At 68.7% G+C, this 55,081-nt stretch carries 51 protein-coding genes, 2 tRNA genes and 1 other annotated feature (1 of these 54 cut by a window edge); of the genes, 33 read left to right on the top strand and 20 right to left on the bottom strand.

What is annotated here, in order from left to right:
* Positions 1-265, bottom strand: partial view of a glutathione peroxidase gene (locus tag FNF32_RS00265; protein WP_131673551.1) — the 5' portion only. It extends 281 nt beyond the left edge of the window; 265 of the gene's 546 nt are visible here — the first part of the coding sequence; its start codon is at positions 263-265; the stop codon falls past the left edge of the window.
* Positions 262-1,431 carry a tRNA 2-thiouridine(34) synthase MnmA gene (gene mnmA / locus FNF32_RS00260; RefSeq protein ID WP_131673550.1) on the bottom strand — a complete coding sequence of 390 codons (1,170 nt, stop codon included), beginning with the start codon at positions 1,429-1,431 and terminating at the stop codon, positions 262-264. Before mnmA ends, FNF32_RS00265 begins: the two co-directional genes overlap by 4 nt.
* A gap of 159 nt (positions 1,432-1,590) precedes the next feature.
* Between mnmA and sciP the strand changes: the two genes are divergently transcribed.
* The 4 genes from sciP to recG all read left to right on the top strand — a co-directional run bounded on the left by sciP (position 1,591) and on the right by recG (position 7,214).
* Positions 1,591-1,875, top strand: coding sequence for a CtrA inhibitor SciP (gene sciP, locus FNF32_RS00255; protein WP_131673549.1), 285 nt, complete (start codon positions 1,591-1,593; stop codon positions 1,873-1,875).
* 81 nt (positions 1,876-1,956) lie between these two features.
* Positions 1,957-2,670: a response regulator transcription factor CtrA gene (gene ctrA / locus FNF32_RS00250; protein WP_131673548.1), complete on the top strand. Its 714-nt coding sequence runs from the start codon at positions 1,957-1,959 to the stop codon at positions 2,668-2,670.
* A gap of 321 nt (positions 2,671-2,991) precedes the next feature.
* Positions 2,992-5,076 carry an NAD-dependent DNA ligase LigA gene (gene ligA / locus FNF32_RS00245; RefSeq protein ID WP_131673598.1) on the top strand — a complete coding sequence of 695 codons (2,085 nt, stop codon included), beginning with the start codon at positions 2,992-2,994 and terminating at the stop codon, positions 5,074-5,076.
* The gene (recG, locus tag FNF32_RS00240; protein WP_131673547.1) at positions 5,052-7,214 is read left to right on the top strand and encodes an ATP-dependent DNA helicase RecG; all 2,163 of its coding nucleotides are present in this window, start codon (positions 5,052-5,054) and stop codon (positions 7,212-7,214) included. The genes ligA and recG overlap by 25 nt, the downstream gene beginning before the upstream one ends.
* A gap of 308 nt (positions 7,215-7,522) precedes the next feature.
* Here the strand turns inward: recG and FNF32_RS00235 are convergent, their stop codons facing one another.
* The gene (locus FNF32_RS00235; protein ID WP_131673546.1) at positions 7,523-7,987 is read right to left on the bottom strand and encodes an iron-sulfur cluster assembly scaffold protein; all 465 of its coding nucleotides are present in this window, start codon (positions 7,985-7,987) and stop codon (positions 7,523-7,525) included.
* A 72-nt stretch (positions 7,988-8,059) separates the two neighbouring features.
* Between FNF32_RS00235 and hisI the strand changes: the two genes are divergently transcribed.
* Positions 8,060-8,425, top strand: coding sequence for a phosphoribosyl-AMP cyclohydrolase (hisI, locus tag FNF32_RS00230; protein ID WP_425467862.1), 366 nt, complete (start codon positions 8,060-8,062; stop codon positions 8,423-8,425).
* Here hisI and gluQRS read toward each other — a convergent pair.
* Both gluQRS and trmFO read right to left on the bottom strand, forming a co-directional pair.
* A complete protein-coding gene (gene gluQRS, locus FNF32_RS00225) occupies positions 8,407-9,261 on the bottom strand; it encodes a tRNA glutamyl-Q(34) synthetase GluQRS (protein ID WP_131673544.1) in 855 nt (284 codons plus the stop codon). The two genes, hisI and gluQRS, sit on opposite strands and share 19 nt — an antisense overlap.
* On the bottom strand, positions 9,240-10,580 hold the full coding sequence (gene trmFO, locus FNF32_RS00220; RefSeq protein ID WP_131673543.1) for a methylenetetrahydrofolate--tRNA-(uracil(54)-C(5))-methyltransferase (FADH(2)-oxidizing) TrmFO: 1,341 nt from the start codon (positions 10,578-10,580) through the stop codon (positions 9,240-9,242). Before trmFO ends, gluQRS begins: the two co-directional genes overlap by 22 nt.
* A gap of 83 nt (positions 10,581-10,663) precedes the next feature.
* Here trmFO and FNF32_RS00215 point away from each other — a divergent pair, with 83 nt between their 5' ends.
* Complete coding sequence (locus tag FNF32_RS00215) at positions 10,664-11,395, top strand: FkbM family methyltransferase (RefSeq protein ID WP_131673542.1); 732 nt, start codon at positions 10,664-10,666, stop codon at positions 11,393-11,395.
* Between the two features lie 76 nt (positions 11,396-11,471).
* On the opposite strand, the gene FNF32_RS00210 is transcribed toward FNF32_RS00215, so the two are convergent.
* Positions 11,472-12,122 (bottom strand): 50S ribosomal protein L25/general stress protein Ctc, encoded by a 651-nt coding sequence (locus FNF32_RS00210; protein ID WP_131673541.1) that lies wholly within the window; start codon positions 12,120-12,122, stop codon positions 11,472-11,474.
* A 171-nt stretch (positions 12,123-12,293) separates the two neighbouring features.
* Between FNF32_RS00210 and FNF32_RS00205 the strand changes: the two genes are divergently transcribed.
* Positions 12,294-13,118 (top strand): alpha/beta fold hydrolase, encoded by an 825-nt coding sequence (locus tag FNF32_RS00205; protein ID WP_131673597.1) that lies wholly within the window; start codon positions 12,294-12,296, stop codon positions 13,116-13,118.
* Positions 13,119-13,121: 3 nt separating this feature from the next.
* On the opposite strand, the gene FNF32_RS00200 is transcribed toward FNF32_RS00205, so the two are convergent.
* Positions 13,122-14,285 (bottom strand): alpha-hydroxy acid oxidase, encoded by a 1,164-nt coding sequence (locus FNF32_RS00200; protein ID WP_131673540.1) that lies wholly within the window; start codon positions 14,283-14,285, stop codon positions 13,122-13,124.
* A gap of 19 nt (positions 14,286-14,304) precedes the next feature.
* On the bottom strand, positions 14,305-14,676 hold the full coding sequence (locus tag FNF32_RS00195) for a hypothetical protein (protein WP_185961802.1): 372 nt from the start codon (positions 14,674-14,676) through the stop codon (positions 14,305-14,307).
* A gap of 116 nt (positions 14,677-14,792) precedes the next feature.
* Between FNF32_RS00195 and FNF32_RS00190 the strand changes: the two genes are divergently transcribed.
* The 4 genes from FNF32_RS00190 (at position 14,793) to FNF32_RS00175 (ending at position 20,381) form a co-directional block, all read left to right on the top strand.
* Positions 14,793-15,377 (top strand): TetR/AcrR family transcriptional regulator, encoded by a 585-nt coding sequence (locus FNF32_RS00190; protein ID WP_131675478.1) that lies wholly within the window; start codon positions 14,793-14,795, stop codon positions 15,375-15,377.
* A 93-nt stretch (positions 15,378-15,470) separates the two neighbouring features.
* Positions 15,471-17,372 carry a DNA primase gene (gene dnaG / locus FNF32_RS00185; protein WP_131675479.1) on the top strand — a complete coding sequence of 634 codons (1,902 nt, stop codon included), beginning with the start codon at positions 15,471-15,473 and terminating at the stop codon, positions 17,370-17,372.
* A gap of 233 nt (positions 17,373-17,605) precedes the next feature.
* Complete coding sequence (rpoD, locus tag FNF32_RS00180) at positions 17,606-19,582, top strand: RNA polymerase sigma factor RpoD (protein WP_131673147.1); 1,977 nt, start codon at positions 17,606-17,608, stop codon at positions 19,580-19,582.
* Between the two features lie 37 nt (positions 19,583-19,619).
* On the top strand, positions 19,620-20,381 hold the full coding sequence (locus tag FNF32_RS00175) for a Stf0 family sulfotransferase (protein ID WP_131673146.1): 762 nt from the start codon (positions 19,620-19,622) through the stop codon (positions 20,379-20,381).
* Between the two features lie 6 nt (positions 20,382-20,387).
* On the opposite strand, the gene FNF32_RS00170 is transcribed toward FNF32_RS00175, so the two are convergent.
* Positions 20,388-20,939 (bottom strand): NADPH-dependent FMN reductase, encoded by a 552-nt coding sequence (locus FNF32_RS00170; protein ID WP_131673145.1) that lies wholly within the window; start codon positions 20,937-20,939, stop codon positions 20,388-20,390.
* Between the two features lie 122 nt (positions 20,940-21,061).
* On the opposite strand from FNF32_RS00170, the gene FNF32_RS00165 reads away from it, so the two are divergent.
* The 4 genes from FNF32_RS00165 to ribD all read left to right on the top strand — a co-directional run bounded on the left by FNF32_RS00165 (position 21,062) and on the right by ribD (position 24,545).
* A complete protein-coding gene (locus FNF32_RS00165; RefSeq protein ID WP_131673144.1) occupies positions 21,062-22,453 on the top strand; it encodes a DNA recombination protein RmuC in 1,392 nt (463 codons plus the stop codon).
* A gap of 107 nt (positions 22,454-22,560) precedes the next feature.
* Positions 22,561-22,896, top strand: a complete 336-nt coding sequence (locus FNF32_RS00160; protein WP_131673143.1) for a hypothetical protein — start codon at positions 22,561-22,563, stop codon at positions 22,894-22,896.
* Positions 22,897-23,040: 144 nt separating this feature from the next.
* Entirely contained in the window at positions 23,041-23,505 is a 465-nt protein-coding gene (gene nrdR, locus FNF32_RS00155; RefSeq protein ID WP_131673142.1) for a transcriptional regulator NrdR, read from the top strand.
* 44 nt (positions 23,506-23,549) lie between these two features.
* Positions 23,550-24,545, top strand: coding sequence for a bifunctional diaminohydroxyphosphoribosylaminopyrimidine deaminase/5-amino-6-(5-phosphoribosylamino)uracil reductase RibD (gene ribD / locus FNF32_RS00150; RefSeq protein ID WP_131673160.1), 996 nt, complete (start codon positions 23,550-23,552; stop codon positions 24,543-24,545).
* On the opposite strand, the gene FNF32_RS00145 is transcribed toward ribD, so the two are convergent.
* The 3 genes from FNF32_RS00145 to FNF32_RS00135 form a co-directional block, all read right to left on the bottom strand.
* Positions 24,542-26,560, bottom strand: a complete 2,019-nt coding sequence (locus tag FNF32_RS00145) for a capsular polysaccharide biosynthesis protein (protein ID WP_246087609.1) — start codon at positions 26,558-26,560, stop codon at positions 24,542-24,544. The two genes, ribD and FNF32_RS00145, sit on opposite strands and share 4 nt — an antisense overlap.
* A gap of 5 nt (positions 26,561-26,565) precedes the next feature.
* Positions 26,566-27,744 (bottom strand): polysaccharide biosynthesis/export family protein, encoded by a 1,179-nt coding sequence (locus FNF32_RS00140; RefSeq protein ID WP_131673141.1) that lies wholly within the window; start codon positions 27,742-27,744, stop codon positions 26,566-26,568.
* A 96-nt stretch (positions 27,745-27,840) separates the two neighbouring features.
* Positions 27,841-29,106, bottom strand: coding sequence for a capsule biosynthesis protein (locus FNF32_RS00135; protein ID WP_246087608.1), 1,266 nt, complete (start codon positions 29,104-29,106; stop codon positions 27,841-27,843).
* Between the two features lie 338 nt (positions 29,107-29,444).
* On the opposite strand from FNF32_RS00135, the gene FNF32_RS00130 reads away from it, so the two are divergent.
* The 7 genes from FNF32_RS00130 to FNF32_RS00100 all read left to right on the top strand — a co-directional run bounded on the left by FNF32_RS00130 (position 29,445) and on the right by FNF32_RS00100 (position 35,201).
* Positions 29,445-30,056 (top strand): riboflavin synthase, encoded by a 612-nt coding sequence (locus FNF32_RS00130; protein WP_131673139.1) that lies wholly within the window; start codon positions 29,445-29,447, stop codon positions 30,054-30,056.
* The gene (locus FNF32_RS00125; RefSeq protein WP_131673138.1) at positions 30,053-30,646 is read left to right on the top strand and encodes a hypothetical protein; all 594 of its coding nucleotides are present in this window, start codon (positions 30,053-30,055) and stop codon (positions 30,644-30,646) included. Before FNF32_RS00130 ends, FNF32_RS00125 begins: the two co-directional genes overlap by 4 nt.
* Positions 30,647-30,687: 41 nt before the next feature.
* Positions 30,688-31,806 (top strand): 3,4-dihydroxy-2-butanone-4-phosphate synthase, encoded by a 1,119-nt coding sequence (gene ribB / locus FNF32_RS00120; protein WP_131673158.1) that lies wholly within the window; start codon positions 30,688-30,690, stop codon positions 31,804-31,806.
* An 18-nt stretch (positions 31,807-31,824) separates the two neighbouring features.
* Positions 31,825-32,379 carry a 6,7-dimethyl-8-ribityllumazine synthase gene (locus FNF32_RS00115; RefSeq protein WP_131673137.1) on the top strand — a complete coding sequence of 185 codons (555 nt, stop codon included), beginning with the start codon at positions 31,825-31,827 and terminating at the stop codon, positions 32,377-32,379.
* On the top strand, positions 32,376-32,879 hold the full coding sequence (gene nusB, locus FNF32_RS00110; protein ID WP_131673136.1) for a transcription antitermination factor NusB: 504 nt from the start codon (positions 32,376-32,378) through the stop codon (positions 32,877-32,879). Before FNF32_RS00115 ends, nusB begins: the two co-directional genes overlap by 4 nt.
* Positions 32,880-33,385: 506 nt before the next feature.
* Entirely contained in the window at positions 33,386-34,321 is a 936-nt protein-coding gene (locus FNF32_RS00105) for a DUF481 domain-containing protein (RefSeq protein WP_131673134.1), read from the top strand.
* A gap of 370 nt (positions 34,322-34,691) precedes the next feature.
* Positions 34,692-35,201, top strand: coding sequence for an MmcB family DNA repair protein (locus FNF32_RS00100; protein WP_185961801.1), 510 nt, complete (start codon positions 34,692-34,694; stop codon positions 35,199-35,201).
* A 3-nt stretch (positions 35,202-35,204) separates the two neighbouring features.
* Here the strand turns inward: FNF32_RS00100 and FNF32_RS00095 are convergent, their stop codons facing one another.
* Positions 35,205-35,447, bottom strand: coding sequence for a DUF6324 family protein (locus tag FNF32_RS00095; protein WP_131673133.1), 243 nt, complete (start codon positions 35,445-35,447; stop codon positions 35,205-35,207).
* Between the two features lie 102 nt (positions 35,448-35,549).
* On the opposite strand from FNF32_RS00095, the gene FNF32_RS00090 reads away from it, so the two are divergent.
* From FNF32_RS00090 to FNF32_RS00065, 6 genes are all read left to right on the top strand, one after another.
* Positions 35,550-35,626: transfer RNA gene (locus FNF32_RS00090), tRNA-His, on the top strand.
* Between the two features lie 142 nt (positions 35,627-35,768).
* Positions 35,769-36,779, top strand: a complete 1,011-nt coding sequence (coxB, locus tag FNF32_RS00085) for a cytochrome c oxidase subunit II (RefSeq protein ID WP_131673132.1) — start codon at positions 35,769-35,771, stop codon at positions 36,777-36,779.
* 10 nt (positions 36,780-36,789) lie between these two features.
* Positions 36,790-39,336, top strand: coding sequence for a cytochrome c oxidase subunit I (gene ctaD / locus FNF32_RS00080; protein ID WP_143796423.1), 2,547 nt, complete (start codon positions 36,790-36,792; stop codon positions 39,334-39,336).
* Positions 39,333-39,707 carry a hypothetical protein gene (locus FNF32_RS00075; RefSeq protein ID WP_131673130.1) on the top strand — a complete coding sequence of 125 codons (375 nt, stop codon included), beginning with the start codon at positions 39,333-39,335 and terminating at the stop codon, positions 39,705-39,707. The genes ctaD and FNF32_RS00075 overlap by 4 nt, the downstream gene beginning before the upstream one ends.
* Positions 39,701-40,276: a cytochrome c oxidase assembly protein gene (locus FNF32_RS00070; protein ID WP_131673129.1), complete on the top strand. Its 576-nt coding sequence runs from the start codon at positions 39,701-39,703 to the stop codon at positions 40,274-40,276. Before FNF32_RS00075 ends, FNF32_RS00070 begins: the two co-directional genes overlap by 7 nt.
* Positions 40,273-41,364: a c-type cytochrome gene (locus tag FNF32_RS00065; protein WP_131673128.1), complete on the top strand. Its 1,092-nt coding sequence runs from the start codon at positions 40,273-40,275 to the stop codon at positions 41,362-41,364. The genes FNF32_RS00070 and FNF32_RS00065 overlap by 4 nt, the downstream gene beginning before the upstream one ends.
* Positions 41,365-41,390: 26 nt before the next feature.
* Here the strand turns inward: FNF32_RS00065 and FNF32_RS00060 are convergent, their stop codons facing one another.
* The gene (locus tag FNF32_RS00060) at positions 41,391-41,876 is read right to left on the bottom strand and encodes a DUF2937 family protein (protein WP_131673127.1); all 486 of its coding nucleotides are present in this window, start codon (positions 41,874-41,876) and stop codon (positions 41,391-41,393) included.
* Between the two features lie 3 nt (positions 41,877-41,879).
* Positions 41,880-43,238 (bottom strand): proline--tRNA ligase, encoded by a 1,359-nt coding sequence (proS, locus tag FNF32_RS00055; protein ID WP_131673126.1) that lies wholly within the window; start codon positions 43,236-43,238, stop codon positions 41,880-41,882.
* 208 nt (positions 43,239-43,446) lie between these two features.
* Between proS and FNF32_RS00050 the strand changes: the two genes are divergently transcribed.
* Both FNF32_RS00050 and FNF32_RS00045 read left to right on the top strand, forming a co-directional pair.
* Positions 43,447-44,922 carry an AI-2E family transporter gene (locus tag FNF32_RS00050; protein ID WP_131673125.1) on the top strand — a complete coding sequence of 492 codons (1,476 nt, stop codon included), beginning with the start codon at positions 43,447-43,449 and terminating at the stop codon, positions 44,920-44,922.
* Between the two features lie 6 nt (positions 44,923-44,928).
* Positions 44,929-45,627: a P-loop NTPase family protein gene (locus FNF32_RS00045; protein WP_131673124.1), complete on the top strand. Its 699-nt coding sequence runs from the start codon at positions 44,929-44,931 to the stop codon at positions 45,625-45,627.
* 22 nt (positions 45,628-45,649) lie between these two features.
* Here FNF32_RS00045 and trpA read toward each other — a convergent pair whose 3' ends face one another.
* Complete coding sequence (trpA, locus tag FNF32_RS00040; protein ID WP_131673123.1) at positions 45,650-46,447, bottom strand: tryptophan synthase subunit alpha; 798 nt, start codon at positions 46,445-46,447, stop codon at positions 45,650-45,652.
* Positions 46,448-46,599: 152 nt separating this feature from the next.
* Here trpA and ychF point away from each other — a divergent pair, with 152 nt between their 5' ends.
* The gene (gene ychF, locus FNF32_RS00035) at positions 46,600-47,697 is read left to right on the top strand and encodes a redox-regulated ATPase YchF (RefSeq protein ID WP_131673156.1); all 1,098 of its coding nucleotides are present in this window, start codon (positions 46,600-46,602) and stop codon (positions 47,695-47,697) included.
* Positions 47,698-47,717: 20 nt separating this feature from the next.
* Here ychF and FNF32_RS00030 read toward each other — a convergent pair whose 3' ends face one another.
* Positions 47,718-48,518 (bottom strand): glycosyltransferase, encoded by an 801-nt coding sequence (locus tag FNF32_RS00030; protein WP_131673122.1) that lies wholly within the window; start codon positions 48,516-48,518, stop codon positions 47,718-47,720.
* Positions 48,519-48,712: 194 nt separating this feature from the next.
* On the opposite strand from FNF32_RS00030, the gene FNF32_RS00025 reads away from it, so the two are divergent.
* Positions 48,713-48,802, top strand: a tRNA-Ser gene (locus FNF32_RS00025).
* Between the two features lie 269 nt (positions 48,803-49,071).
* Here the strand turns inward: FNF32_RS00025 and FNF32_RS00020 are convergent.
* Positions 49,072-49,713 carry a DUF4357 domain-containing protein gene (locus FNF32_RS00020; protein WP_246087615.1) on the bottom strand — a complete coding sequence of 214 codons (642 nt, stop codon included), beginning with the start codon at positions 49,711-49,713 and terminating at the stop codon, positions 49,072-49,074.
* Between the two features lie 165 nt (positions 49,714-49,878).
* Between FNF32_RS00020 and FNF32_RS00015 the strand changes: the two genes are divergently transcribed.
* A protein-coding gene (locus FNF32_RS00015; protein ID WP_143796421.1) for an IS3 family transposase occupies positions 49,879-51,107 on the top strand; the annotation gives its coding sequence in 2 pieces (ribosomal slippage) (positions 49,879-50,167 and positions 50,167-51,107; 1,230 coding nt in all).
* Positions 50,160-50,276, top strand: a sequence feature (AL1L pseudoknot). It overlaps the preceding gene by 117 nt.
* Positions 51,108-51,164: 57 nt before the next feature.
* On the opposite strand, the gene FNF32_RS00010 is transcribed toward FNF32_RS00015, so the two are convergent.
* Positions 51,165-54,233, bottom strand: coding sequence for a type I restriction endonuclease subunit R (locus tag FNF32_RS00010; RefSeq protein ID WP_143796419.1), 3,069 nt, complete (start codon positions 54,231-54,233; stop codon positions 51,165-51,167).
* A gap of 2 nt (positions 54,234-54,235) precedes the next feature.
* Complete coding sequence (locus FNF32_RS00005) at positions 54,236-54,841, bottom strand: HNH endonuclease (RefSeq protein ID WP_185961800.1); 606 nt, start codon at positions 54,839-54,841, stop codon at positions 54,236-54,238.
* Between the last annotated feature and the right edge of the window lie 240 nt (positions 54,842-55,081).

Genomic DNA, 55,081 nt, shown 5'->3' with positions numbered 1-55,081 from the left:
TCACGTCGAAGGTGCCGCTGCAGAAGTCGGCGATCTCGGCATCGGTCCCGGGTTCCTGCCCGAGGAAGTCGTTGGCAGGGAAGCCCAGCACGACGAACCCCCGGTCGCGGTAGCGGCGATACAACGCCTCGAGCGCGTCGTACTGCCCGGTCAGGCCGCATTTCGACGCGACGTTGACGACCAGCCGGACCTGACCGGCCCAGTCGTCCAGCGTGGCGTCGCTGCCATCGTTGCGGGTCAGCGCTATGTCGTGAAGCTCGGTCATGTCTTGGGTCCTCTGCCGGTGATCCATCCTCCGCCCAGCACGCGGGTGCTGCCCGGATCGTAAAACACGCAGGCCTGTCCGGGGCTGACTCCCTCCTCGGCCTCGATCAGTTCGACCTCGGCCCGGCCGGGGCCGGCGGGGCGCAGGACTGCCGCGCGGGGCGGGCGGGTCGATCGGATGCGGACCGCGATCTCGCGCTCGGGCATGGATGCAAGCTCGCCCTCGCCCAGCCAGTTCACCTCGGCCACGCGGACGATGGTCGTGGCCAGCGCCTCGCGCGGGCCCACGACGACGCGGCGCGTGTCGGGTTCAAGTCTGACGACATACAGCGGCTCGCCCAGTCCTCCGATCGCTAGGCCGCGGCGCTGGCCGATCGTGTAGTGGATGACGCCGCGGTGGCGGCCCAGCACGTTGCCGTCCATGTCCACGATCTCGCCCGGATCGGCCGCGCCGGGGCGCAGCTTTTCGATCACGCTGGCGTAGTTGCCGTTCGGGACGAAGCAGATGTCCTGGCTGTCGGGCTTGTCAGCGACGCCGAGGCCGTAGCGCGCGGCCAGCGCCCGCGTCTCGGCCTTGCTTGCCAGGCCGCCCAGCGGAAAGCGCAGGAACTCGAGCTGTTCGGGCGTGGTCGAGAACAGGAAATAGCTCTGGTCGCGGTTGGGGTCGCTGGCCATGTGCAGCTCGGCCCCGCCCGCGCCCGCGCGCCGCTGGATGTAGTGGCCGGTCGCCATGCAGTCGGCGTCAAGGTCGCGCGCGGTTTCCAGAAGATCGCGGAACTTGACCCGCTCGTTGCAGCGGATGCAGGGCACGGGCGTCGCCCCGGCAAGATAGGCGTCGGCGAACTCCTCGATCACCGATTCGCGGAACTTGTTCTCGTAGTCGAGGACGTAGTGCGGAAACCCGATCCGTTCGGCCACCCGGCGCGCGTCGTGAATGTCCTGACCCGCGCAGCATGCGCCCTTCTTGGCCAGGGCCGCGCCATGATCGTAAAGCTGCAGCGTCACGCCGATCACGTCGTAACCTTCCTCGGCCAGCATCGCGGCCACGACCGAACTGTCGACGCCGCCAGACATGGCCACGACCACGCGCGTCTCGGCCGGCGGCTTTGCGAAGCCCAGCGAATTGACGGCGATGCTGTCGCCCGGAACCGGGGTCGAGATGGTCATGCGGCTGATCCTTGAGGCGGGCGGCGTGGGACTCTCGCGCCGAATGCGACAAAATATAGGAAAATGCGGCAAAGACTCAACCCGCAGCGGCGTTCCGCGTTCACCCGGATTTAAGCGCCATGCCCGCATGGTCGTCCGATCAGAACGAGGCGATGTTTCATGTATGTACGCAAGGCCACGGGCCGACGCACCGCAACCCTGCCGGACGGCAGCATCCTGACCCAGGCCGACCTGCCGGCGGCCGATACGCGCTGGGTTGCGCGCCGCAAGCTGACGGTCGTGCAGGCGATCCGTTACGGGCTGATAAAGCGCGAGGACGCGATCGACCGCTATCAACTCACGGTTGAGGAACTGGATGCATGGACGGCGGCCGTGCAGGGGCCGGGACCGGACGCGCTGAAAGTCACGACGATCCAGAAATATCGCCACACGACAGCGGATTGAGTGCTATAGGCGGGTTCTCGCTAACCGCAAATTAACCAATTGCGGGCACAACGGCAGCGGGAACGGCAGAAAGGACACGTCATGCGAATCCTGTTGGTCGAGGATGATCCGGCAACTGCGCGCAGCATCGAGCTGATGCTGACGCATGCCAGCTTCAACGTCTATCGCACGGATCTCGGCGAGGAATGCGTGGACCTGGCGAAGCTGTACGACTACGACCTGATCCTTCTGGATCTGGACCTGCCCGACATGAACGGGATGGAGGTTCTGCGCCAGATCCGCCTGTCGCGGATCGACACGCCGGTCCTGATCCTGACCGGGTCGGACGACACCGAAAGCAAGCTCAAGGGGTTCGGCTTCGGCGCCGACGACTACATGACGAAGCCCTTCCACCGCGACGAGCTGATCGCCCGCATCCAGGCCATCATCCGCCGCTCGAAAGGGCACAGCCAGGCCGTGATCCAGACCGGGCGGATGGTTGTGAACCTCGATTCGCGCTCGGTCGAGGTCGAGGGGCGGTCGGTGAACCTGACCGGCAAGGAATACCAGATCCTAGAACTTCTGAGCCTGCGCAAGGGCACCACGCTGACCAAGGAGATGTTCCTCAACCATCTCTACGGCGGCATGGACGAGCCCGAGCTGAAGATCATTGACGTGTTCATCTGCAAGCTGCGCAAGAAGCTGTCCGAGGCGCTGGGCGGCGACAACCACATCGATACGGTGTGGGGCCGCGGCTACGTCCTGCGCGACCCGCACGAGGCGTCTGCTTCGGAACAGATCGCGCTGAGGGCCTGACCCGGACCGGCGCAGGCGCCCCCGAAGGCTTGCCGGCGGGCTGCTGTCCGGGGTTGCTGGCCGGTGGACAACCCGGCCGCGCGGCCTTTATCACGAGGGCGGGCCCGGTCGGACGGGCGCACACGCGGGACTGATCGGGGCAGGCGGGTGACGGACAAGCGTGACGGGCCAAGGCGCGGCCGCAAGACGGACCGCGCCACCGCGAAGGGCGCTGGCGGCGGGCTGGACGGCAAGGCGACCGCCGACACGGCGGCCGAGGCGGCCGACAGCTCCGCCGACGTGGGCGTTGTTCCTGCCGCGGCGCGGACTGGCGCGGCCACCCTGGCCGGACCGGACGACGTGACGCGCGCGCGGATTGACGATCTCGCCCGCCGGGTCGAGCAGGCCAACGCAGACTATCACGGCGCCGATGCGCCCACGATCGACGACGCCGATTACGATGCTCTCAAGCGCGAACTGGCCACGCTCGAAGCCGAGTTTCCCTATCTCGCCCGCGTCGATTCCCCCACGGGCAAGGTAGGCGCCGCCCCGTCCGAGGCGTTTCGCAAGGTCGCGCATTCCGTCCGCATGATGTCGCTCGAGAATGCGTTCTCGGCGCAGGACGTCGCCGAGTTCGTGGCCCGGGTGCGGTCGTTCCTGAACATTCCCGCCGACGCCACCCTCGCCTTTACGGCCGAACCCAAGATCGACGGCCTGTCATTGGCGATCCGTTACGAAAACGGGCGGCTCGTGCAGGCGGCGACCCGCGGCGACGGCACGACGGGCGAGGACGTGACGGCGAATGCGCTGATGATCCGCGACTTGCCCAGGGAACTGACGGGCGATGCCGTACCCGAGTTGGTCGAGGTCCGGGGCGAGGTCTACATGACCCACGCGGATTTCGCGGCCCTGAACCAGGGCGGCGAGGGGCGGGTGTTCGCGAACCCACGCAACGCCGCGGGCGGCGCGCTGCGCCAGCTCGACCCCGCCGTGACCGCGCGCCGGCCGCTGCATTTCTTCGCCTATGGCTGGGGGGCGCTGTCCGCGCCGCTCGCCGCCACCCAGTCCGGCGCGGTCGAACGGCTGCGCGGCTTCGGGTTCACGACCAACCCGCTCACCCGCGTCTGCCACACCACCGACGACCTGATCGCCGCCTGGACCGATATCGAGCAGCGCCGCGCGACGCTTGGCTACGACATCGACGGCGTCGTCTACAAGGTGGATGAGCTCGCGCTGCAGACCCGGCTTGGCTTTCGGTCCACCACGCCGCGCTGGGCGCTCGCCCACAAGTTCCCGGCCCAGACCGCTTGGACCCGCCTCGACCGGATCGAGATACAGGTCGGCCGCACCGGCGCGCTGTCGCCCGTCGCGAGGCTTACCCCGGTGACCGTGGGCGGGGTCGTGGTGTCGAACGCCACGCTTCACAATGAGGATTACATCGCCGGCCGGGCCGCCGACGGCACCCCGATCCGCGACGGCGCGGACATTCGCGAGGGGGACTGGGTCCGCGTCTATCGCGCGGGCGACGTGATCCCCAAGATCGACGCGGTCGACATGGACCGCCGCACACCGGACTCGGTGCCCTACGCCTTTCCGCAGCTCTGCCCGGCCTGCGGGTCCGAGGCGGTGCGTGAACCCGCCGACGCGGTCCGCCGCTGCACCGGCGGCATCGCCTGCCCGGCGCAGGCGATCGAAAAGCTGCGCCACTTCGTTTCGCGCGCGGCCTTCGACATCGAGGGGCTGGGCAGCCGCCAGGTCGAGGCGTTCTACGCCGCAGGCTGGATCGCCGAGCCTGCCGACATCTTCGCGCTGTCGCGCCACCGCGACGCGCTGCTTGGGACGCCGGGCTACGGGGAAAAATCGGTGACCGCGCTTCTGGCCGGGATCGAGGAACGGCGGGTGATCGCGCTCGACCGGCTGATCTTCGCGCTGGGTATCCGCCATGTCGGCGAGCAGGCGGCCCGGCTTTTGGCGCGGCGCTATCACGACTGGCCCGCCTTCGTCGCCGCGATGGACGCCGCGCATGACGAGGGGTCGGACGCCTGGCGCGACCTGATCGCGATCGAAGGCGTGGGCGCGGTGCTCGCCCGATCGCTCGTGACCTCGTTCGCGCAGGACGGGGAGCGCGCCGCGATCGACCGGCTGGTGGCGCAGCTGTCCGACATCGAGCCGGTCGAGGCGCCCAGCATCGAGGGCAGCCCCATCGCGGGCCTCACGCTCGTCTTCACCGGCACGCTGGAACGGATGACCCGGGCCGAGGCGAAGGTCCGGGCCGAGGCGATGGGGGCGAAGGTCGCAGGCTCGGTCTCGGCCCGCACAGACCTGCTGGTCGCGGGCCCGGGGGCGGGGTCCAAGGCGAAAAAGGCGGCCGAGCTGGGCGTCAGGGTCATCGACGAAGACGAATGGCTGAAGATCGCGCAGGGTTGAACGGCCCGGTACAGGCCGAGGCGGGCGAGGCCGGGCCGCGCGCGGTGCCGAAGGGCCGCCCGCCGCAGCTTTTCCCGCTGTTCGCCGCCGCCGACACGTTGCCCGGCATCGGCCCCAAAGCGGCCGCGTCGCTGTCGTCGCTGGACGTGGCGCGGCCGCGCGACCTGCTGCTGACGCTGCCCCATGCGGGCGTCACCCGCCGCAGCGTCGGGCGGCTCGCCGATCTGCGCCCGCCCGAGATTGCGACCGTGACCGTCACCGTCGGCCGCCATCATCCGCCCGCGACGCGCGGTCGGCCGTGGCGGGTCGTCTGTTCGGACGGGACCGGCGATTTGACGCTCGTGTTCTTCAACGCGCGGCGCGAGTGGATCGAATCGCATCTGCCGACCGGGCAGACGCGGGTCCTGTCGGGCAAGGTCGAGCTGTTCGACGGCCTGGCGCAGATGGTCCATCCCGACCACATCCTCCGCCCGACCGATCCGCCCCCTGCCGGGTTCGAGCCGGTCTATCCGCTCGCCGGCAGCCTGACGCAGAAGGTCATGGCCAAGGCCGCCGCCGCCGCGCTGGAACGGGTGCCGCCGCTGCCCGAATGGATCGACGCCGCGCTTCTGGCGCAGAAGGGGTGGCCGGACTGGCCCGCCGCGCTTGCGGCCGCCCACGCGCCCGCGTCGTTCGACGACCTGTCGCCCGATGCGACGGCGCGTGCCCGGCTGGCCTATGACGAGCTGCTCGCCCATCAGATGACGCTGGCGCTGGTCCGCCGCGACCGGCGGCGCGCGCCCGGCCGCGCGACCGTGGGTGACGGCGCGCTGCGCGGGCGCGTCCTTGCGGGTCTGCCCTGGCCCCCCACCGGGGCGCAGAAGCGCGCGGTGGACGAGATCGCGGCGGATATGGGCGCGGCCCAGCGGATGAACCGGCTGCTGCAGGGCGATGTCGGCGCGGGCAAGACGCTGGTTGCGTTCATGGCGCTGCTGATCGCGGCCGAGGCGGGCGGGCAGGGTGTCCTGATGGCCCCGACCGAAATCCTCGCGCGCCAGCACCTGGCCGCGCTGACGCCGCTGGCCGCGCTCGCGGGCGTCAGGATCGCCGCGCTTACCGGGCGCGACAAGGGCGAGGATCGGGCGGCGATCCTGCGCGATCTGGCGGCGGGGACTACTCAGGTCCTCGTCGGCACCCACGCCGTGTTCCAGCGCGAAGTGGCGTTCCACGACCTTCGCCTGGCGGTGATCGACGAGCAGCACCGGTTCGGCGTGACCCAGCGGCTGGAGCTTGCGGGCAAGGGGCGCGAGGCGCCGCCCGACATGCTGGTGATGACGGCGACGCCGATCCCGCGCAGCCTCGCGCTGGCGCAATTCGGGGACATGGAGCTGTCGGTGCTGGACGAAAAGCCGCCCGGGCGGCAGCCGATCACGACCATCGTGCTGCCTGACGACCGGCTGGCCGAGGTGACGGGGCGGCTGCGGGCTGCGCTTGGCGACGGGGCGCGCGCCTATTGGGTCTGCCCGCTGGTCGAGGAAAGCGAGACGGTGGACCTGACGGCGGCGCAGGACCGATTCGTCCGCCTGCGGGCCGAGTTCGGGGACGCCGTGCGGCTGGTCCACGGGCAGATGCCGGTCGAGGCGCGGGACGCGGCGATGGCGGAGTTCGCTGTGGGACGCGCGCAGCTTCTGGTCGCGACCACGGTGATCGAGGTCGGCGTGGACGTGCCGCAGGCGACGATCATGGTGATCGAGCGGGCGGAAAGCTTCGGTCTGGCGCAGCTTCACCAGCTGCGCGGCCGGGTCGGGCGGGGCAGTGGACGGTCCACCTGCGTGCTGCTGTACCAGGATCCGCTGAACGAGACCGGGCGGCGTCGGCTGCAGATCCTGCGCGAGACCGAAGACGGCTTTCGGATCGCCGAAGAGGATCTGGCGATGCGCGGCGCGGGCGACGTTCTGGGGACCGCGCAGTCGGGCCTGCCCCGGTTCAGGGTAGCCGATCTGGAGCGGCAGGGGGCGCTGCTTGCGCTTGCCCGCAGCGACGCGCGCGCGCTGCTGGAACGCGACCCACAACTGGCGTCACCGCGCGGGCAGGCGATCCGGGCGCTGTTGTGCTTCATGGAACAGGACAGGGCGATCCGCCTGATGTCGGCGGGGTAAGACAAAGTTCTTAAAATGTTCTTTACAGCGAACGGCCGGCGTGGAACAAAGGGGCAACATCGCAAAGGGAGATTGACCCCATGTTCAGCAAGACCCCGTTCAACGAAGCCTTGGCCGACATCCTCGCCGTCGCCGCGCTGTCCGTGACCACGATCACCGTCTTGTGGCTGCCGGGGTTCATCGCGCTCGGCTGATTTTTCGCTTTCTGCCGCGTCGACCTTGCTGCCGCGCTTCTTTCCGGACGCAGCCGCCTGTTCCCCTGTCGGTCACGCGTGACTTGCCGGCCCTGTTCTTCGGGCCGGCTTTTTTCATTCCTGCCGTCCGGCATCCCCGATCGCGCCCAGGACCGCATCCCACGCCAGGAGGATCGAGGCGTGGCGGTTGGGAAAGGCGCGGGCGGGCGTCAGCACCTCGAGCCCGTCGAAGGGCGCGGGCGGAACGGGCCCCCCGTCGGTCAGCATCGCCGCCAGCGCGTTGCGCGCGACCGACAGTTCCGGCCCGGTGCGGCCGATCGCGACCTGTCCCAGCAGCGCGGCCGAGGCTTGCCCCAGCGCGCAGGCCCGCACCTCCTGCGCAAACTCGGCGACGCGGCCGTCCTCGACAACCACCTGCGCGGTTACGGTCGATCCGCATAGCGGCGACCGGCGACTGGCGCTGCCCGTGGGCGCGGGCAGGCGGCCGAGATGGGGGATGTCGGACGCGAGCGCCAGTATGCGGCGCGAATAAAGCGCCATCAGGTCGTCGTCGATCGCAGCCGCTGCGGCATCCGGCATGGCATTCCCCTTGCGCGTGTCAGGGCGTAGATAGGAACGCCGCCGCCCGATGGAAAGCCGAAGGGACCATTGATGTTCGATGCAGACAGCCTGACCTACGACGCCGCCGGCCTGATCCCCGCCATTGCCCAGGATCACGTGAGCGGTGAGGTGCTGATGCTCGCCTGGATGAACGCGGACGCGGTTCGCAAGACGCTTGAGGAAGGGCGCGTAACCTATTGGTCTCGCTCGCGTCAGTCGTTCTGGACCAAGGGCGACGCTTCGGGCCACGTGCAGCGGCTTGTCGAAATGCGGGTCGACTGCGACCGCGATTGCCTGCTGCTGGTCGTGGACCAGACCGGGCCCACCTGCCACACCAACCGGCGAAGCTGCTTTTACACCGCTGTCCGGGACGGGGCCGAAGTCGAGCTGATGGCGCCTCAGCCGGCGACCAGCTGACGGATATCGTCCGGGCTGGCGCCTTGCGCGCGGTAGAGCGACAGCGCCCGCGCGTCGTCGCGCTTGGCAAGGCGCTTGCCGGCTTCGTCCCGGATCAGCCGGTGGTGATGGTAGAGCGGCTGCGGAAGCTTCAGCAATTCTTGCAGAACGGCGTGGATGAATGTCGATTCGAAAAGATCCTCGCCGCGCGTGACGACCGTGATTCCCTGCGCGGCGTCGTCCACCACGACCGCGAGGTGATAGGACGTGCCCATGTCGCGCCGCGCCAGCGCCACGTCGCCGATGGTGGCGGCGAATGCGGCCGCCGTGATGCGGTGGGGGCCGGCGACCGCCTCGTCGTCGAACCCGACGTGGGTTGCGCCCAGCAGATCGAAGGCGCGGGCCGCGTCCAGGCGGATCGCGTCGTGGGGGTCGGCATCGCGCATGCTGCGGCCGCGGCAGGTGCCGGGATAGACGAGGCCGTCGGGGCCGATAATCTCCGCGCCCTCCTGCGGCGCGCTGAGCGCGGCGCGGATGTCGGCCCGGCGGCAACGGCAGGGATAGGTGACGCCAAGCGCCGCCAGCCGGTCCAGCGCGTCGGCATAGGCGGGCAGGCGGTCCGACTGGCGCATGACCGGCAGCGGCCAGTCGAGGCCGAGCCAGCGAAGGTCGGTCTCGATCGCCCGTTCCCATTCGGGGCGGCAGCGCGAGCGGTCGATATCCTCGATCCGCAGCAGGAACTCGCCGGGATCGGCCAGGCGGGCGGCGGTCAGCGCGGCGTAGGCGTGGCCCAGATGCAGCGGCCCCGTGGGCGACGGCGCGAAGCGGGTGCGTCTTAGCCCTGCGCGGCCAGCCATGCGGTGAAGTCCTGCTTGGCGCGTTCTGTATAGGCGGGGTAGCGGGCGGCGCGGCCACGGCGGCCGCCCTTCGCCTCGACCGGGGGGAACAGGCCGAAGTTGACGTTCATGGGCTGGAACGTCTTGGCCTCGGCCCCGCCGGTGATGTGGTGGATCAGCGCGCCCATCGCCGTGGTCCCGTCAGGCGGGGCCAGGTCGCGCCCCAGCGCCTGCGCGGCGGCCATACGGCCCGCGAGCAGCCCCATCGCGGCGCTTTCGACGTAGCCTTCGACCCCCGTGACCTGACCCGCGAAGCGCAGGTGCGGCGCGCCGCGCAGGCGCATTCGGTCGTCGAGCAGCGTGGGGGAATTGAGGAAGCTGTTGCGGTGGATCCCGCCCAGCCGGGCGAAGGCCGCGTCCCGCAGGCCGGGGATGCGGCGGAACACCTCGGTTTGTGCGCCGTACTTCATCTTGGTCTGGAAGCCGACGATGTTGTACAGCGTTCCCAAGGCGTTATCGCGGCGAAGCTGAACCACCGCGTAGGGTTTCTGGGCCGGGTCGTGGGCGTTCGTCAGCCCGACCGGCTTCATCGGTCCGTGCCGCAGCGTCTCGCGCCCACGCTCGGCCATGACCTCGATCGGCAGGCAGCCGTCAAAGTACCCCGCCGTCTCGCCCTCGTGGAACTCGGCCTTGTCGGCGGCCAGCAGCGCGTCGATGAAGCCTTCGTAGTCTTCGCGCGTCATCGGGCAGTTGATATAGGCGGTGCGCTCTTCCTCGGTCTCGCCCTTGTCGTAGCGCGACTGCCGCCAAGCGACCGACATGTCGATGCTGTCGGCGTGGACGATGGGGGCGATCGCGTCGAAGAACGCCAGCGCATCGGCCCCGGTCCGCGCGCGGATCGACTGCGCCAGCGCGTCAGAGGTCAGCGGCCCGGTCGCCACGATCCAGTTGCCGGATGCGGGAAGGTCGCGCACCTCGGCCCGGTCGAAGGTGACGAGCGGATGCGCCTCAAGCGCCTCGGTCACGGCGGCGGAGAACGCGTCGCGGTCCACCGCCAGCGCGCCGCCCGCGGGCAGCTTGTGGCGGTCGGCGGTCGCCATGATCAACCCGCCCGCCGCCCGCATCTCCCAGTGCAGCTGCCCGACCGCGTTCATCACGTCGTCGTCCGAGCGGAAGCTGTTCGAGCACACCATCTCGGCGCAATCGCCGGTCCGGTGGGCGAAGGTCGCGACGTGGGGGCGCATCTCGTGCAGGACCACCGGCACGCCCGCCCGGGCCACCTGCCACGCGGCCTCGGACCCGGCAAGGCCTGCGCCGACGATGTGGACGGGTTCGGTCATGGGGCTTGTCCCGTGGGGCGAAGGGTGGCGAAAGGCAAGGCGGGTTGCTATCAGTCCGCGCGACCGCCCGCAAGGATCGAGCCGTGCCGCAGCCCCCCGCCGACCCCAACACGCCGCCCGACAAGCGACCGCAGCCGGCGGTCGAGACCTTCACCATCGACGGGGCGGTGATCGAGGTGCCGACGGACGCGCTGGTGCCGCGCTTGCGCGGGCGGCTGATGGATGGCGGCTACGAGGGGCACGAACGGGCGCTGCTGCGCACCCATCTGCGGCCCGGCGACCGGGTGCTGGACTTGGGTGCGGGCGCGGGTCTGGTCAGCATCACGGCGGCGCGGATCGTGGGGGCGGTGAACGTTACCTCGGTCGAGGCGAACCCGGCCATGCTGCGCCACCTGCGGCGCAACCTGCGCCGGAACGTGGGCGCCGAGGGGACGGTGCTGCACATGGCGGTCGTGGGCGACGACGACACCCGCGACACCATCGACCTGCATGTGCATCCGGGGTTCTGGAGCGCGTCGACCCTGCCGCGCCGTGCGCAGAACGCGCATTCGTGCAGCGTCAAGGCAAAGCCCATCGGCAAGCTGATCCGCCGATCGGGCGCGACCGCGATCGCGATGGATGTCGAAGGGGCGGAAGAACAGGTGCTGGCGACGCCGTTGCCCGGACAGGTGCGGCTGCTGGTCGTCGAGATGCACCCGGCGCTTTATGGCGAGCCTGCGCGCGACGCGATCCTGCGGCGGCTGGCGGCGCAAGGCTTCACCGACGTGGGCGGGCGGCGCACGGAAGAGGTTTTCGTGCTGGCGCGGGGCGGCTGAACCGGGCCGATCGGGCGCGGACATGAAAAAGGGCGGCCCGGGCGGCCGCCCTTCGCGTTCGTGTGGTGTGCCGGGATTACTCGGCGGTCGCGGCCTCGTCTGCCTCGGCCGCTTCGCCCTCGGCCTCGGTCGAGGCGGCGTCTTCGGACGCGCGCAGGCCCGAGGGGGCGGCGATGTTCGCGATCACGAAGTTGCGGTCGATGGTCGGACGCACGCCTTTCGGCAGCGCGATGTCGTTGATGTGGATCGAATCACCGATCTCGCGCCCGGTCAGGTCCACGGTGATGTGGTCCGGGATCTCGGACGCGGTCACCATCAGCTCGACCTCGGGGCGGACGACGACCAGCGTGCCGCCGCGCTTGAGGCCCGGGGCCTCTTCCTGGTTGTCGAACTGCACGTGGATGAACAGGTTGATCCGCGTGTTGCGGTGCAGGCGCATCAGGTCGATATGCGTCGGCAGGTCCTTGACCACGTCGCGCTGGACGCCGCGGCAGATGACGCGCACGTCGTCCTGGCCCTCGACCTTCAGGTTCCACAGCGTGGACATGAAGCGACCGGCGCGCAGCTTGGTCAGCAGGGGGTTGAAGTCGATCTGGATCGGCTGCGGGTCTTTCCCGTCGCCGTAGACGATACCGGGCACCTTGCCTTCGCGGCGAGCTTGACGGGCGGCCCCCTTGCCTGTCCCCGTGCGTGCCTCGGCCACCAGATCTGGGATCTCTTTGGCCATGATGGTTCCTTTCAGGTTGAAGCCGGCCATCCTCCAAGGGTGCATGGTCGGCAAGCCCGCGCGTATAGGGACGCCGGGCCTGCAAGGCAAGCGGTTTTGGCAGGGAACCCGGCGCAACCGGGTGCGGCGTCCGCGCGTTCGGCGGGCGACGTCAGCACGGGGGAAACGACCATGGCGCATGTCGAGGCATCGGACGGCACGACCATCCACGTCAGGGACTGGGGCGCGGGCCGCCCGGTGGTGCTGATCCACGGCTGGCCGCTCAACGCCGACAGCTGGGAGCCGCAGATCCTCGCGCTCAGGGACGCGGGCTATCGCGTGGTGAGCTACGACCGGCGCGGCTTCGGCCGCTCCGGCCAGCCGGCGCAGGGCTACGACTACGACACGCTGGCCGACGACCTTGACGCGGTGATGCGGGGGCCGTCGCTGGACGACGCGGTGCTGGTCGGGTTTTCCATGGGCGGCGGCGAGATCGCGCGCTACATGTCCCGCCACCGGGGGCGCGGGGTGTCGGCGGTGGCGTTCGTGTCATCGGTCGCGCCGGGTCTGCCGAAGTCGGCGGCCAACCCCGACGGCATCACCGAAAAGGACATCGGGCCGATCAAGGCGGGCATCGCCGAGGACCGGGCCGAGTTCCTGCGCGGCTTCTTCAAGATGTTCTATGGCGTCGGCACCTTCCGCAAGCCGGTGAGCCAGGGCGTGCTAGACTGGACCTGGGGCATGGCCATGCAGGCGAGCCCGATCGCCACGCTGGCCTGCGTGGACGCGTTCGGCCTGACGGATTTCACTTCCGACGTGGACGCGATTTCCTGCCCCGCGCTGATCCTGCACGGCACCGCCGACCAGAACGTCCCGCACAAGGCGACCGGGCTGCGGCTGTCGAAGCTGCTGCCGCAGGCGCGCTATGCCGAATACGACGGCGCGCCGCACGGGGTGCTGGCGACGAACGCGGACGAGGTGAACCGCGACCTGCTGGCGTTCCTGCGCGAGGTCTGAGCGTCAGACGTAGTCCCGGCCCCACTCGGCGGGCACCAGCACGTTGTGCCGGCCGACGTTGCGGATGTCGCGCTCGCCGCAAAGCGCCATGGTCACGTCCAGTTCCTTGCGGATCACGTCCAGCGCGGCGGTGACGCCGGGCTGGCCCATCGCGCCCAGGCCATGCAGCCACGCCCGCCCGATCCAGGTCGCGTGCGCGCCGAGCGCCAGCGCCTTCAGCACGTCCTGCCCCGACCGGATGCCGCTGTCCATGTGAACCTCGACCCGGTCGCCGACCGCGGCGACGATTTCCGGCAGCATGCGGATCGACGACAGCGCGCCGTCCAGTTGCCGGCCGCCGTGGTTCGACACGACGATCGCGTCGGCGCCGAAATCTGCCGCCTTCCGCGCGTCGTCGGCGTCGAGGATGCCCTTGAGGATCAGCTTGCCGCCCCACATGTCGCGGATCGCCGCGATCTTGGTCCAGTCGAGCTGGGTGTCGAACTGCTCGGCCGTCCAGGCGGCCAGGTTGCCCGCGTCGGTGACGCCCTTGGCATGGCCCACGATGTTGCCGAAGAAGCGCCGCTTCGTGCGTGCCATCTCGGACCCCCAGCGCAGCTTGGTGGCGAGGTTCATGAGCGTCGGCAGGGTGAACTTCGGCGGCGCGGACAGGCCGTTCTTCAGGTCCTTGTGCCGCTGGCCGAGGATCTGCAGGTCGAGGGTCAGGACCAGCGCGGAACAGTTCGCGCGCTTCGCCCGGTCGATGATCGCGGCAAGAAAATCCTGGTCGCGCATCACGTACAGCTGGAACATGAAGGGCGCGGTGGTGTGCCCGGCCACGTCCTCGATCGAACAGATCGACATGGTGGACAGGCAGAAGGGCACCCCGAACGCCTCGGCCGCGCGCGCGGCCTTGATCTCGCCGTCGGCCCGCTGCATGCCGGTCAGCCCGACCGGCGCGAGGCCCACCGGCATCGACACGGGCAGCCCAACGATGTCCCTCGCGAGGCTGCGGTTCGACATGTCCACGGCAACCTTCTGGCGCAGGCGGATCTTCTGGAAGTCGGTCGTGTTCTCGCGGAACGTCTGCTCGGTGTAGCTGCCCGACTCGGCATAGTCGTAGAACATGCGCGGCGTGTGCGCGCGGTGCATCCGCTTCAGGTCGTCGATGGATGTGATCACGGGCATTGCGGCGGGCCCTTTCGGCTTAGGATGGCGCGCAGGCCGGATCGGTCGAACCGGCGGGGCAGGTGGCGGCGTCTGCGGGTGCGGCGCCGGGTGAGGTGGCGCGCAGCGCGTCCGCGCGGGCGCGCAGGTCCGCGGCGCGCCCGGCAAGCGCGTCCGGTGCGTCGGGCGCGGCCGGGCGCGACGCGGCGGCGGCGGCCGCCCGCGCCTCAAGCTCGCCCCGCACCGCGTCGGGATCGGCGGCCGCGTCGGCGGCGTGCGCGGGAACGGCCGGATCGGCGGTCGCCACGTCGAGCGGCAGAAGCTGCGGATAGGCGCCTTCGTCCGCCGCGCCGCAGGCGGCAAGCGCGACGACGATCGGCAGCAGGAAGACAAGGCGGGGCGGGATGTTCATCGCCGTGAAGCATAAGCGCGCGCCCGCGTCGGCAGCAAGGCGCGGGAACGCCGCCGGCGTCGCAAATCGACCGGCGGCGCTTTCCGCCCTCGCGCGCCTGACCTAGAACCATTCGCATGGCACGCACCCAAGGCTCCCGCGCCGACATCACCGGCCCCCTCGTCCGCGAACATTCGCTGCGGCTGTTCGCGCGCCACGGCTATGCCGCCGTCAGCATGCGCCAGATCGCGGCCGAGGTGGGCGTGCAGGCGGGGGCGCTTTACGCCTATACCGACGACAAGCAGGCGCTGCTGGCGCAGCTGATGACCGGGCACATGGACCGGCTGCTGGCGGCGTGGTCGGACGATCCGGCGCTGCCGCCGCTCGCGCGGCTCGAACGCTTCACCCGGTTCCATATCGCCTATTCGCTCGATCACGCCGACGCCGTGTTCCTGAGCTACATGGAACTTCGCAACCTCAGCCCCGACAACCACGCCGCCGTTTCGGCGCTCAGGCGCCGCTACGAGGATCAGCTGGTCGCGATCCTGCGCGACGGGCAGGCGGCGGGGGTGATGGCGGTGCCCGACACGCGGCTGGCGGCGATGGCGCTGATCGCCATGCTGACCGGCGTCACGAACTGGTACCGCGAGGGCGGGCGGCTGGACCGCGACCGGGTCGGCGACATCTACTGGGACCTGGCGCGCGGCGCGGTCGGCGCCTGAACCGGCCACGTCCGGCGACTTGTCCCCGGCTTTCCTGCCCGCGCGCGGGGCCCGCCGCTTGCCCCCGGACGCGCGCGGGGGGATTATGGCGCCATGACCCTGCCCCCCGGTTTCCTTGACGAGCTTCGCGCCCGCGTGCCCCTGAGCCGGATCGTGGGGCGCAAGGTCGCGTGGGATCTGCGCAAGTCGAACCAGGCCAAGGGCGACTGGTGGGCGCCGTGCCCGTTCCACGGTGAAAAGACCGCCTCGTTCCACGCCGACGACCAGAAGGGGTTCTATTACTGCTTCGGCTGCCACGCGAAGGGCGACGCCGTGACATTCCTGCGCGAGGCCGAGGGAATGGGGTTCATGGACGCGGTCGCCGTGATGGCGTCCGAGGCCGGGATGCAGATGCCCGAACGCTCGCCCGAGAACCGGCAAAGGGCCGAGCGGCGGACCGAGCTGACCGACGTGCTGGAACGCGCGATGCGATGGTTTCGGATGCAGTTGCAGACCGGGGCCGGGGCGGCGGCGCGGGATTATCTCGCCAGTCGCGGGCTGGACCAGGCGGGGCAGGACCGGTTCGAGATCGGCTTTGCCCCCGACCAGCGCCAGGCGCTACTGCGCCACCTCAAGGAAGGCGGCGCGACCGAGGCGCAGGTGGTCGACGCCGGCCTCGCCGCCCGCCCCGACGACGGCGGCGCGGCCTATGACCGCTTTCGCGGCCGCATCATCTTCCCGATCCGCGACGCCCGTGGCCGCTGCATTTCCTTCGGCGGCCGGGCGATGGACCCGAACGCGCGGGCGAAATACCTCAACGGCCCGGAAACCGCGCTCTTCGACAAGGGCCGCAACCTCTACAACCTCGGGCCCGCGCGGGCGGCGGTGGCGAAGGGCCAGCCGCTGGTCGTGGCCGAGGGGTACATGGACGTGATCGCGCTGGTCCGCGCCGGGATCGAGGGCGCGGTCGCGCCACTGGGGACCGCGATCACCGAGGATCAGGTGCGGCTTCTCTGGCGCGTCTCGCCCGAGCCGGTGATCGCGCTGGACGGCGACGCGGCCGGGCTGCGGGCGGCGATGCGGCTCGTCGATCTGGTGCTGCCGCTGACCGGGCCCGGGCAGGCGCTGCGCTTTGCGCTGCTGCCGGCGGGGCAGGACCCCGACGACCTAATCCGGGCGTCGGGCGCGGGCGCGATGCGGGCGCTGGTCGAGGGGGCGCAGCCGCTGGTGGACCTTCTGTGGCTGCGCGAGACCGAGGGGCGGGTCTTTGACAGCCCCGAACGCCGCGCGGCACTGGAACGCACGCTGGCCGAGGCGGTGGCGCGCATCCCCGACCCCGCGACCCGCGACCATTACACCGCCGCCCTGAAGCGCAAGCGCTACGACCTGTTCGCGCCTGCGCGGACGCCCCGGCGCGAACGCGGCCCGGGCGGAAAGCAGGGCCGCGAACCCGCCGCCGGGCCGCCGCTGCCGCAGACCCGTGCGTCGCGCCTGGTCGCCGCCGATCCCGGCGACGCGCTGATCGAGGGGATGATCCTCGCGCTCTGCGCCCGCCACCCGGCGCTGGTCGATCAGGTCGAGGCGCGGCTGGAACGGATCCAGCCCGCCGATGCCGGGCGGGCCGCGCTGGTCCACGATCTTCTGTCGGGCCGGACGTCCGATCCGGGCCGGCGTGCCCTTGACGCGCTTCTTTCCGATCCCCATGTCCGCGCCCTGCCTGCGATATCCCAGCCCCGGACCTTCGGGGACGAGGCGCAGGCGGTGCTTCTGAACGCGCTCGACCGGCTCGAGTCCCGCCGCACCCAGCGCGACGAGATCGCGCGTGCCGAGGCCGAGATCGGCGGCCTTGCCGACGAGGGGCTGACCTGGCGGATGACCCAGTCGGCGCGGGCGCGCCAGCATGCCGACCACCCGTCGCTGTCCCATGACGGCGACTTCGGCGAGGACCGCGAGGCGCTGGCCGGCCAGTTGGCCGAGGCGTTGCGAAACGAGATCTGGCGCAAGCCGGGGCGATGACCGCGGCGACGGCGGATGATGGCAGCGGCTGGCGGAACCCGCCGGTTGCGGCTCTCGTTCTGCAATCGCCACCACGACAGGTTCCCCGCGGGGGCCGATGAGACGGGATCGAATCAGGTCCGAATCGCGTGCTGCGCACCGGGTTTTCCCGGCCTGCGGCAGATTGTAGAACACCCAGACGTGCGACCGATTCGAATCGCGATTCGGTTTGTGCGAATCACCTCTGAGGAGCCGTGATGGTCAAGGACGACGACGACAAGCCTGACACCAAGGACGACGAACACTCGCTCGACATGAGCCAGGCGGCCGTCAAGAAGATGATCGCCGATGCGCGCGAGCGTGGCTACATCACTTACGATCAGCTCAATACCGTCCTGCCGCCCGAGCAGGTCAGTTCCGAGCAGATCGAGGATGTCATGTCGATGCTGTCCGAGATGGGCATCAACGTGATCGAGGACGAGGAAGCCGAGGAAGGCGAGACCGGCGGTGCCGTGGTCCCCACCTCGTCGTCCCGTGAAGTCGCCGTCGCCGCGCCGGAAACCGAAAAGCTCGACCGCACCGACGACCCGGTGCGGATGTACCTGCGCGAGATGGGTTCCGTCGAGCTGCTGTCGCGCGAGGGCGAGATCGCCATCGCCAAGCGCATCGAGGCCGGCCGCAACACCATGATCGCGGGCCTCTGCGAAAGCCCGCTGACCTTCAAGGCCATCACGATGTGGCGGCAGGAGCTTTTGCAGGAAGACATCCTGCTGCGCGACGTGATCGACCTGGAAACCACCTTCGGCCGCTCGCTGGAAGATGACGGCGAGGTCGAGGTGGACCTGGCCGAGGGCCCGGCCGCCGCCACGGGCGACACCGACGGCGGGTCCGACGATCTGGACGCCGACGGCAACCCGATGCGCCGCGGCGACGACGAGGACGAGGACGACGAGGGCCAGAACCTGTCCCTCGCCGCGATGGAGGCGAGCCTCAAGCCGCGCGTGCTGGAAACGCTGGAAGCGATCGCGCTGCAGTACGAGCAGCTGGCGCACATGCAGGACAACCGCATGTCCGCGACGCTGAACGAGGACGGCACCTTCACCGCCAAGGAAGAAGCGGCCTACCAGACGCTGCGTGCGACCATCGTGGCGCTGGTGAACGAACTGCACCTGCACAACAACCGGATCGAGGCGCTGGTCGACCAGATCTACGGCATCAACCGCCGCATCGTCACCATCGATTCCGGCATGGTGAAGCTGGCCGACGCGGCCCGGATCAACCGGCGCGAGTTCATCGACGCCTATCGCGGCTCGGAGCTTGATCCCGCCTGGTCGGACCGGATGGGCCAGAACAAGGGCCGGGGCTGGCAGGCGTTGTTCGACCGCTCTCGCGATCAGGTCGGCGCGCTGCGGACCGAGATGGCGATGGTCGGCCAGCACGTCGGCGTGGACATCGAAGAGTTCCGCCGGATCGTGAACCAGGTCCAGCGCGGCGAGAAAGAGGCGCGTCAGGCCAAGAAGGAAATGGTCGAGGCGAACCTGCGGCTGGTGATCTCCATCGCCAAGAAGTACACCAACCGTGGCCTTCAGTTCCTTGATCTCATTCAGGAAGGCAACATCGGCCTGATGAAGGCCGTGGACAAGTTCGAATACCGGCGCGGCTACAAGTTTTCGACCTACGCGACCTGGTGGATTCGGCAGGCGATCACCCGGTCGATCGCCGACCAGGCCCGCACGATCCGCATCCCGGTCCACATGATCGAGACCATCAACAAGCTGGTCCGCACCGGCCGCCAGATGCTGCACGAGATCGGCCGCGAACCGACCCCCGAGGAACTGGCCGAGAAACTCCAGATGCCGCTGGAAAAGGTTCGCAAGGTGATGAAGATCGCCAAGGAACCGATCTCCCTCGAAACCCCGATCGGGGACGAAGAAGACAGCCAGCTTGGCGATTTCATCGAGGACAAGAACGCCGTCCTGCCGCTGGATTCCGCCATTCAGGAGAACCTGAAGGAAACCACGACGCGGGTTCTGGCCAGCCTCACCCCGCGCGAGGAACGGGTCCTGCGGATGCGCTTCGGCATCGGCATGAACACCGACCACACGCTGGAAGAGGTCGGCCAGCAGTTCAGCGTCACCCGCGAACGCATCCGCCAGATCGAGGCAAAGGCGCTCAGGAAGCTGAAGCACCCCAGCCGGTCGCGCAAGTTGCGGTCGTTCCTGGACCAGTAAGGCGAGCGGTCGAAAAACGGGAAGGGGGTCGGGGCGCGTGCTGTATGAACACCAGTTCGACGCCAGCTTCGACCACCCCGCCTTCGACGGCACGCCGCGCGTCCTTCTGCTCGCCACGACGCCCCGCTGCGGCAGCCATTTCCTTGGCCACATCCTGTCGGCCGATGGCCGCTTCGGCTGCCCGTTCGAGTATCTGCACCCCTCGAACATGACGCGCTGGCGCGAGGTCCTTGGCCATCAGCGCGGTGCTCCGCTGATCCCCGCGCTCGCGTCACGCCGGACGAGCCCGCAGGGCATCTTCGCCGTCAAGGCGCACTGGCCGCATTTTTCGCGGCACTGGGGCAGGCAGCGCGGGGCGCTGGCGGCTCAGCCGGCGGCCGTCCTGCGGCTTTACCGGCGTGACATCCTGGCGCAGGCGGTGTCCTTCGACGTTGCCAGCCAGACCGGGCAGTGGATCTCGGCGCAGCCCGGCACCTGCGTCCCGACCTACCGGGCCGGCGGCATCCGCAGGCGCGCGGCCGAAATCAGGGCCGAGAACGCCGCCTGGACCGCCTGGACCGGGCGCAACCCCGACGTCCCGCAGATCGCCATCGCCTACGAGGATTTCGCGCGCGATCCCTCGAGCGATCTTCGACGGATCCGCGAACTGCTGCTGCCCGACGACCCGCGCGAGATCGCATTTACCGTCGCGACCGAGCGGCAGGCCAATCCGCTCAGCCGCAAGTTCATGGCGCGGTTCCGCGCCCGCGCGAAACCCGAGGACGCCTGGATGCTCGAGCCGCAGGACCTGCGGGCCTGACGCGGCTCAGGCGAAGCGGTCCAGATGCGCGGCGAATGCATCGACGAACGATTGCAGCAGCTTGCGCGTCGCGTCGTTCGTGCAGGTCGCGTCGTCGTAATCGTCCGGCTTCCACTGCAGATAGACCTCCGGCTGTCCGATGGCGACCAGCCCCAGCCCGTCCATCGCGGCCTTCAGGTGCGTCTGCGCCCCCAGCGTGCCCAGGACACCCGTCGAGGTGCCGGTGCAGGCGGCAGGTTTGCCCGCCAGCGAGGACTTTCCGTAAGGACGGCTGCACCAGTCGAAGGCGTTGGTCAGCAGGCCCGGAACGTTGCGGTTGTATTCCGGCGTGACGATCAGGGCGCCCGCCGTCGCCGCCACCTGTGCCTTCATCCGCATCACGGGATCAGGGGCCACGCCGTCGCTCCACAGGTCGTCGTTATAAAGCGGCAGATCGTCGATCCGGACGAACTCGAAGCTCAGGCGGTCACGGGCAAGCGCCTCGAGCACGCGGGCGTACTGCCGGTTGATCGATCCCCTGCGCAGCGAGCCGACGAAAACGGCGACGGTTCTGGTCATGGAAAACTCCGTTGGATTTTACGCAATCCAACCCGCGAGGTGGCTTGAGGTTTCGGACCAAATCGGGAACATGGACGCAATTGCCACGCCCGCCTGCGTGGGTTTGCCGACCTTGGGGTGCAATGCAGCCAGTCACCGTCCTTTCGATCGCCGCCGGCCTCGCGGCCATCTTTTTCCTGATCCTGCTGGTTCGCGCGAATGCACGCGCCGCCGATCTGCTGCGCGACCTGCAATCCGCGCGCGCGGCCGAGCACGCAGCGGCGCTGCGCGAGGTGGAACTTGCTGCCGGCGCCACCGCCGGTCGAACCCGACTGGCCGAACTGGCCGAGGAACGCGACGGGCTGATCGATGCCTTGCACCAGCTGCGCGAGGTCAAGGCGACGCTGGAACGCGACCTCTCCACCGTGCGGCTGACGGCGGAAAAGGACGCCTCGGCAGCGCAGGGGGAACTGAAGCTTCTGCGCGACTTGCGTGAGGAAATGACCGCGCAGTTCCGGCTGATGGCCGATGACAGCCTGCGGCGGCAGGGTGCGGACCTTGAAAAGGCGCATGCCGACCGCCTGTCCGCGCTTCTCAAGCCCGTGCGCGATCAGGTCGAGACATTCCAGAAGGAACTTGCCGACCGCAACATCGCGACCGTGCAGGCGAACGCGGCGCTGCGCGAGCAGATCGAGGGGCTGCATCGACGGTCCGAGGAAATCGGACGGGACGCCGTCGCGCTGACCCGCGCGCTCAAAGGCGAGAAGCAGCGGCAGGGCGCATGGGGCGAAATGGTGCTGGCCCGCATCCTCGAGCAATCGGGGCTCGAGGACGGGCTGCACTACGTCGTGCAAGCCAGCCACACCGATGCCGAGGGGCGGCGCTGGCGGCCCGACGTCATCGTCAAGATGCCGCGCGATCGGGTTCTGGTCGTAGACAGCAAGGTCAGCCTGGTCGACTATGCCGAAGCCTGCGCCTGCGACGATCCCGACCGCCGGGCCGAGCTTCTGCGCCGCCACGCGGCCGCCGTGCGCCGTCACGTGGTGGACCTGTCCGCGCGCGGCTACGAGGCGCTGGCCGAAGGTTCGGTCGATTACGTCCTGATGTTCGTGCCGGTCGAGGGCGCGTTTTCCGAGGCCATGCGCGCCGATCCCGAACTCGCGTCGTTCGCGCTCGACAAGCGCGTGGGGCTTGCCACGCCGACGACGCTGATGCTGACGCTCCGCACGGTCGATCACGTCTGGACGGTCGAGCGGCGGCAAGCCAACGCCGAGGAAATCGCGAGCCGCGCCGGCGCGCTTTACGACAAGGTCGCGGGCTTCGTCGAAGCGATGGAGGACGCGGGCAACGCGATCCAGAACGCCGCCAAGGCCCATGACAAGGCGATGGGCCGCCTGACGCGCGGCAACGGCAACGTCATCCGCCAGGTCGAGATGCTGCGCGAACTGGGCGCGCGAACGCAAAAGCGCATGGCGCTGGATCATGATCGGCACGAGGAGCCGACGATCCGGGCGAAGATCGAGGGACCGGTCTAGCTTCCCACGTTCGCGGCGGCGTCGCACGCGCTGGCCACGCCATCCCAGGTCGGTCGGGAACCCGCCGGTCGGCCCGGCATTGAACGCCGGAACAATGGAGAGAAAAGATGGACCTCACGCCCTTTCAGATCGACGTGGTGCGCGCGCTGCTTCGCAGCCGCATCGACGGCAGCAGCCACTATCTGATGCAGGACGACCTCGCCGGATCGATCGAGACGCCCGGCAAGCAGGCGATCGCCGACGCGCTCGGGCCGGTCAGCGAATGGTTCCGGGCGCATGGCCTGCCCGACGTGACCGCCATCGTGGTGCCGCAGGACAATGCCGATCAGAAGCTGATGCTGCCTCTCGACGCCGCGGTCGAGCGCATGGGCGGTCGCGCGGCCGCGCAGGCCGAGGCGGCGCGGGTCCGCGACTTCGACTGGGTCCATTGGCGCGACAGCTGAACCGCCGGGCGATCCGGCAGGCTCGCCGCGCGGCATTCCTGCCACATGCGATTCGCTGCATGTTGTAGCACCACAAGGGTCCTACCCAAGCGGTGCCCTCCTGCTTTATCATTGCGGCAAGGGGTGCTGGCGGAGTTCGGAAACATGCGCTGTCCGTTTTGTGGAAACATCGACACGCAGGTGAAGGATTCCCGGCCGGCCGAGGACAACGTGGCCATTCGCCGCCGCCGCTTCTGCCCGGCATGCGCTGGCCGTTTCACGACCTACGAACGCGTGCAGCTGCGCGACCTCGTCGTGCTGAAATCGTCCGGGCGGCGTGAGGAGTTCGATCGCGAAAAGCTCAGCCGCTCGGTCCGCATCGCGCTTCAGAAGCGCCCGGTCGAACAGGAGCGCGTGGACCAGATGATCTCCGGCATCGTCCGGCGGCTGGAAAGCATGGGCGAGGCCGACGTCAGATCAAAGGTCATCGGCGAGATCGTGATGGAAACCCTGGCCCGCATCGACACCGTTGCGTATGTCCGGTTTGCGAGCGTTTACAAGAACTTCCAGGCCGCCGACGACTTCGACAAGTTCGTAAGCGAGCTGCGCCCGGCAGCTTCGGACGAGTGAACCGGACAAATGCCCGCCCGGCCACGGGCGCCGACCTGCGCCACATGGACCACGCGCTGGTGCTAGCCCGCCGCGGCCTGGGCAACACCTGGCCCAACCCGGCGGTCGGCTGCGTCATCGTCGGCGGCCCGTCCGGCGATCGCGTGGTCGGGCGCGGTTGGACGCAGCCGGGTGGTCGTCCCCACGCCGAGGTCATGGCGCTTGCCCAGGCTGGTGCCGCCGCGAGGGACGCGACCGCCTACGTCACGCTCGAACCCTGCGCCCATCACGGCCGCACGCCGCCCTGCACCGAAGCACTCATCCATGCCGGCATCGCGAGGGTCGTGACCGCCCTGACCGATCCCGACCCGCGGGTCAGCGGGCAGGGACACGCCATGCTGCGGGCGGCCGGGGTCGAGGTCGTCAAAGGCGTTCGGGCGGCCGACGCCTGGGCGCTTCAGCGCGGGTTTCTGAGCCGTGTGACGCGGGCGCGGCCGATGGTGACGCTGAAGCTCGCGACCAGTTTCGACGGGCGGATCGCGACGGCGGCCGGTGAAAGCCGGTGGATCACCGGCCCTGCGGCGCGGCGGCATGTCCATGCTATGCGCCTGCGCCACGACGCGGTGATGGTGGGGGCGGGCACCGCGCGCGCCGACCGGCCCGCACTCAACGTGCGCGGGTTCGGGCCGGTGCGGCAGCCCGTCCGCGTGGTGATCGCGTCCGCCCCCATTCCTGAGCTGGCGGCCGAGGACGACATGCACGGGCCGCTGTGGGTCCTGCCGCCGCCGCTGGACGAGGCTTTGGCCGAGTTGGCGCGGCGCGGGATCACGCGGGTGTTCTGCGAAGGGGGCGGCCAGCTTGCGGCCGGGCTGCTTGCGGGCGGGCTGGTGGACGAGATCGTGGGGTATACCGCCGGGATCGTTCTGGGCGGGGACGGGCGCGCGGCTGTCGCGCCGATCGAGATGACCGGGTTGGCTAACGCGCCGCGCTTTCGGCTGGTCGAAACGCGCAACCTTGGCGGCGACATCTTGCACCGTTGGGCGGTGGACGCCGAGGCCTAGCGCCACAACCACGCTGACCCGGCAAACAGGCCCTGCAGCTTCGCAAGCACCCGCAGCGCGGGGCGTCGCGGCAGGGCCGCCGGGCCGGACAGGCGCGCGAGGGCGGTTTCGACCGGGCAGGGCAGGCCGCTGACGGGGTCCATGTAGCGGGGATAGGCGATCAGGGCGGCGTGGATCAGCCCGTCGAGCCCGGGCCGCGCCGTCCGGCGGGCGGGGACCGGACCCAGATCGCGGGTCAGACCCCAGCCGGCGTAGAACGGCGCGCCGAGCGTCGTGACAGACTTGCCGCGCACCAGCGCCTCGAACCCGAGGGTTGAGGTCATGGTCCAGATCTCGTCGGCAAGGTCGATCAACGCGGCGGCGGGCGCGGCGGTCGCGGTCACGTCGGAAAGCCCCGCGAGGTCTGCGGGCGCGACCGCACCGGGGCGCAGCCCGGCCTCGACGTCGGGGTGCGGTTTCCAGACGATCAGCGCGCCCGGGTTCTCGTCCCGGACCCGGCGCAGCAGGTCGAGGTTCGTCCGCTCCGCCCCCGCGCCAAGGCGGATCGAGGCATCATCCTCGACCTGGCCCGGAACGAGGATCACGCGGCGGCCGTCGGACGGGATGTCCGGGACCACCCCGCCGAGGTTGTATTTCGTCACCGCAGCATCGCGCAGGCGCGCGGCGAGCCGCTGTGCCCGAACCGCGCCGTCGGGGGGTAGGGGTGCGGCGATCAGGCGCTCGAGGTCGCTTTCGCGGGTCGGGTCATAGTAGATCCCGGTCCGGTCGGCGACCAGCGACAGCGGCGGCACCAGGGCCGCGCCAAGGCCGCGGGAGCGCAGGAAGCCGTCCTCGACCCGCGCGGCTTGGGGGACGGCGGCGGCCGCGCTGGCCCAGGCGAGCGTCACGGCCGGCGACGGGCGGCTGGTGAAGCCGACGCCGCCGCTGCCCGGCGCGCCGCCGCCGAAGGCGTCGGCGATGAAGCGGCGTTTCCACAGCCGCATCCCGTAGGCGAGATGCCCGCCGTGGTCCTGCCGCCACGCCTTTGCCTCGGCCTCGATCTGCTGCAGCGCGCCGGTGAAATCGGTCAGCCGGTCAAGGCAGGGGTCGTACCAGACCGGGGCCAGCAGGTGGCTGGCGGCGAACAGGCGATCGGCGGTGACGCCCGGAACGGCGCGGCGCGGCAGCGGATCCTCGTCGTCCGACAGGCCCCAGCCGGCATAGAAGGGCTGGCCGAAGAGCCGAGGACGGTGCCCGGCCAGCAGCGCCTCGTAGCCGAGTTGGGAGCTGACGGCATAGACGGCGCGGGCATTGCCGACGAGCGCCCAAGGGGACACGGGCGCGTCGCAGACGGACTCGCCCGCGCGAAGGTCGGCGGCGGACAGGTGGCCCGCGCGCAGGCCGGATGCGGTTTCGGGATGGGTGCGGACCACGATGCGGGCGCCGGCATGTTCGTCGCGGGCCGCCTGCAGCATCTGCAGGAACCGTGCCCGCCCCGCGCCCCGCAGCGAGGCGTCGCCGGCGGTCTGGTCCACGACCAGCACGTAGCCGGGCGGCGGCGGCGCCGCGCCGGGCAGGTGGGCGTTGTACTTGGACAGGTCCGCCGCGCGCAGGGTGGCAATCGCCAGCGCCGCGTCGGTTTCCAGCGCGGCGGCGCGCGGTGACGTCGCAAGCGTCTCGATCAGCGAGGGTCGTGAGGGGTCGAAATGCAGGCCGAGCGGATCTACGATCAGCCCGACCGGACCGCGGCGCGCGACGCGGCCCCGGGCGCGGCCAGGCAGGATCGACCGCAGGAACGCGTCCTCGACCGTGACCAGCTGCGCGCCGCACCTTTGCGCGACGGCCCGGCCGCGCCATGCCGTCGGGCTAGCCCCCCAGATACCCACCGCGTCGCCCGGGCCGGGGATCCCGAACCTTGGCGACCAGCCGGCGAGCGTGAGGATGCGGCGGATGCGGCGCGCGCGCAGGAACCCGGCGCTGTAAACGAAAAGCTGCCGGGGATCGCCCCCGGCAGCTTGCAGGTCGTCGAAGGTCACGAGGCTCAGTTGCCCAGCGTTTCCAGCGTCCGCGCGGTGGCCGCGCTGCCGGTGATCGCGCCCAGCGTCTTTTGCCACTGAACGTAGGGGGCTTCGGTCACGTAGACCGTGTCCTCGTCGCGGATCATGAAGTCGCGCGCCATGAACAGCCCGTTTGGCTGCGTCAGGTCCAGCACATAGGCCATCCGCTGGTCGCCGTAGAGGTCGTTGCGGCCCATCACCGCGCGGGCGACCGATTGCGGCTCGTCGCGCAGGATGAACACGCCGGTCGGGTCGGCAAGCTGGGTCTGCAGGCCGCCTACAAGGGCGATGGCCTCGATCGCGTCGATCTCCTCGCTGCCGAGCGGGACCTTGGTCTGGCCGCCGAGCGCGCCGAGCGCGGTGAAGCTGCGCTGGTCTTCCTCGACCAGGACGACGTCGCCGGGGCGCAGGGCGATGTCGTTCGACGAGCTTTCGTACAGATCCTTGAGCCAGATCCGGCCGGTGTTGCCGTCGCGCTTGACGGTGACCACCGCGACTTCGGGGTCGATCGACACGCCGCCCGCGCGCGCCAGCATGGCCGACAGGGTCCGGGTCGGACGTTCGATCGGGAACACGCCCTGGCCGTTCACGCGGCCCATGACCGACACGGTCGCGCCGTCGCCCGCGACGCGGGTCACGGTGACCTGCGGGTCGGGGGTCTGGCTGCCCAGGCGGTCGGTGATGATCTCGCGCAGCGCGTCGGGGCTGTTGCCGGCGGCGCGGATGCGGCCCGCGTAGGGCACGAAGATGTAGCCCGCGCTGTCCACCTGCAATTCCTGCAGCGGCGTGTTCGACTGGCCGAGCGAGGCGAGCAGGCCGTCATCCACGTTTTCCCAGACGGTCAGCCCCAGCACGTCGCCCGGCCGGATCTCGTCCGCGCCGACCTGGCCTGCCGACAGGAAGGCGTTGCTGAAGCCGTAGCTGGGCGAATAGGCGGTGGCGCGGGTGACGTGGTCGTTGACCATCACGACGTGGGCGTTGCCGACGCCGGCTTCGCCGCCGCGCAGGATCTCGTTCCGGTTGGGGCCCGATCGGGGCAGGCCGCAGGCGGCAAGCAGGGTGAGGCCGAGAAGGGCGCCGACGCGTGCGGCACGTCCAGCGGTCGCGCGCGCGCCTGCGGACGGCGCGGCAAAAGCGGGGCGGTCGGGGGATACGGTGGTCAAGTCCTGTCTCCTGTCCCATGGGGCGATTCTGCGCGCCCTGAACTTTTCGCGACGTTAGCCTCTTGATCCGGCGGCTTCCATCATTTCCCGTTCTGGTTACGAATCGTTTTCCAGCTGTTGCCGGTGTGCCCCGCGTCCGTGTTCCAGCGCCTCGTAGGGGTCGTGCGGCCCCAGCATCAGGTCCACGACCAGCCGCAGCGCGTGCGCGCGCGACCGTGCGGCGTAGAAACCACCGGGCACCTGGCTCGTTTCCAGAAGATAGGCGCGGTAGTCGCGATAGGCGCGCGCGTCGGGCCGTTCGGGGTGGCGCAGGAAGTCGTCGAGCGTCTGGTGCGAGACGAGGCCGGGCTTGTCGAACACCGCGCGCCCCGTCGCGAGCACCGGCAGCCCGCGCCACAGCGCCTGCTGGGCGGCGGTCGAATTGACGGTGATGGCGCTGCGGGCCTGCGACAGCAGCGCCGCAAGCTTGCCGCCATCGACGACATGGACCCGGGCCTCGATCCCCAGCGCGCGGGCGCGACTTATGATCGCCTCGCGCACGCGGCCGCGGCCGTCCTCCAGCGGGTGCGCCTTGAAGACGATGTGGTGGTGGCGCGGGGCGGCGCGGGCAAAGGCGTCCAGCACCTCGTCCGTGAAGTCGCTCATGCGGGCATAGCCGGAATGGGCGACGAAGCTCGCGTCATGTTCGAGTTGCAGCAGGACGAGCACATATGGGAAACCGCCGCGCCGGATGCGGCGGGCGCGCGCCCAGCGGGCAAAGCGGAACGCCGGGCTCAGCAGCAGGCGGCGCAGGTGCAGCTGGAACTCGCGCGCGACGCTGATCTGGCGGTGGCTGCGGAAGCCCGGATACCGCCCGTTCGCGGTCAGGAGCATGAAGTGGTAAAGCGCGCCGTAGAACTTGTGCTGGCGCATGTCGCCCCAGTGCGCGGGCGGGCGGTAGATTTCGGATTCGTGCCCGCCGAGCGCGGTCCGCATCCGGTCCAGCGGGATCGACATCAACGCCGAATGGCCGTTCGCGCCGCCGCGTTCGTAGCTGATCCAGAACGGCCGCAAGTAGCCTTCTTCAAAGACGTGAAGGACGAGGCCGCGCGCCGCCGCCGCGTCGCGGGCGGCGGCATGGATCGCGCGCACGTCGCCGTAAAGGACGATGTCGGTAACGCCCAGCCGGTCGATCAGCCGGTCCAGATGCGCCGGCCAGTCCGCCGCAGGCGCGTCGTGGCGGACGAAGTGGGCGGGGTCCGACCAGAAGAACTCGTCCCCGGCGTTGAAGCCGACACGCCAGACCTGCGCCCCGGCCGCCCGCAGGAGCGCGCCCAGCCGGTCGAAGAATGGCCCGTGCGGCCCCTGCAGCAGCAGGAACACGCGCGCCTCGGCGGGTTGCCCGGCAGGGCCCGGTTCCGGTTGCCCGGGCCGTGGCGGGCCATCGGACGAAGCGGGAAGGCTGGCGCGGGTGTGTCCGGGGGTCAAGGCAACGTCCCGCTTGTGTAACAGTGGACCTTCGCGCTCATGACACAGAAGCGCGCGTGCTGCCAAGTCGTGATGCCAACTCGGGTCGCCTCTCGTTCGGGCGGGCGACTCGCGCGCGTGCCGTCGCGGCCGCAGCAGGCGCGCGGCCTTGCACCTGCGCGGACAGGGCGCATATTGCACGCTGTCGCACGGGGGTCCGCCCGCGCCGACGCCCGTGCGGAAAGGAGCCTGCGATGTTCACCGGGATCATCACCGACGTCGGCCGCGTGTCGGCGGTCGAGATGCGCGGCGACATGCGCGCGCGGATCGCATGCGGCTACGACATGGCGGGGGTCGACATCGGCGCCTCGATCGCCTGCGACGGCGTGTGCCTGACCGTGGTGGAAAAAGGTGACGCCGCCGCTGGCGCACCCGGCTGGTTCGACGTGGACATCTCGGCCGAGACGCTGAGCAAGACGAACATCGGCGCGAACGGCTGGGCCGTGGGGCGCGAGATCAACCTGGAACGCGCGCTTCGGCTTGGGGACGAACTCGGCGGGCATATCGTGTCGGGGCACGTGGACGGCATCGCCACGATCGAGGACGCGCACGACGACGGCGACAGCCTGCGCCTGACGCTGCGCGCACCGGCGGCGCTGGCGCGGTTCATCGCGCCGAAGGGTTCGGTGGCGCTGAACGGCACCTCGCTGACGGTGAACGAGGTCGATGGCGACCGCTTCGGCGTCAACCTGATTCCGCACACGCGCAGCGTGACCACCTGGGGCCGCGCGCAGGCGGGCGACGCCGTGAACCTGGAAATCGATACGCTTGCCCGCTACGTGGCCCGCCTGGCGGAAGCGGGATGACCGTGCCGGTCGCCCCACCGGCGCCCGCCGGCATCGGCCACAACGGCGGTCCGTGCGCCGGCAGCAGCTACCGCGCGCATTGCTGGTCGGTCGCGCGGCGCGAACTTCTGGGCGCGCGCCTGCCGGTCGAGGTCGTGCGGATGCAGGTGCGTCGCGCGCGCGACCTGGGGCTTGATTACAAGACCTATGCGGGCGTGCGCGCGACCACCGGGCGCGACCTGGTGGCGTTCCTGTATTCGTCGAACGCGCTCGGCGTGTTCCGCATCGGCGCGCCCGTGCCCCCGGCCGAGGCCGCGCGCGTCGCCGCGTCCTGCGCCGCCGCGCACCTGGGATGCGCGCCCGGCCTTGCGCCCGACGTGCTGGCGCGGCAGATCGGGGCCGTGTCGGGCCGCACGCTCGCACCGTTCGGCAGCAGCTGGGCCGCGATGCGCGACGAGATGAAGGAATGGCTTCGTGCCCAGGGCTTGCCGCGCGACGCCGTCCTGATGATCGGCGAGACGGCGCATGAGCGCGAGATGATGACGGCGGGCGGCTTGGCGGGCTTCGTCGGCGGGCAGGTCCACTTCGGCCACGCGACGCGCGCCGACTGAAAGAATTGCGCCGGATGGAGAGAGCGATGCAAGAGATGCCGATGCAGTACGAAGCGCCCGGTCCCGTCGAACGCGACTGGTCCGACGCGATTTCCTCCATCCAGGAAATCATCGAGGACGCGCGCAACGGCCGCATGTTCGTGCTGGTGGACCACGAGGACCGCGAGAACGAGGGCGACCTCGTCATCCCCGCGCAGATGGCGACCCCCGACGCGATCAACTTCATGGCGATGCATGGCCGCGGGCTGATCTGCCTGGCGATGCCCGGGCCGCGCATCGACGCGCTGGGCCTGCCGCTGATGAGCCCCAAGAACTCCAGCAGGCACGAGACCGCCTTTACCCTGTCGATCGAGGCGCGCGAGGGCGTGACGACCGGTATCTCGGCCCACGACCGCGCCCGCACCGTCTCGGTGGCGATCGACCCGACGCGCGGCGCGGCCGACATCGCGACGCCGGGCCACGTCTTTCCGCTGCGCGCCCGCGAGGGGGGCGTTCTGGTCCGCGCGGGCCATACCGAGGCCGCGGTGGACATCGCGCGGTTGGCCGGGCTGAACCCGTCGGGCGTGATCTGCGAGATCATGAACGAGGACGGGTCGATGGCGCGGCTGCCCGACCTCGTGTCGTTCGCGCAGCGCCACGGGCTGAAGATCGGGACGATCAGCGACCTGATTTCCTATCGCCGCCGCCACGACAACCTGATCGCCGAGCGCGAGCAGAAGCCGGTCGTGTCGGCCCATGGCGGCGAATGGATGATGCGGATCTTCGCGGACGAGACCCAGGGCGCGGAACACATCGTCCTGACCAAGGGCGACCTGTCCACGCCGCAGCCGGTGCTGGTCAGGATGCACGCCCTGGACCCGCTGCACGACGCGCTGGGGATCGAGCGCGGGCGCGCGGGCGATCTTGGCGCAGCGATGCGCCTGATCGCGGACGAGGGCAGGGGGGCCGTGGTGCTGCTGCGCGACCTGTCGCCGCTTTTGCCGCGCGACGGCGACGTGTCGCCCCATACGCTGCGGCAGTACGGCCTTGGCGCGCAGATCCTGTCGGCGCTGGGGTTGACCGACCTGATCCTGCTCACGAACTCGGCGCCGCTCAAGGTCGTCGGGCTTGACGCCTACGGGCTTTCCATCCATTCCACGCGACCTATCCCGCACGACTGACCCGGAGAGGGGCTTTTCATGGCCGCGCTGACCGAACACACCATCCTGCCGCTGCCCGCGTTCGACGCGCCGGTGAAGCTGCTGATCGTGGTATCGCCCTATTACCGCGCGATCGCGGACGACCTGATCGCGGGTGCGCGCGCGATTGCCGAACTGGCGGGCGCGGCGGTCGATCTGGTCGAGGTGCCGGGCGCGCTGGAAATCCCCACCGCCATTGCGATGGCGGCGCGGCTTTCAAGCTATGACGGGTTCGTGGCGCTGGGTTGCGTGATCCGGGGCGAGACCACGCATTACGAGACGGTGTGCAACGACAGCTCGCGCGGGCTGACGCTGCTGGGGCTGCAGGGGCTGTGCATCGGGAACGGCATCCTCACGGTGGAAAACACCGACCAGGCGGTCGTGCGCGCGGCGCCGGACGGACAGGACAAGGGCGGCGGCGCCGCGGCGGCCGCGCTGCACCTGATCGCGCTTCAGCGTCGCTGGACCGGGTCGCGCCGCCCGGTCGGCTTCGCGCCGGGCGACCGCGACCCGATCCGGGTGGCGGGCACGCTCGACGGAACCTCCCTCGCATGAGCGCGGGGTCGGACAGGCCGGGCCCGGCTTCAAGCAACGCGCCCCGGGCCGACAAGCGCGCCCGCAGCGGCGCAGCCCGCATCTATGCCGTTCAGGCGCTGTTTCAGATGGAAGCCGCGAACCAGTCGTCCGACCGGGTGCTGGCCGAGTTCCTGAATTGGCGCATCGCCGCCGATTACGCCGAAGGCACCACGCCCGAGGCGGACGAGGCGCTGCTGGCCGCGATCCTGGGCGACGTTGTGAACTGGCAGGCGCGGATCGACCAGATGACCGACCGCGCGTTGGTGGCCAAGTGGCCGATCGCCCGCATCGACCCGGTACTGCGCGCCGTGTTCCGCGCGGCGGGCGCCGAGCTGGTCGCGACCCGCACCCCGCCCAAGGTCGTGATTTCGGAATACGTCGGCGTCGCCGACGCGTTCTTCCCGGAAGGGAAAGAGGCGCGCTTCGTCAACGCCGTCCTCGACCACATGGCCCGCGAGGCGCGCCCCGAGGCGTTCTGACGCCGGCTTCCGGCTCCGGCCTCACCCGTTATCCGACCTGACCGCCCGCCGCGACTCGCCTCCGGCGGGTGGTCGCGTTTCTGGCCGTGCGGGTGCCGTCGGCGACATTCGCCGCGCCGTCGCACGCGGCGTTCCGGCCGGATCCAGGGGCAGCAATCCACCCTTCGACGTGTGACTTTTGCCACAGTCCGACGGCCCTGCCGCGGGGTCCGAGATCACGCAATCTCCGATCCCAGTGCGATCCCGCGTTTCAATGTTGCAGCAATGACAAGAATTGCGAACGTGTAAATGCACGTTTTGAAACGGTTAATGGCGGTAGCGGCGGCAAGTCGCTCACGACCGTTTCTGCTGCAATCCCGCGCAATCGCGGTTCCAGCATCTTCCATCACATTCGGGTGAGATCGCGTTTCGCAGCGGCCGCGGTTCAGATCGGCGGGGTTCTGCATTAGGTAACTGTCACACAAGACCGGTGCCCACGCGCATCGGCTGTTAAGAAGAGGTACGACATGAAAACCCTTTCGATCCTGCTGGGCGCCACCGCGCTGGCGGCCGCAGTGTCCTCGCCGGTGTTCGCGCAGACCGAATTCGCGCCGGGTGCGAACGTGACCGGCGTCAGCAACCTTGACGATCGTCTGGACGACATCGAGGACGCGGTGCAGGACGACTTCGACCGCTCGGCCGACCGTAGCCGCTTTGGCCGTCCCGACGCCCGCGAAGGCCTGTTCGGCTCGGTCGCCGTGACCTACACCGGCCGCGACGGCAACGACGAAAACCAGGACTTCAGCCTGGCCGGCCGCCTGTCGAACAACGCTGGCGCGTTCCAGCAGTCGGTCGGCATCCTGCTGGAGTATGCCGAAGACGACAACGGCGACTCGGAAACCGAAGACACCTCGGTCATCTACGACGGCAACTACTACTTCAACGACAAGGTCTACGCGTTCATCCTGGGCCGCGTCAGCACCGACGGTCTGGCCGAGGACTATGACGAGCTGAACCCGGGCGATTTCGACTCGGTCGAGGACTACAACGACGAAGTGCTGAGCTACGAAGGCCGCGCCAAGCGCGACGCGTTCGTCGGCATCGGCCCGGGCTACCGGATCGTCAACAACGACCAGACCGCATGGCGCGTTCAGGCCGGTGTCGGCATCCGCTACAGCCAGACGGTCGACTTCGCTCAGGCCGACGGCCTGGAGTCGAACACCGACACGGGCTACATCGCGTCGTCGCGCTTCTACCACAAGTTCAACGACACGTTCTTCCTGACCAACGATACCGACTACCTGACCTCGGATATCAACGATCTGGCCACGAACGAACTTGGCCTGAACTTCAAGATGTCGGACAACTTCGCGACCCGCGTTTCCTACAAGACCGAGTACAACTCGGAACGCGACATCCGCACCGACAACACGCTGGGCGTTTCGCTCGTCGTCGGCTTCTGATCGCAACGCGATCCGAAATCGAAGAATCGGGGGCGGTCGAAAGGCCGCCCCTTTTTCGTTGCGCGCATTTCCGCAGCCGCGCATCAAACATTAAAAAGGCCGCCCTTTCGGACGGCCTTTTCAGGTGGCGGGAACCGCAGCGGCCGTGTCGGCGCAAGGTTCCCCGAAAGCCTGGATGTCCAGGTGGGCGCCGGGTGACAAGACCAGGGTCATGCCAGAGCCAGCACCCTCGGTAGAATTATAGGCCAGTGGAAAAATTGGCCGCGCACGAGAAGAGCAGAAGCCCGCCGGGGATCACATCTAGGAACCCGCGCGCCAGGTTGCAAGGCCGGTGCTTGCGCCATGTTTCCCTTTCGTTCATGTTCGCGCCATGGATCACGCGACCGACGACCTGCTGCCCGGCCCGCTCGGCGGCCTCGACGATGCCGAAGGCGACCTGCTGCCGGATCAACCCGGCCACCGGCTGGCGCGCGGCGTCGCGCGGTTTCTCATGTCGATGAACCACGCGCCGCTGCTCGAGTTCGTGCCCGTGCCGGGGTTGCGCGTGGACGTGATCTCGATCACCCCGCAGGGGGAGATCTGGATCGTGGAATGCAAGAGCTGTCGGGCCGACTTTGTGGGCGACCGCAAGTGGCAGGGTTATCTGGAGTTCTGCGACCGCTTCTTCTGGGCCACCGACTGCGATTTCCCGGTCGAGCTGTTGCCCGACGACAGCGGCCTGATGGTGGCCGACCCCTACGGCGCCGAGCTGGTGCGGACCGCGCCTTTGGTCAAGCTGCCTGCCGCGCGCAGGTCGCGGCTGCTGCGCGACGTGGCGCGGGTCGCGGCGTGCCGGCTGATCCGCCGGAACGATCCGGGCGCGGCGCCTGCGATCCTGTAGGCGTCAGCGCCGGGGCTTGCCCTTGCCTGCGCCGGCTTTCCCGCCCTTCTTGTTCCCACCGCCCGCGATCTCGCGCGCGGCTTCTGCGGCGGCCATCAGTTCCTCGGCGATTTCCTCGGCCTCTTCGGGGTCGAAATCCAGCGGCAGGTCCACGCCCGTTCCCTCGACATAGATCCGCACCATCCCCTGGTCGGTCGGCCCGATCTGCAGGTTTGCGGCGACTTCGCTTTCGCTGTTGATGCCCATGGCCGGTCCTTTCGTCCTCTTCCGCCCGGTCTAGATTGCCCCCGCCGCCCGGGCAAGAGACGCTTGCATCGTCCCCGTCGCGGCGCTAGATGATCCGCCTGTGCCGCCTTAGCTCAGTTGGTTAGAGCGCTAGATTGTGGATCTAGAGGTCCCCCGTTCGAGCCGGGGAGGCGGTACCACCCCGGCAGCCCCCCAGATCAGATCCGCCGCCACCATCGCGTGGCCGAACGTCTTTGCGCCGTGCCGCGATCTCGCAAATGCTGCCTTGTTGCTGCCAGCGCGCCTTGCCATCATCGAGCAGCGTCAAGGGGATGGGTGTCGATGATCGCGGGCAGGCGGGTGCATTTCGGATTTCCGGCCGCCGCCCGGCGTCGCTGCGCGCGGATCGCCGCGCCGCTGACCCTGCTGGCGCTTGCCGCCTGCGACACCCCCACCTCGATGCTTGCCGGCGCGGGCCGCGACGCGGTCTTGGTCGAGCGGCTGTTCTGGATCATGCTCTCCGCCGCCGCGCTGATCTGGGTGCTGGTGAACGGCATAGCCTTCTACGCCGCCCGGACCGAGGCGAACCCCGAGCGTGAGCGCGTCGCGCGCCTGTTCGTCGTCTGGTGCGGGATGATCGTGCCGACGGTGGTGCTTGTCGCGCTTCTGGTCGGGGGCATGCTGCTGTTGCGCGACATGCGCGGGCCACGGCCCGACTTCCAGGTGACGATCGACGGCGAGCAATACTGGTGGCGCGTAGGCTACGACACGCCCGCCGGCCGCGTCGTCACTGCAAACGAGATCCGCCTGCCTGCGGGCCGGACCGTCGGTCTTGCGCTCGCCTCGACGGGGGTGATCCACAGCTTCTGGGCACCCGCGCTTGGCGGCAAGATGGACCTGATCCCCGGCCGCACCAACCGGATGACGCTGACCCCGCTGGAACCCGGCCGCTGGGGCGGCAACTGTGCCGAGTTCTGCGGCACCGCCCACGCGCAGATGCGGTTCGAGGTCGAGGTCATGCCCGCGCCCGATTTCGACCGCTGGCTTGCCGCCGAGGCCGCGTCCGCGCGCGTCGCGTCGGACGCGGGTCTTGCCGTCTTCACCTCGGCCGGCTGCGGCGCCTGCCATGCCGTGCGCGGCACCGGCAACGCGGGCACGACCGGGCCCGACCTGACCCATCTGGCCAGCCGCCGCACGATGGCCGCGGGCATCCTGCCGCTGGACCGGGATACGCTCGCGGCATGGATCCGCGACCCCGCCGCGCTGAAGCCCGGCGCGCTGATGCCCGCCTTTCCCGACCTCAAGGACGATGCGATGCAGCCGCTGCTCGACTTCCTCACGGGCCTGAAGTGAGGGGCCGCCGATGACCTGGACCGACCGCCTGGCCCCGCCGCCGCAACCCGACCCTGCCGCGCGCGAGGCCGAGAAGCAGCGCCTGATCGCCACGTGGAAGAACCGCGAGGGGATCGCGCGCCTGACCGAGGTCAACAACACGACCGTCGGGCTGTGGTACACCGCGGCCTCGATCTTCTTCTTCGCGTTCGCGGGCGTCCTTGCGCTGATGATCCGGGCGCAGCTGGCGGTGCCCGACAACGACCTGATGACGGCCCATTTCTACAACCAGCTGTTCACGCTGCACGGCACCGCGATGATGTTCCTGTTCGCGGTGCCGATCTTCGAGGCGGTGGCGATCCTGCTGCTGCCGGGCATCCTGGGCACGCGCGAGCTGCCGTTTCCGCGGCTGTCGTCCTTCAGCTTCTGGTGCTTCATCACCGGGGGCGTCTTCGTCTGCGGGTCGCTGTTCTTCAACGCGGCCCCGGCGGCAGGGTGGTTCATGTACACGCCGATGTCGTCCGACCCGCGCCTGACGGGCATCGGGACCGACATCTGGCTGCTGGGCCTCAGCTTCATCGAGGTCGCGTCGCTGGCCGCGTCGGTCGAACTGATAACCGGCGTCCTCAAGTGCCGCGCGCCGGGCATGCGGCTGAACATGCTGCCGCTTTACGGCTGGTACGTGCTGGTCGTGGCCTTGATGATCGTCTTTGCCTTTCCGCCGCTGATCGCGGGCGACCTGCTGCTGGAACTCGAACGCGCGTTCGACTGGGCGTTCTTCGACCCGACGCGGGGGGGCGATCCGCTGCTGTGGCAGCACCTGTTCTGGATCTTCGGCCACCCCGAGGTCTACATCGTCTTTCTGCCCTCGATCGCGCTGGTGGCGACGATGCTGCCCGCGTTCGCGCGCCGCCCGATCGTCGGTCATTCCTGGATCGTCCTGTCGGCGGTTGGCGTCGCGTTCCTCAGCTTCGGGCTGTGGGTCCACCACATGTTCACCGTGGGCCTGCCGGAGATTTCGCTCGCCTTCTTCTCGGCCGCGAGCGAGGCGGTGGCGATCCCGACGGGCATCCAGATTTTCTGCTTCATCGCCACGATCTGGATGGGCCGGGTCGTGCGCGGACTGCCGATGCTGTTCGTGTCGGGCGCGCTTGCGATCTTCGTCTTCGGTGGCCTGACCGGCGTCATGGTCGCGGTGGTGCCGTTCGACGCGCAGGTCCATGACAGCCACTTCGTCGTCGCGCACCTGCATTATACCCTGATCGGCGGCGCGCTGTTCCCGCTGTTTGCCGGGCTTTGCTACTGGTACCCGCTGGTGACCGAGCGGATGCTGTCGGACCGCGCGGGGCGCTGGTCGTTCTGGCTGATGTTCATCGGCTTCAACGTGACCTTCCTGCCGATGCACTGGACCGGCATCCTGGGCATGCCGCGCCGGGTCTGGACCTATTCGGCCGACGCGGGGTGGAGCACGCTGAACATGGTGTCGAGCGTGGGATCGTTCGCGATCGGGGCGGGGTTCCTGGTCCTGCTGGTCGAGATGCTGCGCCCGCGCCGCGCGCCGGCAAAGGCGCCGCGCGACCCGTGGAAGGCGCCCGGCCTCGAATGGGTCGGCGCGCTGCCCTCCGAGGATTACGGCCTGCGCTCGATCCCGCTGGTCACGACGCGCTATCCCCTCTGGGAACAGCCCGACCTGCCCCGCGAGGTCGAGGATGCGGAGTGGTTTCTTGCAGACGCGCCCGAAGGGCGGCGCGAGATGATCGTGACCGACGTGCTTGACGGGCAGCCGATCTATGTCCAGCGCGTGCCCGCGCCGTCCTGGCTGACCGTCGGCGCGGCGGTGGCGCTGGGGGCGTCGTTCATCGTGGCGACCTGGCACCTGTGGATGCTGGCGGGCGTCAGCATGGCTGCGTTCATCGCGCTGCTGATCGCATGGCTCTGGACCGGCACCGCCCGCCCGCCCGAGGCCGCGTCGAAGGACGTCGGCCGGGGGCTGCGGCTGCCGGTCTATGCCTCGGGCGACGGGTCCTGCGGCTGGTGGGCGATGTTCATCACCATGTCGGGCGACCTGACCGCCTATCTGGGGCTGGTGTTCGCGTTCTTCTTCTTCTGGACGCTGCACGACCCGTTCCCCCCGGCGGGCGCGGGCCTGCCTCAGGCGGGCTGGCTGGCCCTGTCGGCGGTCCTTCTCGCGGCCGCCTGGGGCGCGGTCTGGGGCGCGCTGCGGGTGAACCGGGCGGGCGGGAGGATCGCGGCGCAGTGGCTGCTGGTGGCGGCGGTCCCGGCGTCGATGCTGGGGGTCGCGGCGATGGCGCAGGCGCTGATGATCGCGGGGCTCGACCCGACGCGCCACGCCTGGGACGCGACCTGCTGGGTGCTGGTCCTGTGGATCGGGGTCCATGTCGGGATCGGTGCGCTGATGGTGTTCTACTGCGTGGCCGGCATCAGCTTCGGCAAGCTGACGCCGCGCTGGGACGCGGATCTGGGGAACGTCACGCTCTACTGGCATTTCCTCGCGCTCAGCTCGGCGATCACGCTGGCGCTGCTGGGGCTGTTCCCCGTTCTGGGGATCGCGACATGACCCGCTTTCGCCGCGTCATCGACGAGGGTGCGATCTGGGTGCTGGCCGCGCCCCTGTCGATCTGGGCCGCGCATTTCCTGCTGTGCTACTGGGTGGCCGCGATCTGGTGCGCCAAGGGCTGGGACGAGGCGGTGAGGATGCGGACCGTGCACGCGGGTCTCACCCTTGCGGCGCTTGCGGTCATCGCCAGCCTCGCCGGACTGGCGCGGCGGCGCTATCGGGGCGAGCTGCGCGTGGACGAGGCGATCGAGGGCGACAGCGACGCCGACCGCAACCGCTTTCTCGGCCACGTCGCGCTGATGCTGGCGGCGCTGGCGGCGCTTGCGGTCGTCATGACGTTCCTGCCGACGCTGGTGTTCCGGCAATGCTGAGCGCGCGCCACCTTGCCGCGGCCGTCTTGCTGGCGGCGGCGCTGTCGCCCGTCGCCGCGGCGCGCAGCGGCGGGTCGATCATCGTCCACATGGCGGTCCATCTGACGCTGGTGGCGGCGGTCCCCGCGCTTCTCGCCCCCCGCGCGCCGCGCTGGCTTGGGACCGGGGCGGGCCTGCTGCTGCTCGCGGGCGGGATGGAGTTGCTGGCCGTCTGGGGCTGGCACCTGCCCGGCCCGCATCTCTGGGCGCGGCTGTCGCTGACCGGCTGGGCGCTGGAAAAGGCAAGCTTTCTCGGCGCGGGGCTGTTCCTCTGGATGGTCGCTGCGGGCGCGGGGCCGGTCGGGGGCGCGGGGGTGCTGCTGTTCACGTCGATGCACATGACGCTTCTGGGTGCGATCCTGGGGCTTGCGCCGCGCGATCTTTACGGCATCTGCGCCAACTGGTTCGGGCTGAGCGGGATCGAGGAACAGCAAGTTGCCGGGGCCGCGATGGCCGGGGTCGGGGGCGCGCTATACCTTTTGGCCGCGCTCGCGCGGCTCGGTCCCGTGTTGCGAAGGGTGACGCCATGATGATCCGGCTGACATGGCGGCGCGTGGGCGCGGCACTGGCTGCGGCGAGCGTCGCGGGCGCGGGGTTCTGGCTTGCCGCGCCCTACAACATCTCGGCCCGGCTCGAACACTGGCCGCCGGTCGAATACCTGCTGCACGGATACATGCGGAACGCCGTCTCGAACCGGACCGCGCTGACCGATCCGCCGCCGGACATGGACATGTCCGACCCCGCGCTGCTGCGCCTGGGCGCCGGGCACTTCGTCGCCGGCTGCGCCACCTGCCACGGCGCGCCGGGCGTGCCGCGCAACCCGCTGGTGCTGCAGATGATGCCGAAGCCGCCTTATCTGCCCGAAACCGATCCGCTCGAGCTGCCCGAGATCCACTGGCTGACCTACAACGGCCTGAAATACACAGGCATGCCCGGCTGGGCGGGCGCGGGGCGTAAGGACGAGGGCTGGGCGGTCGCGGCGCTTGTGCGCGCGCTGCCCGGCATGTCGGCCGAGACGTTCCGCGAACTGGCCTTCGCGGAAACCGACCCGCCCGAGCGTGCGGCAATGCCCTTCGGGACGGCTGGCGGAACGCTGTCGGTGGTCGAGAACTGCGCCCGCTGCCACGGCGCTGACGGGCTGGGGCGCGACGGCACCGCGCCGAAGCTCGCCGGGCAGTCGCCCGATCACCTGTTCCGCGCGCTCACGCTGTATGCGACCGACGCGCGGCAAAGCGGGATCATGGAGCCGCTGGCCGCGACCCTGACCGAGGACGCGCGCCGCGACCTTGCCCGCCATTACGCAAGCCTGCCAGACGGCACGGGGGGCACGCCGCCTTTCGGCCAAGGTGATGCTGCGCGGGGCGAGGTACTGGCGCGGCAGGGCGCGGCGGACCGGCAGGTCGGCGCCTGCCTTGGCTGCCACGGCCAGCCCGGCAACCGCGCCCCCCGGATCGCGGGGCAGCACGGGCGCTTCGTCGCCGCGTGGCTGGCGCTTTGGCGCGAGGATCAGGTGACGCCCGGCCCCGACGCCGCGCGGATGCATGCCGCCGCTTACGGCCTTACGGATCAGGACATCGCCGATCTCGCCGCCTACTTCGCGGGCCAGACGGCGCCCTGAGACGGCGCGCGTTCAAGGTCGTCAGGTCAGCGCCACGACACCTGCTCGCGCCGGCGGAAGGGCGCGGCGAGAAGCCCCGCCAGCAGCCAGCCGATCAGCAGCCCCAGACCCGCGGCGATGAACCCCGCCTGGGTGACCGGCAGCGCAGGCCGGAAATCGCCCCATGTCGCCCGCAGCGTTTCCACGTCGCGCAGGCGGTGGGGCAGCGCGATCCGCTCAAGCGGCGAGGCCGCGCGCAGCAGCGCAAGGTCGTTCGACGCCTTTTCCAGACGTACGAACACCTGCCGCATGTCGCCCGAATGCGCCTCGCGGAAGGCGCTGCCGGACAGCTCCGCCAGCGCCTCGTCGCGCGTCAGCCTGGCGCGGCGGGCGCTGGCGTCGAAGTCGGTCGCGACCTGCGTCAACGCGTCCACCTGGCCACCAAGACGCTGCACGTACTGGTCCGAAAAGGCGGGAAACTGCGACAGCGCCGCCGCGAAGATCAGGCCGAGGATCAGCCGCAGCGTCGCCATCGCTCAGCCCGTGAAGCTGCGCGCGAACACGGGCGCATAGATTTCGGCCAGCCGCGCCACCGCGTCCTGCGGCGACAGCTCGACCGTCTCGCCGGTGCGGCGGCTCGTCAGCTCGACCTTGTTCGAGGCAAGCCCGCGCGGCCCGACCGTGACCCGCCACGGCAGCCCGATCAGGTCCATCGTGGCGAACTTCGCGCCCGCCCGTTCGTCGCGGTCGTCGTAAAGCACGTCCAGCCCTTGGGCGCGCAATTCGCCCTCGATCGCCTCGCAGGCGCTGTCGGTGGATGCGTCGCCCTGCTTGAGGTTGACGATGCCGACGTGGAACGGTGCCACGCCCTCGGGCCAGATGATCCCGCGCTCGTCGTGGCTCGCCTCGATGATCGCGCCCAGCAGGCGGCTGACGCCGATCCCGTGCGACCCCATGTGGACGGGCGTGCGCGCGCCGTCGGGGCCCACGACGGTCGCGCCCATCGGTTCGGAATACTTCGTGCCGAAATAGAAGATCTGCCCGACCTCGATCCCGCGCGCGGACTTGCGCCGCGCCTCGGGCACATCGGCGAACACCGCCTCGTCGTGGGTCTCGTCCGTGCGGGCGTAGCGCGAGGTGAACTCGTCCAGCACCGCGCGGCAGGCGGCGGGGTCGTCGTAGTCGATCTCGCGGTCGCCGAAGGTCAGGTCGGTGATCTCGCTGTCATAGAACACCTCGGACTCGCCCGTGTCGGCCAGCACCAGAAACTCGTGCGTGTCCTCGCCGCCGATCGGGCCGCTGTCGGCGCGCATCGGGATCGCCTGCAGGCCCATGCGTTCGTAGGTCCGCAGGTAGCTGACCAGATGGCGGTTATAGGCGTGAAGCGCGTCGGCCTCGGTCAGGTCGAAGTTGTAGCCGTCCTTCATCAGGAACTCGCGCCCGCGCATGACGCCGAAGCGGGGCCGCATCTCGTCCCGGAACTTCCACTGGACTTGGTACAGCGTCAGCGGCAGGTCCTTGTAGCTGTTCACGTTCGACCGGAAGATGTCGGTGATCATTTCCTCGTTCGTGGGACCGTAGAGAAGGTCGCGCTTCTGCCGGTCGGTGATCCGCAGCATCTCGTCGCCGTAATCGTCGTAGCGGCCGCTTTCGCGCCACAGGTCCGCCGATTGCAGCGTTGGCATCAGAAGCGGGATGTGGCCCGCGCGCTGCTGTTCCTCGTGGACGATCTGCTCGATCCGGCGCAGCACCCTGTAGCCGAGCGGCAGCCAGGAATAGATGCCCGCCGCCTGCTGCTTGATCATGCCCGCGCGCAGCATCAGCCGGTGGCTGACGATCTGCGCCTCGGACGGGGTTTCTTTCAGGACGGGCAGGAAATAGCGCGACAGACGCATGTGCGGACCTCAGGATATGCCGGACGGGCTTAGCGGATCGCATCATTCGGGGCAACGGTGGCCGGGGCGCGGCGGGGGCGGTCGCGCGGCAACCTGCCGGGCTTGCGCGGATGGCCCGCAATCGTCAAAGAGAAGGCTTGTCGGACCGGGTTCCGGGCGGCCACCCGGCCCGCGCGCGCCCGCACCCAAACAGGCCGGAGACGTCGCCATGAATCTGAGCGCGGGCAAGCAGGCCCTGATCTGGGGTACGGTCGCGCTGGTGTTCGTGCTGGTGCTGTGGGGCCTCGGGGACGTGCTGATGCCGTTCTTGCTGGGGATGGGCATCGCCTACCTGCTCGACCCGGTGGCGGACCGGCTTGAACGCTCGGGGCTGTCGCGCGTGTGGGCGGTGACGCTGATCACGCTCGTGGTCATCTTCGCGCTCATGGCGGCGCTGGTGCTGCTGATCCCGCTGTTGGTGCGGCAGGGCACGCAGCTGATCCAGACCGCGCCCGCGATGATCGACCGCCTGCAGGATGTCGCGCGGACACGCTTTCCCGCGGCCCTGCCCGAAGGCGGCGTGATCGACAGCACGGTGGACCAGATCGGCGCCACGCTGGGCGGAAGCCTGGGCGGGATCATGGGAACCGTCCTTGGCTCGCTCGGCGGGGTCGTGAGCTTCTTCATGGTGATCGTGATCGCGCCGGTGATCGCGTTCTACATGCTGCTGGACTGGGACCGGATGATCCGGCGGATCGACCTGCTGCTGCCGCGCCCCCACGCCGACGCGCTGCGCGGGATCTTCGGGCAGATCGACGACAGCATCTCGGGCTTCGTGCGCGGGCAGGCGGTGGTGATCCTGATCCTCGGCACGTTCTATTCGCTGGGGCTTGCGCTGGTGGGGTTGCCGTTCGGGATCGTCATCGGGGTGTCGGCCGCGTCCTTGTCGTTCATCCCGTATGTCGGCACGCTTGTCGGCGGGACGCTGTCGATCGGGGTCGCGCTGTTCACCTTTTGGGGTGAGTGGGCGCCGGTCCTTGCCGTGATCGCGATCTTCGTGGTGGGCCAGGTCGCCGAGGGGAACTACCTGCAACCCAAGATCGTGGGCGGGCAGGTCGGCCTGCACCCGGTCTGGCTGATGCTGGCGCTGAGCGTTTTCGGATCGCTGTTCGGGTTTGCGGGGCTGCTGATTGCGGTGCCGCTAGGGGCGGCGCTCGGCGTTCTCGTCCGGTTCCTGATCGACCGCTACAAGGTCAGCGCGCTTTACACCGGGCGCGAGCCGCCGCCCCGGATCGCTACGCCCACGCTGATTGAGCTGGTGCCGCCCGGCACCGTCGCGCAGCGCGTGGCGCAGCAGGCGCGGACCCACGAGGACGCCGTGCGCGACGCGCGCGTGGAAACCGCGCGCAGCGAGGCGCGGATCGCGGCAGAGGAGGCCGCGGGCAGCGATCGCGCAAGCGTCGCGGTCGCCGAAGTGCAGATCCGCCACCCGGATGCGCCCGCGTCCGAAGGCACGGGCGAGATGACCCCGCGCGTGAAAACCTGGGGCGGACGCAGCCCGGACGGGGACGAGCCGCGCGGGAACGACGCCGCGGGCGCGCCCCGCACCGCTGCCGAAATGCGGCAGCGGGGCGAGCGTGCGGGGCAGGCCGCTCCGCCTTCGGGGAACACCGGCGACGACCCGGACGGGCAGGGCAGGGGCTGACGGGCGATGCCGCGCCAGCTGACGCTGGATCTTCGCACGCCCCCGGCGATGGGGCGCGGCGATTTCCTGCCCGCGCCCGCGAACGCCGCAGCGCTGGCGGCGTTGGACCAGCCCGCGCAATGGCCGCAGGGGCGGCTGATCCTGTGCGGTCCCGAAGGATCGGGCAAGTCCCACATCGCCGCCTTCTGGGCCGCCGAAAACGGTGCGCGCCGCGTCGCCGCGCGCTCGCTGTCGCCCGAGGTCGCGGACGCGCTGGTGCCGCAGGGCGGCGCGCTGGTGATCGAGGACGCGCACCGGATCGGCGGCGCGGCCGGGGCCGAGCTTGCCCTGTTCCACCTGTGGAACCTCGGCGCGGCGCGGGACGGGCTTTTGCTTTTCACCGCGCGGGTGCCGCCGCGCGACTGGGGGCTGACGCTGCCCGACCTGCGGTCGCGGATGGAGGGAACCGCGCTGGTCCAGCTTGGGGCGCCCGATGAAGGGCTGTTGGCCGCCGTGCTGGTCAAGCTGTTCGCCGATCGTCAGCTGCATCCCGCCCTGGGCGTGATCGAGGCGCTGGTGCGGCGCATGGACCGCGATCTTGGGCAGGCGCGCAGGCTAGTCGCCGCCATCGACGCGGCGGCGCTGTCCGAAAACCGCGCCGTGACGCGGCCGCTGGCGCTGGCGACGCTGGACGCGATCGACGACCCGCAGCGGCCGGCCGGCTGACCGTGCCGGGGCGCGCCCTGGTTCAGGCGCGGTGCGCGGCCCCGGCCAGGCTGCCGACGAAATCCAGCACCTCGGGCACCTGACGACCCTCGCCGATCAGCTTGACGATCGCGCTGCCGACCACGCAGCCGTCCGCCACGCCCGCGATCGCCTGCGCCGTCTCGGGGGTCGAGATGCCGAAGCCCACGACCACCGGCAGCCCGGCCGCGGCGCGGATGCGCGCGACCTCGGGCGCGACCGCCGCCGGGTCGGCGGCCTTGCCGCCCGTCGTGCCCGCGACCGAGACGTAATAGACGAAGCCCGAAGTGTTCGACACCACCGCCGGCAGGCGGCGGTCGTCGGTCGTGGGCGTCGCAAGGCGGATGAAGTTCAGCCCGGCGGCTCGCGCGGGCTGGCACAGTTCGGCGTCCTCCTCGGGCGGCAGGTCCACGACGATGAGGCCGTCGATCCCCACGGCCGCGGCGTCCGCCAGGAACTTTTCGACCCCGCCCGCGCGGGCGTAGATCGGGTTGTAATATCCCATCAGCACGATCGGCGTCGTGTCATCGTCGCGCCGGAACTCGGCCACCAGGTGCAGTGTCGCCGACAGGCTGCCGCCCGCCGCCAGCGCCCGCACCCCGGCCGCCTGCACGGTCGGGCCGTCCGCCATCGGATCGGTGAACGGCATCCCCAGCTCGATCACGTCCACGCCTGCGGCGGGCAGGCCTTTCATGATCGCAAGCGAGGTGGCGCGGTCGGGGTCGTGCGCCATGATATAGGCGACGAACGCCTTGCGGTTCGCCTTGGCAAGGGCGGCGAACGTGCGGTCGATACGGGTCATGCGGCGCGCCTTTGGAAACGGGTCGCCATCTCATAGGGGGGAACGCCGGGCGGGAAAAGGGGCGGGCGGGGCCCGCAAGGCCCCGCGTCAACTGGACGGGCGGTCGCGGCTGACCTAGAAGGCCGCGAAACATGGAACGAAGGGACGCGGGCATGGGCTTTCGCATGGGGATCGTCGGGCTGCCGAACGTGGGCAAGTCCACGCTGTTCAACGCGCTGACGCGCACCGCCGCCGCCCAGGCCGCGAACTTTCCCTTTTGCACGATCGAGCCGAACGTGGGCGAGGTCGCGGTCCCCGACGCGCGGCTGGACACGCTGGCGGGCATCGCGGGGTCCAAGCAGATCATCCCGACGCGGATCACCTTTGTCGACATCGCGGGCCTCGTGAAGGGGGCGAGCAAGGGCGAAGGCCTGGGCAACCAGTTCCTCGCCAACATCCGCGAGGTGGACGCCATCGCCCATGTCCTGCGCTGCTTCGAGGATGGCGACATCACCCATGTCGAGGGCCGCGTGGACCCGGTCGCCGACGCCGAGACGATCGAGACCGAGCTGATGATCGCCGACCTCGAGTCGATCGAGCGGCGGCTCGCGAACCTCGCCCGCAAGCTGAAGGGCGGCGACAAGGAAGCGGCGGCCCAGGACCGCCTGCTCAAGCAGGCGCAGACGGTGCTTGAGGCGGGGCAGCCCGCGCGGTCGATTGCCGTGGCCGAGGACGACCGCAAGGCGTGGGACATGCTGCAGCTGCTGACGGCCAAGCCCGTCCTTTACGTCTGCAACGTGGCCGAGGACGAGGCCGCCAGCGGCAATGCGCAGTCCGAGCGCGTGGCGGAACTCGCCCGCGCGCAAGGGGCGGGGCACGTCGTGATCTCGGCCCGGATCGAGGAAGAGATCAGCCAGCTTCCCGCCGACGAGGCGCAGATGTTCCTGGGCGAGATGGGGCTGGACGAGGCGGGGCTGGATCGCCTGATCCGCGCGGCCTACGCGCTGCTGGGCCTGCAGACCTACTTCACGGTCGGCCCCAAGGAAGCCCGCGCCTGGACCATCACCCGAGGCACGCTGGCGCCCCAAGCCGCGGGCGTGATCCACGGCGACTTCGAAAAGGGCTTCATCCGCGCCGAGACGGTCGCCTATGACGACTACGTTGCCGGGCAGGGCGAGGCGGGTGCGCGCGAGGCGGGCAAGTTCCGCGTGGAAGGCAAGACCTACGAGGTCAAGGACGGCGACGTCCTGCACTTCCTCTTCAACGCCTGACGGCCGCGCGGCCGTCCGCTTCAGCCAAGCCCCGCGACCCGCAGCCCTTCGGGCGCGAGGAACGGAAAGAACCGCGCCACATGGTGCTGCGTCTCGTCGGGCGTCAGCGGCTTCAGCGCGCGCGCATGGCGGTCGAACAGGCTGTCGTTCAGACCGTGCCGCGTCACCAGCGACAGGCCGCTCGGCAGGGTGAGCGCCGGAAACCGCCGCCCGATCGCGAAATGGCCGAAGCGGAAGATGCTCGCCTTGGGATGACGCAAGGCGAGGCCCGCACCAAGGAACGGCTGGCTGCGCAGATAGGCGGTCCGGTCCGGCACATGCGCGAACATGACGTCGGGAAAGCTGATCGCGAACGGGTCCGGCCCCGCCATCAGAAGCGCGGCGCTGGATCTGAGCCGCGCGACGTAGCCCGCAAACAGCGCGTCGTCGTCATCCAGCCGGAACTGGACCGTCTCGCCGTGCCGGAACCCCATCTCGGCAAAGACACGGGCCTGCGCCTCCCCCACCGTGGTCGCGGGAAAGAACCGCAGCACGACCTGCGGGACCGTGTCGCAGAGGGCCTGAAGCCTGTCGCGGAAGGCCGCGGGCATCAGCTCGGACGCAAGGACGAGAAAGTTGAAATCCGGATCGGTCTGCCCGGCGATCGACGGCAGGGTGACGTGCTGAAACAGCGCGAACCGCGCGGCGAGCCGGTCGGGGCTGAACAGCACCGCCGCCTGCTCCTCCTGCACCCGCTCCTCGTCCCCGGGCGGTACCATGCGCCACGGCTTCCAGTCGCCGCGCCCGACGAGCGAGAAGCGGCAGATCCCCACGATGCGCATCCATGCTCCTTTGCTGTGATCGCCCGGCTGGCCATGTGGGCGGGCGCGGTCATCGCCGTGTTAGGCTACGTCGGCAGCGCCTGCAAAGCGGATCGCGCCTGGACGAACGCAGCTACGGCCGCCCGTCCCCTTTTTTGCCCATCCATGCCGAACGCCCTTGTTCAGCCCGCCGAACTGCTGCTATTCCCGCCGGCGGAGTGGTGGCCGAGTGGTCGAAGGCACACCCCTGCTAAGGGTGCAGGCGGGAAACCGTCTCGAGGGTTCGAATCCCTTCCGCTCCGCCACTTGCCCTTGCGAAAGCGTTCTCCCGATCCGGCTGCGGCCGGATTTTTCCGTTGTTTTCGAGGGTTATGCGGGTGGGGCTGTGAACCGGCCCAAGTGCCAGCGGGGCCGAAGTCGGTCTCTCACGGCAGATATTCTCTGGAGCTGTCAACCAAGCCCGTATGGTTCAGTGAGGTAACCCGCTGATTTTGATGTCTTAATGCGTAATTCCTGCGGCAACTCTTATCGAATTCCATGCGCATAGCAAAGCGGACCGGGATCCAACCCCTCTTCATCCGTTCGCCCCAGGCTCGCCTTGAGTCAACGTGCCCTCCGCCTCCCAGTCTGCGTAGCACCTCCCGTCGGCAAGCTTCCACAGTATGCGTCCGTTTGCGCTGGCTCCAATCACGGTTGCTGCGGCTGCCGAAGCTGATGTGAAACTGTAATCGCTGGCAAAGACCAGCATGCTGGCGTCAACGCGAAGGACGCCCGACTTCAGAAGCGTCTCCCGAAGCGCGAGAGTGCCCTTGGGGATAGTAGGCGTTGTGCGTGCGCGCGCCTTGGAACCTGCCTTTACGACGAAGTCGCCCGATTGAGAGATCATCATTTCCGCAGAAAAGCCTTCCCCCCTGAAAAAGAAAGCCGGGCTCGGGTCGTCTGCCGTCGTAGTCAGTTGCTCCAGTGGCTCAGCTGCCCTGCCGCGCATCTCGCGGAAAAGATCCCAACCAAGCGCACCGACAAGTGTCTTGGTCTGGTCGACGAACTCTTCCATCGCCGCCCTGTCGGGCAGCGGGAGCTTGCCAGCATCTTCGGACGGACGTTTGCTGTTCGGGACATGCCACCGTGGATTGCCCCCAACCGCACGGATGAGGCAAGCTTCCACATATCGCGCGTGGCTCTTTGTCAGATTTTCATCTTTGCTGATGAGCACCACGGTATCGGTCCAGTAGGCCTTCGGGTCACGTCCAGCGTCATTTGAATTATGGGTGTAGAGCCGCGAGCCAATACCCTCAGACTCGCCGATATAGGCGATCAGCCTGTCGGGATGAACCGCGCCGGGTTTGCCGGAGGCTCCAACTCTTGAGTAGGATGGAGCATCATGAGCAAGACCACGAACAAGTTTTCCCCTGAAGTGCGCGAGCGGGCCGTGCGGCTGGTTCTCGACAACGAGGCGCATCATCCGTCGCGCTGGCAGGCGGTCATGTCGATCGCGGCGAAGATCGGCTGCACACCGCAGATGCTGAACGACTGGGTCAAGAAGGCCGAGGTCGACAGCGGCCGGCGCGCGGGCATCCCCACCGAGATGGCCGAGAGGATGAAGGCGCTCGAGCGGGAGAACCGCGAGTTGCGCCAGGCCAACGAGATTCTGCGCAAGGCCAGCGCGTATTTTGCGATGGCGGAGCTCGACCGCCGGTCGAAGTGATGGTCGGGTTCATCGACGACCATCGAGGGGAACACGGGGTCGAGCCGATCTGCGACGTGCTGCCGATCGCCCCGTCCACCTACTATGATCACCTGGCAAAGCGGTCTGATCAAGCCCGGCGGTCAGATCGCGCGCGCCGGGACGACGAGCTGCGCCCCGAGATCAAGCGCGTCTTCGAAGACAACTGGAGCGTCTTCGGCGTGCGCAAGGTCTGGCACCAGCTACGCCGCGAAGAGTTTGACGTCGCCCGCTGCACGGTCGGGAGGTTGATGAAGGACATGGGTATTCAGGGCATTATCCGAGGCAAGCCCCACAGGACGACGATCCCCGACAAGAAGCAGCCCTTCCCGATGGACAAGGTAAACCGCCAGTTCCGCGTGCCAGCGCCGAACATGCTGTGGGTTTCGGACTTCACCTATGTCGCGACCTGGAAGGGGTTCGTCTATGTGGCTTTCGTCATCGACGCCTATGCTCGGCGCATCGTCGGGTGGCGTGTCAGCACGACCCCTCATGCCGGGTTCGTTCTCGATGCTCTCGAGCAGGCGGTCCATGAACGGCGCCCTACCAAGGGCATGGGGCTCGTCCATCATTCGGACCGCGGATCGCAATACCTGTCCATCAAATACACCGAACGACTGGCCGAAGCGGGCATCGAGCCTTCAGTCGACAGCGTCGGCGACAGCTACGACAACGCACTGGCCGAGACAATCAACGGCCTGTTCAAGGCTGAAGTCATCCACCGCCGTGGCCCTTGGCGCAGCTTCGAGACCGTCGAATACGCAACCCTCGAATGGGTGGATTGGTTCAACAACAGCCGCCTACTCGAGCCGATCGGGAACATCCCGCCCGCAGAAGCCGAGGCCAACTTCTACGCCGCTCTGGACGCTGAACCCATGGCCGCGTAACTAACCGAAATCAGCCTCCGGCAAACCCGGCGCGGTTCATCAACTCGGGAACGCCTTTCACGGACGGTTAGGCTGGGGAGTAGCACGGTTCTCGCTGTTCTGGGCTTCAGCCGCAGTATTGAGCTTGCGATAGGCTTCCGATGACAGCCAACCCGTCACGACCTTCTGGAACGATTTGTCGTTCATGAATCGCGCGAAGATCTCCTCGTTCTGATCCATGCGTTCAACGAACAGTGTTTCGAGCAGGTTCTTGAAAACGAGTTCAAACTTGTCGCCGGGATTTACGGCTGCCGCTTGCCTCAAGGCTGCATCCGAGATCGCCGCTTCCACGATCTGATCGAAGAACAGCTGGTCGGCCTGATTGAAGTCGGTGCCGAACCGGTCGTTGACGACATCGATGAGTCGCGAGAGCGGCACCGCTTCCTCGTGGAGGACACCGGTTCCGACCTCGGATGGGCCATCGAGCCGGTTGGCTTGGCCATCATTCAGGCTGATCGAGCCTTCGCTGATCTTCTGAAGGCGGTAGTATTCAAGCCGCACTTCGTCATCGAACTGGTAGGACGGCCCGGCGCCCCGCTTTGGCAGTTTAGTCGCGAGGTGGCGCAGGAAAACATAGAGGCGTTCGAGGTCGGTGTCCTGATAGGGAATGATCTGGCTGAGGAATCCGTAGAGACTACAAAAGGCCATCAACTTGCCGCGCCACAGCTCGGCCTCGTCGGGATTCTCCTCCTGTGTCTCCTTGAAGCGGGCCACGCAAGGATCAAGCGCGGCATTCATTAACTGATGGTCGTTTGGGCTCTGGCGTTGGCGCGGCTTGAAATAGACGGCGCTGAAACGGTCCAGGTCCGCGACGACATAGATGCCCTCGGCATCCAGCTCGCTCTTTATCTCATACATCCTGGCCGGATCGACGTCCTCGCCTACCTCCGCGCCTTCGAAGTAGGTCTTGAACGCCTCGCGGATTTCATCGCGCTCGTTGACGAAATCGAGGACGAACGTGTCTTCCTTCAGGGCGTGGATTCTGTTCAGGCGAGAAAGCGTCTGCACCGCCTGGATGCCAGCAAGCCGCCGGTCCACATACATCGTGTGCAGCAAGGGTTGATCGAAGCCCGTCTGGTACTTCTCGGCGACGAGCAACACCTGGTATTCCTGCGTCGCAAAAACCTCTGGCAGTTCCTTCTCACGGACGCCGAGGTTCATGCCTTCCTCGGTGTAGGTGACGTCCTTCAGCTTGTCGTCCGTGACTACGCCTGAGAATGCCACCAGCGATTTGATGGCGTAGCCTTTTTCCTTCACGTAGCGATCGAAACTCTGCTTGTAGCGAACTGCCTCGAGGCGGGAACCCGTCACCACCATGGCCTTGGCTCGTCCACCGATCTTGTGCTGCGTAGCGGCTTGGAAGTGCTCAATCATCACTTCGGTTTTCTGAGCGATGTTGTGCGGATGAAGCTTGAGGAACCGCGCGAGGGCGCGTGCTGCCTTCTTCCGCTCTACGTTCGGATCATCCTCGCTCGCCTTGAGCAGCCGGAAATAGGTGGCGTAGGTCGTGTAGTGCTTCAGGACGTCGAGGATGAAGCCTTCCTCGATCGCTTGGCGCATTGTGTAGCGATGGGCGGGTTTGCCGTCGCGCCCGAATACCTTGAGCGTCTTGTGCTTCGGCGTAGCAGTAAACGCGAAGGAACTGAGGTTTGCCTGCCTGCCGCGTTTCGCCATCGACCGATATAGCTCGTCCATGTCGTCTTCGTCGTTCGCCGACATGGCTCGCGCAGCCTCTTCGCGAAGGCCCTGCCCGCCGAGAACTTCCTTCAGGTCGGTTGCCGTCTCGCCGCCCTGCGAGCTGTGTGCCTCATCGATGATCACCGCACACCGGCGCATCTTCAGCACACCTCCTTCGGCGTCGCCTCGCTCGTCGGCGATCTTGGCCAACTGACGCGAGACGAATGGAAACTTCTGAAGGGTGGTGATGATGATTGGCACGGCACTTTCGAGTGCTTCCGCCAGCTGACGCGAGTCCTCGTCGATCTTCTGGACGACGCCGTGCTTGTGTTCGAACTGGTAAATCGTGTCCTGAAGCTGCTTGTCCAGGACCACGCGGTCAGTGATGACGATCACGCTGTCGAAAACCCGCTCGTTCGCTTCGTCATGCAGGGATGCGAGCCTGTGCGTCAGCCAGCCGATGGTGTTGCTCTTTCCGCTGCCGGCCGAGTGTTCGATCAGATAGTTGTTGCCCACCCCTTCTCTCAACGCCTGGTGGACCAACGACCGGACCGCTTCAAGCTGGTGGTACCGCGGAAAGATCATCGTTTCCTTCTTGACCTTTCGACCCTGGTCGTCGCGCTTCTCCTCGACCTGGAGATGAATGAAGCGCGCCAGGAGGTCGAGCAGGCTGTCTCGTTGCAGCACCTCTTCCCACAGATATGCCGTTCGGTAGCTCCTCCCCTTGGTGTCGGGCGCATTGCCTGCACCACCGTTGTTGCCCTTGTTGAAGGGCAGGAAGTGGGTGGCCGCACCTGCAAGCCGCGTGGTCATGAACACCGTGTCCGTGTCAGCCGCAAAGTGGACCAACATGCGCCGCTTGAACTCAAAGATCGGTTCGCGCGGGTCACGATCATGCCGGTACTGGTGCAAGGCGTGCTCGACCGTCTGTCCGGTCATCGGGTTCTTGAGTTCGACCGACACAACTGGAATGCCATTCACGCTCAGTGCAACGTCCAGTGACTTTTCGGAGGTCCTTGAGAAGTGCAATTGCCGCGTGAGCCCGACCCTGTTGGCAGCGTAGCGAGCTTCCAGTTCCGGGTTCAGGCCGTGCGCCGCCTTGAAGAATGCCACCCGCAGGGTCTTGCCGTAACACTTGAAGCCGTGACGCAAGGTGGCCAGAGAGCCTTCTCGGTCCATCCACTTGGTCAGATCGGCAAGGACTTGGGAGCCAGTCTTCTCCCCATGGAGCGCCTCCAGAGCCTTCCATTCCTTCGGCTGTGTTTCGCGGATGAAGGAAAGGACAGTCTCGGGGAAGATAGCGCGATCACGGTCGAAGCCCGACGCCGGCTCCGGCACGGCACCATTCGCCAGCATCGTGGCTTCGATGATGGTTTCGAAAGCTCCTTCTGAATGTCGGGCGTGGCTCATTGCTAAACTTGACCTCCAGGTCGCGATATCAGTTCTTCATTTGCATCAAAACAGGCATATGAAGTTCCGGAAAATGCCTCGCGAAGACGCCGCCTAAGGTCAATGTCACCTTGGAACACGGTCCAGAAAATCGAAAACATACCGCGGCCCTTGGCCACCTCGACCACCAGATTGCGGACTTGCTCTGTGTCGTTGTCCTCAACTTGCTTCCGACACCATTCGGCCATTTGCCATGCCTCGAAGCGGCGCTGCCATCGTAGATCGGCGTTACTAGGCTCGCGACCTGGGTTGCCTGGGTACTTATCTAAGCCAACAAGTGCGATCGTCTGCTGGGCCTTTGCCTGCATAGCTGGCGCAAGGGTTGATCGCGCTTCCACTAGTCCGCCAACCTTGTATTCAACTGCAGACAACGTGTTTTCAGTATCTGGCCAAATAAAATCGGCGAGTACTAGCAGAGTGTCGCCTTTTACAGAATTGCAATTCACGCAGCCAAGAAGAAAATTCGTCCATTCATTCCTAAGGGCAGGCACGGGATCCTTTGGCTGTACGTGCTCGACGGCCAGGTGTGTTTCGATCTGTCTTTCGCAGTAACTACAGTAGTCACCCATGCGAGCTACGAGATGGGGATATGCATCCCGATAGTTCGCAAAGGCCCCGGGGGCCGCTCCTCGTTCAACTGGACGCATCGCCACCCTCGCGCTCTTTGGTTTGTCTCTCCAGCTTAAGGAGCGCCTGGAAGGCGGGGTCATCACTGAATGGAACTGAAAGCTTGACCTGCCCCCCTCGGGTCCCTCGTTCATAACGAGAGTCTGCGGGTTTGAGATTGGTAGTCGGGTCGGCCGTTCTGG

The sequence above is a fragment of the Paracoccus marinus genome (genome assembly GCF_007018965.1).
Lineage (GTDB): Bacteria > Pseudomonadota > Alphaproteobacteria > Rhodobacterales > Rhodobacteraceae > Paracoccus > Paracoccus marinus.
Note: the sequence above shows the minus strand (reverse complement) of the source record. Positions and strands in the feature narration are given on the sequence as shown.

What these genes read in the sequence shown, in the direction of transcription:
- nusB (WP_131673136.1), top strand. Translation starts at nt 32,376, where the DNA reads ATGAGCGCGGGGTCGGACAGGCCGGGCCCGGCTTCAAGCAACGCGCCC.
- FNF32_RS00125 (WP_131673138.1), top strand. Translation starts at nt 30,053, where the DNA reads ATGACCGTGCCGGTCGCCCCACCGGCGCCCGCCGGCATCGGCCACAAC.
- nrdR (WP_131673142.1), top strand. Translation starts at nt 23,041, where the DNA reads ATGCGCTGTCCGTTTTGTGGAAACATCGACACGCAGGTGAAGGATTCC.
- trmFO (WP_131673543.1), bottom strand. Translation starts at nt 10,580, where the DNA reads ATGACCGAACCCGTCCACATCGTCGGCGCAGGCCTTGCCGGGTCCGAG.
- proS (WP_131673126.1), bottom strand. Translation starts at nt 43,238, where the DNA reads ATGCGTCTGTCGCGCTATTTCCTGCCCGTCCTGAAAGAAACCCCGTCC.
- FNF32_RS00195 (WP_185961802.1), bottom strand. Translation starts at nt 14,676, where the DNA reads ATGAACATCCCGCCCCGCCTTGTCTTCCTGCTGCCGATCGTCGTCGCG.
- dnaG (WP_131675479.1), top strand. Translation starts at nt 15,471, where the DNA reads ATGACCCTGCCCCCCGGTTTCCTTGACGAGCTTCGCGCCCGCGTGCCC.
- FNF32_RS00190 (WP_131675478.1), top strand. Translation starts at nt 14,793, where the DNA reads ATGGCACGCACCCAAGGCTCCCGCGCCGACATCACCGGCCCCCTCGTC.
- FNF32_RS00065 (WP_131673128.1), top strand. Translation starts at nt 40,273, where the DNA reads ATGATGATCCGGCTGACATGGCGGCGCGTGGGCGCGGCACTGGCTGCG.
- FNF32_RS00200 (WP_131673540.1), bottom strand. Translation starts at nt 14,285, where the DNA reads ATGCCCGTGATCACATCCATCGACGACCTGAAGCGGATGCACCGCGCG.
- gluQRS (WP_131673544.1), bottom strand. Translation starts at nt 9,261, where the DNA reads ATGGCTGGCCGCGCAGGGCTAAGACGCACCCGCTTCGCGCCGTCGCCC.
- FNF32_RS00010 (WP_143796419.1), bottom strand. Translation starts at nt 54,233, where the DNA reads ATGAGCCACGCCCGACATTCAGAAGGAGCTTTCGAAACCATCATCGAA.
- coxB (WP_131673132.1), top strand. Translation starts at nt 35,769, where the DNA reads ATGATCGCGGGCAGGCGGGTGCATTTCGGATTTCCGGCCGCCGCCCGG.
- FNF32_RS00075 (WP_131673130.1), top strand. Translation starts at nt 39,333, where the DNA reads ATGACCCGCTTTCGCCGCGTCATCGACGAGGGTGCGATCTGGGTGCTG.
- FNF32_RS00050 (WP_131673125.1), top strand. Translation starts at nt 43,447, where the DNA reads ATGAATCTGAGCGCGGGCAAGCAGGCCCTGATCTGGGGTACGGTCGCG.
- ribB (WP_131673158.1), top strand. Translation starts at nt 30,688, where the DNA reads ATGCAGTACGAAGCGCCCGGTCCCGTCGAACGCGACTGGTCCGACGCG.
- FNF32_RS00105 (WP_131673134.1), top strand. Translation starts at nt 33,386, where the DNA reads ATGAAAACCCTTTCGATCCTGCTGGGCGCCACCGCGCTGGCGGCCGCA.
- FNF32_RS00205 (WP_131673597.1), top strand. Translation starts at nt 12,294, where the DNA reads ATGGCGCATGTCGAGGCATCGGACGGCACGACCATCCACGTCAGGGAC.
- ribD (WP_131673160.1), top strand. Translation starts at nt 23,550, where the DNA reads ATGGACCACGCGCTGGTGCTAGCCCGCCGCGGCCTGGGCAACACCTGG.
- FNF32_RS00070 (WP_131673129.1), top strand. Translation starts at nt 39,701, where the DNA reads ATGCTGAGCGCGCGCCACCTTGCCGCGGCCGTCTTGCTGGCGGCGGCG.
- FNF32_RS00095 (WP_131673133.1), bottom strand. Translation starts at nt 35,447, where the DNA reads ATGGGCATCAACAGCGAAAGCGAAGTCGCCGCAAACCTGCAGATCGGG.
- FNF32_RS00235 (WP_131673546.1), bottom strand. Translation starts at nt 7,987, where the DNA reads ATGCCGGATGCCGCAGCGGCTGCGATCGACGACGACCTGATGGCGCTT.
- recG (WP_131673547.1), top strand. Translation starts at nt 5,052, where the DNA reads ATGGCTGAAGATCGCGCAGGGTTGAACGGCCCGGTACAGGCCGAGGCG.
- FNF32_RS00170 (WP_131673145.1), bottom strand. Translation starts at nt 20,939, where the DNA reads ATGACCAGAACCGTCGCCGTTTTCGTCGGCTCGCTGCGCAGGGGATCG.
- FNF32_RS00060 (WP_131673127.1), bottom strand. Translation starts at nt 41,876, where the DNA reads ATGGCGACGCTGCGGCTGATCCTCGGCCTGATCTTCGCGGCGGCGCTG.
- FNF32_RS00165 (WP_131673144.1), top strand. Translation starts at nt 21,062, where the DNA reads ATGCAGCCAGTCACCGTCCTTTCGATCGCCGCCGGCCTCGCGGCCATC.
- sciP (WP_131673549.1), top strand. Translation starts at nt 1,591, where the DNA reads ATGTATGTACGCAAGGCCACGGGCCGACGCACCGCAACCCTGCCGGAC.
- ctrA (WP_131673548.1), top strand. Translation starts at nt 1,957, where the DNA reads ATGCGAATCCTGTTGGTCGAGGATGATCCGGCAACTGCGCGCAGCATC.
- FNF32_RS00030 (WP_131673122.1), bottom strand. Translation starts at nt 48,518, where the DNA reads ATGCGCATCGTGGGGATCTGCCGCTTCTCGCTCGTCGGGCGCGGCGAC.
- FNF32_RS00130 (WP_131673139.1), top strand. Translation starts at nt 29,445, where the DNA reads ATGTTCACCGGGATCATCACCGACGTCGGCCGCGTGTCGGCGGTCGAG.
- hisI (WP_425467862.1), top strand. Translation starts at nt 8,060, where the DNA reads ATGTTCGATGCAGACAGCCTGACCTACGACGCCGCCGGCCTGATCCCC.
- FNF32_RS00160 (WP_131673143.1), top strand. Translation starts at nt 22,561, where the DNA reads ATGGACCTCACGCCCTTTCAGATCGACGTGGTGCGCGCGCTGCTTCGC.
- FNF32_RS00100 (WP_185961801.1), top strand. Translation starts at nt 34,692, where the DNA reads ATGGATCACGCGACCGACGACCTGCTGCCCGGCCCGCTCGGCGGCCTC.
- FNF32_RS00210 (WP_131673541.1), bottom strand. Translation starts at nt 12,122, where the DNA reads ATGGCCAAAGAGATCCCAGATCTGGTGGCCGAGGCACGCACGGGGACA.
- mnmA (WP_131673550.1), bottom strand. Translation starts at nt 1,431, where the DNA reads ATGACCATCTCGACCCCGGTTCCGGGCGACAGCATCGCCGTCAATTCG.
- ctaD (WP_143796423.1), top strand. Translation starts at nt 36,790, where the DNA reads ATGACCTGGACCGACCGCCTGGCCCCGCCGCCGCAACCCGACCCTGCC.
- ychF (WP_131673156.1), top strand. Translation starts at nt 46,600, where the DNA reads ATGGGCTTTCGCATGGGGATCGTCGGGCTGCCGAACGTGGGCAAGTCC.
- FNF32_RS00005 (WP_185961800.1), bottom strand. Translation starts at nt 54,841, where the DNA reads ATGGGTGACTACTGTAGTTACTGCGAAAGACAGATCGAAACACACCTG.
- FNF32_RS00115 (WP_131673137.1), top strand. Translation starts at nt 31,825, where the DNA reads ATGGCCGCGCTGACCGAACACACCATCCTGCCGCTGCCCGCGTTCGAC.
- FNF32_RS00045 (WP_131673124.1), top strand. Translation starts at nt 44,929, where the DNA reads ATGCCGCGCCAGCTGACGCTGGATCTTCGCACGCCCCCGGCGATGGGG.
- trpA (WP_131673123.1), bottom strand. Translation starts at nt 46,447, where the DNA reads ATGACCCGTATCGACCGCACGTTCGCCGCCCTTGCCAAGGCGAACCGC.